The sequence below is a fragment of the Mesorhizobium loti R88b genome (assembly GCF_013170845.1).
Lineage (GTDB): Bacteria > Pseudomonadota > Alphaproteobacteria > Rhizobiales > Rhizobiaceae > Mesorhizobium > Mesorhizobium loti_B.
On the sequence record NZ_CP033367.1, the window covers coordinates 4,519,446 to 4,575,605 of the forward strand.

At 62.0% G+C, this 56,160-nt stretch carries 58 protein-coding genes and 1 tRNA gene (2 of these 59 running past the window's edge); 22 read left to right on the forward strand and 37 right to left on the reverse strand.

Features of this window, described 5'->3' with window-relative positions; all coding sequences use genetic code 11:
• The 4 genes in view from EB235_RS21980 to EB235_RS21995 are tightly spaced (at most 51 nt apart) and all read left to right on the forward strand, a layout consistent with a single transcriptional unit that may run on beyond the window.
• A protein-coding gene (locus EB235_RS21980) for an ABC transporter ATP-binding protein (RefSeq protein WP_032925352.1) crosses the window boundary here: on the forward strand, nt 1-298 show its 3' end. The gene continues 1,280 nt to the left of window position 1, outside the view; only the last 298 of its 1,578 coding nucleotides appear in the window; its start codon lies beyond the left edge, outside the window; its stop codon occupies nt 296-298.
• On the forward strand, nt 295-1,425 hold the full coding sequence (locus EB235_RS21985; RefSeq protein ID WP_027028947.1) for an ABC transporter permease: 1,131 nt from the start codon (nt 295-297) through the stop codon (nt 1,423-1,425). The genes EB235_RS21980 and EB235_RS21985 overlap by 4 nt, the downstream gene beginning before the upstream one ends.
• Nucleotides 1,425-2,345, forward strand: coding sequence for an ABC transporter permease (locus tag EB235_RS21990; protein WP_027028946.1), 921 nt, complete (start codon nt 1,425-1,427; stop codon nt 2,343-2,345). Before EB235_RS21985 ends, EB235_RS21990 begins: the two co-directional genes overlap by 1 nt.
• Nucleotides 2,346-2,396: 51 nt before the next feature.
• Complete coding sequence (locus EB235_RS21995) at nt 2,397-3,464, forward strand: BMP family ABC transporter substrate-binding protein (protein WP_027028945.1); 1,068 nt, start codon at nt 2,397-2,399, stop codon at nt 3,462-3,464.
• 75 nt (nt 3,465-3,539) lie between these two features.
• Here the strand turns inward: EB235_RS21995 and rimO are convergent, their stop codons facing one another.
• The 4 genes from rimO to EB235_RS22015 form a co-directional block, all read right to left on the reverse strand.
• The gene (gene rimO, locus EB235_RS22000) at nt 3,540-4,853 is read right to left on the reverse strand and encodes a 30S ribosomal protein S12 methylthiotransferase RimO (protein ID WP_027028944.1); all 1,314 of its coding nucleotides are present in this window, start codon (nt 4,851-4,853) and stop codon (nt 3,540-3,542) included.
• 165 nt (nt 4,854-5,018) lie between these two features.
• Entirely contained in the window at nt 5,019-5,705 is a 687-nt protein-coding gene (locus EB235_RS22005) for a TerC family protein (protein ID WP_027028943.1), read from the reverse strand.
• A gap of 192 nt (nt 5,706-5,897) precedes the next feature.
• Nucleotides 5,898-6,305, reverse strand: coding sequence for a DUF930 domain-containing protein (locus EB235_RS22010; protein ID WP_032925349.1), 408 nt, complete (start codon nt 6,303-6,305; stop codon nt 5,898-5,900).
• Nucleotides 6,306-6,361: 56 nt separating this feature from the next.
• Nucleotides 6,362-7,060 (reverse strand): DUF2161 domain-containing phosphodiesterase, encoded by a 699-nt coding sequence (locus tag EB235_RS22015; RefSeq protein WP_027028941.1) that lies wholly within the window; start codon nt 7,058-7,060, stop codon nt 6,362-6,364.
• A gap of 191 nt (nt 7,061-7,251) precedes the next feature.
• Between EB235_RS22015 and EB235_RS22020 the strand changes: the two genes are divergently transcribed.
• Nucleotides 7,252-7,485: a hypothetical protein gene (locus EB235_RS22020; RefSeq protein ID WP_027028940.1), complete on the forward strand. Its 234-nt coding sequence runs from the start codon at nt 7,252-7,254 to the stop codon at nt 7,483-7,485.
• 559 nt (nt 7,486-8,044) lie between these two features.
• Nucleotides 8,045-8,398, forward strand: coding sequence for a hypothetical protein (locus tag EB235_RS22025; RefSeq protein WP_155256250.1), 354 nt, complete (start codon nt 8,045-8,047; stop codon nt 8,396-8,398).
• A 663-nt stretch (nt 8,399-9,061) separates the two neighbouring features.
• On the opposite strand, the gene EB235_RS22030 is transcribed toward EB235_RS22025, so the two are convergent.
• A tRNA-Ser gene (locus tag EB235_RS22030) sits at nt 9,062-9,151 on the reverse strand.
• A gap of 279 nt (nt 9,152-9,430) precedes the next feature.
• On the opposite strand from EB235_RS22030, the gene EB235_RS22035 reads away from it, so the two are divergent.
• From EB235_RS22035 to EB235_RS22065, 7 genes are all read left to right on the forward strand, one after another.
• On the forward strand, nt 9,431-10,663 hold the full coding sequence (locus tag EB235_RS22035; protein ID WP_027028937.1) for a septal ring lytic transglycosylase RlpA family protein: 1,233 nt from the start codon (nt 9,431-9,433) through the stop codon (nt 10,661-10,663).
• Nucleotides 10,664-10,775: 112 nt separating this feature from the next.
• A complete protein-coding gene (locus EB235_RS22040) occupies nt 10,776-11,939 on the forward strand; it encodes a D-alanyl-D-alanine carboxypeptidase family protein (protein ID WP_027028936.1) in 1,164 nt (387 codons plus the stop codon).
• Between the two features lie 76 nt (nt 11,940-12,015).
• Entirely contained in the window at nt 12,016-12,690 is a 675-nt protein-coding gene (tmk, locus tag EB235_RS22045) for a dTMP kinase (RefSeq protein ID WP_027028935.1), read from the forward strand.
• Nucleotides 12,687-13,742, forward strand: a complete 1,056-nt coding sequence (locus EB235_RS22050) for a DNA polymerase III subunit delta' (protein ID WP_027028934.1) — start codon at nt 12,687-12,689, stop codon at nt 13,740-13,742. Before tmk ends, EB235_RS22050 begins: the two co-directional genes overlap by 4 nt.
• A 141-nt stretch (nt 13,743-13,883) precedes the next feature.
• Nucleotides 13,884-15,437 (forward strand): methionine--tRNA ligase, encoded by a 1,554-nt coding sequence (gene metG, locus EB235_RS22055; protein WP_027028933.1) that lies wholly within the window; start codon nt 13,884-13,886, stop codon nt 15,435-15,437.
• Nucleotides 15,437-16,231: a TatD family hydrolase gene (locus tag EB235_RS22060; RefSeq protein ID WP_027028932.1), complete on the forward strand. Its 795-nt coding sequence runs from the start codon at nt 15,437-15,439 to the stop codon at nt 16,229-16,231. Before metG ends, EB235_RS22060 begins: the two co-directional genes overlap by 1 nt.
• Nucleotides 16,232-16,234: 3 nt before the next feature.
• Nucleotides 16,235-17,053 carry an MBL fold metallo-hydrolase gene (locus EB235_RS22065; protein ID WP_027028931.1) on the forward strand — a complete coding sequence of 273 codons (819 nt, stop codon included), beginning with the start codon at nt 16,235-16,237 and terminating at the stop codon, nt 17,051-17,053.
• Between the two features lie 112 nt (nt 17,054-17,165).
• Here EB235_RS22065 and EB235_RS22070 read toward each other — a convergent pair whose 3' ends face one another.
• Both EB235_RS22070 and EB235_RS34845 read right to left on the reverse strand, forming a co-directional pair.
• Nucleotides 17,166-17,519, reverse strand: coding sequence for a GNAT family N-acetyltransferase (locus tag EB235_RS22070; RefSeq protein WP_245268743.1), 354 nt, complete (start codon nt 17,517-17,519; stop codon nt 17,166-17,168).
• Between the two features lie 79 nt (nt 17,520-17,598).
• Nucleotides 17,599-18,069: a hypothetical protein gene (locus EB235_RS34845; RefSeq protein ID WP_027028930.1), complete on the reverse strand. Its 471-nt coding sequence runs from the start codon at nt 18,067-18,069 to the stop codon at nt 17,599-17,601.
• 144 nt (nt 18,070-18,213) lie between these two features.
• On the opposite strand from EB235_RS34845, the gene EB235_RS22080 reads away from it, so the two are divergent.
• On the forward strand, nt 18,214-19,125 hold the full coding sequence (locus EB235_RS22080; protein ID WP_027028929.1) for an agmatinase: 912 nt from the start codon (nt 18,214-18,216) through the stop codon (nt 19,123-19,125).
• Between the two features lie 44 nt (nt 19,126-19,169).
• Here EB235_RS22080 and EB235_RS22085 read toward each other — a convergent pair whose 3' ends face one another.
• The 6 genes from EB235_RS22085 to EB235_RS22110 form a co-directional block, all read right to left on the reverse strand.
• Nucleotides 19,170-19,991, reverse strand: a complete 822-nt coding sequence (locus EB235_RS22085; protein ID WP_245268742.1) for a pyrroline-5-carboxylate reductase — start codon at nt 19,989-19,991, stop codon at nt 19,170-19,172.
• On the reverse strand, nt 19,988-20,872 hold the full coding sequence (locus EB235_RS22090) for an aldose 1-epimerase family protein (RefSeq protein WP_027028927.1): 885 nt from the start codon (nt 20,870-20,872) through the stop codon (nt 19,988-19,990). Before EB235_RS22090 ends, EB235_RS22085 begins: the two co-directional genes overlap by 4 nt.
• Before the next feature lie 173 nt (nt 20,873-21,045).
• Nucleotides 21,046-21,762 (reverse strand): Bax inhibitor-1/YccA family protein, encoded by a 717-nt coding sequence (locus tag EB235_RS22095; RefSeq protein WP_027028926.1) that lies wholly within the window; start codon nt 21,760-21,762, stop codon nt 21,046-21,048.
• Between the two features lie 23 nt (nt 21,763-21,785).
• A complete protein-coding gene (locus EB235_RS22100) occupies nt 21,786-22,559 on the reverse strand; it encodes an anti-sigma factor family protein (protein WP_027028925.1) in 774 nt (257 codons plus the stop codon).
• Entirely contained in the window at nt 22,556-23,089 is a 534-nt protein-coding gene (locus EB235_RS22105; RefSeq protein WP_027028924.1) for a sigma-70 family RNA polymerase sigma factor, read from the reverse strand. Before EB235_RS22105 ends, EB235_RS22100 begins: the two co-directional genes overlap by 4 nt.
• 108 nt (nt 23,090-23,197) lie before the next feature.
• Nucleotides 23,198-23,791: a histidine phosphatase family protein gene (locus EB235_RS22110; protein WP_027028923.1), complete on the reverse strand. Its 594-nt coding sequence runs from the start codon at nt 23,789-23,791 to the stop codon at nt 23,198-23,200.
• 180 nt (nt 23,792-23,971) lie between these two features.
• Here EB235_RS22110 and EB235_RS22115 point away from each other — a divergent pair, with 180 nt between their 5' ends.
• Both EB235_RS22115 and mazG read left to right on the forward strand, forming a co-directional pair.
• Nucleotides 23,972-25,156 carry an aromatic amino acid transaminase gene (locus tag EB235_RS22115; protein ID WP_027028922.1) on the forward strand — a complete coding sequence of 395 codons (1,185 nt, stop codon included), beginning with the start codon at nt 23,972-23,974 and terminating at the stop codon, nt 25,154-25,156.
• 80 nt (nt 25,157-25,236) lie between these two features.
• Complete coding sequence (gene mazG / locus EB235_RS22120; RefSeq protein ID WP_027028921.1) at nt 25,237-26,061, forward strand: nucleoside triphosphate pyrophosphohydrolase; 825 nt, start codon at nt 25,237-25,239, stop codon at nt 26,059-26,061.
• A 123-nt stretch (nt 26,062-26,184) separates the two neighbouring features.
• On the opposite strand, the gene hflX is transcribed toward mazG, so the two are convergent.
• The 8 genes from hflX to dusB all read right to left on the reverse strand — a co-directional run bounded on the left by hflX (nt 26,185) and on the right by dusB (nt 36,323).
• Nucleotides 26,185-27,576 (reverse strand): GTPase HflX, encoded by a 1,392-nt coding sequence (gene hflX / locus EB235_RS22125; protein WP_027028920.1) that lies wholly within the window; start codon nt 27,574-27,576, stop codon nt 26,185-26,187.
• Complete coding sequence (hfq, locus tag EB235_RS22130) at nt 27,577-27,822, reverse strand: RNA chaperone Hfq (RefSeq protein WP_006202172.1); 246 nt, start codon at nt 27,820-27,822, stop codon at nt 27,577-27,579.
• Between the two features lie 145 nt (nt 27,823-27,967).
• Entirely contained in the window at nt 27,968-28,831 is an 864-nt protein-coding gene (locus tag EB235_RS22135; RefSeq protein WP_027028919.1) for a D-amino-acid transaminase, read from the reverse strand.
• Between the two features lie 101 nt (nt 28,832-28,932).
• The gene (locus EB235_RS22140; protein ID WP_027028918.1) at nt 28,933-30,294 is read right to left on the reverse strand and encodes a sigma-54-dependent transcriptional regulator; all 1,362 of its coding nucleotides are present in this window, start codon (nt 30,292-30,294) and stop codon (nt 28,933-28,935) included.
• Complete coding sequence (locus EB235_RS22145; protein ID WP_432431122.1) at nt 30,284-32,614, reverse strand: ATP-binding protein; 2,331 nt, start codon at nt 32,612-32,614, stop codon at nt 30,284-30,286. Before EB235_RS22145 ends, EB235_RS22140 begins: the two co-directional genes overlap by 11 nt.
• A gap of 84 nt (nt 32,615-32,698) precedes the next feature.
• Nucleotides 32,699-34,159, reverse strand: coding sequence for a nitrogen regulation protein NR(I) (ntrC, locus tag EB235_RS22150; RefSeq protein ID WP_027028916.1), 1,461 nt, complete (start codon nt 34,157-34,159; stop codon nt 32,699-32,701).
• A complete protein-coding gene (locus EB235_RS22155; RefSeq protein WP_027028915.1) occupies nt 34,156-35,298 on the reverse strand; it encodes a two-component system sensor histidine kinase NtrB in 1,143 nt (380 codons plus the stop codon). Before EB235_RS22155 ends, ntrC begins: the two co-directional genes overlap by 4 nt.
• The gene (gene dusB / locus EB235_RS22160) at nt 35,295-36,323 is read right to left on the reverse strand and encodes a tRNA dihydrouridine synthase DusB (RefSeq protein WP_027028914.1); all 1,029 of its coding nucleotides are present in this window, start codon (nt 36,321-36,323) and stop codon (nt 35,295-35,297) included. The genes EB235_RS22155 and dusB overlap by 4 nt, the downstream gene beginning before the upstream one ends.
• Before the next feature lie 242 nt (nt 36,324-36,565).
• Here dusB and EB235_RS22165 point away from each other — a divergent pair, with 242 nt between their 5' ends.
• Together EB235_RS22165 and EB235_RS22170 are read left to right on the forward strand one after the other, a co-directional pair.
• Complete coding sequence (locus EB235_RS22165; protein WP_027028913.1) at nt 36,566-37,789, forward strand: bifunctional 2-C-methyl-D-erythritol 4-phosphate cytidylyltransferase/2-C-methyl-D-erythritol 2,4-cyclodiphosphate synthase; 1,224 nt, start codon at nt 36,566-36,568, stop codon at nt 37,787-37,789.
• Entirely contained in the window at nt 37,786-38,274 is a 489-nt protein-coding gene (locus tag EB235_RS22170) for a CinA family protein (protein WP_027028912.1), read from the forward strand. Before EB235_RS22165 ends, EB235_RS22170 begins: the two co-directional genes overlap by 4 nt.
• Here EB235_RS22170 and EB235_RS22175 read toward each other — a convergent pair.
• From EB235_RS22175 to EB235_RS22245, 15 genes are all read right to left on the reverse strand, one after another.
• On the reverse strand, nt 38,271-38,729 hold the full coding sequence (locus EB235_RS22175; RefSeq protein ID WP_027028911.1) for a type II toxin-antitoxin system RatA family toxin: 459 nt from the start codon (nt 38,727-38,729) through the stop codon (nt 38,271-38,273). The two genes, EB235_RS22170 and EB235_RS22175, sit on opposite strands and share 4 nt — an antisense overlap.
• A 113-nt stretch (nt 38,730-38,842) precedes the next feature.
• Entirely contained in the window at nt 38,843-39,808 is a 966-nt protein-coding gene (gene lipA / locus EB235_RS22180; protein WP_027028910.1) for a lipoyl synthase, read from the reverse strand.
• A gap of 138 nt (nt 39,809-39,946) precedes the next feature.
• Nucleotides 39,947-40,204: a GlsB/YeaQ/YmgE family stress response membrane protein gene (locus tag EB235_RS22185; protein ID WP_027028909.1), complete on the reverse strand. Its 258-nt coding sequence runs from the start codon at nt 40,202-40,204 to the stop codon at nt 39,947-39,949.
• Between the two features lie 99 nt (nt 40,205-40,303).
• Nucleotides 40,304-41,752: a dihydrolipoyl dehydrogenase gene (gene lpdA, locus EB235_RS22190; RefSeq protein WP_027028908.1), complete on the reverse strand. Its 1,449-nt coding sequence runs from the start codon at nt 41,750-41,752 to the stop codon at nt 40,304-40,306.
• A gap of 14 nt (nt 41,753-41,766) precedes the next feature.
• Nucleotides 41,767-42,405 (reverse strand): SGNH/GDSL hydrolase family protein, encoded by a 639-nt coding sequence (locus EB235_RS22195; RefSeq protein ID WP_027028907.1) that lies wholly within the window; start codon nt 42,403-42,405, stop codon nt 41,767-41,769.
• A gap of 4 nt (nt 42,406-42,409) precedes the next feature.
• On the reverse strand, nt 42,410-42,823 hold the full coding sequence (locus EB235_RS22200) for a hypothetical protein (protein WP_027028906.1): 414 nt from the start codon (nt 42,821-42,823) through the stop codon (nt 42,410-42,412).
• Nucleotides 42,824-42,837: 14 nt separating this feature from the next.
• The gene (locus EB235_RS22205; RefSeq protein ID WP_027028905.1) at nt 42,838-44,214 is read right to left on the reverse strand and encodes a pyruvate dehydrogenase complex dihydrolipoamide acetyltransferase; all 1,377 of its coding nucleotides are present in this window, start codon (nt 44,212-44,214) and stop codon (nt 42,838-42,840) included.
• Nucleotides 44,215-44,234: 20 nt separating this feature from the next.
• Nucleotides 44,235-45,632 carry a pyruvate dehydrogenase complex E1 component subunit beta gene (locus EB235_RS22210; protein ID WP_027028904.1) on the reverse strand — a complete coding sequence of 466 codons (1,398 nt, stop codon included), beginning with the start codon at nt 45,630-45,632 and terminating at the stop codon, nt 44,235-44,237.
• A gap of 14 nt (nt 45,633-45,646) precedes the next feature.
• Nucleotides 45,647-46,684 (reverse strand): pyruvate dehydrogenase (acetyl-transferring) E1 component subunit alpha, encoded by a 1,038-nt coding sequence (gene pdhA / locus EB235_RS22215; RefSeq protein WP_027028903.1) that lies wholly within the window; start codon nt 46,682-46,684, stop codon nt 45,647-45,649.
• A 193-nt stretch (nt 46,685-46,877) separates the two neighbouring features.
• Nucleotides 46,878-47,201 (reverse strand): FtsB family cell division protein, encoded by a 324-nt coding sequence (locus tag EB235_RS22220; RefSeq protein WP_027028902.1) that lies wholly within the window; start codon nt 47,199-47,201, stop codon nt 46,878-46,880.
• Between the two features lie 158 nt (nt 47,202-47,359).
• Nucleotides 47,360-48,634 carry a phosphopyruvate hydratase gene (gene eno / locus EB235_RS22225; RefSeq protein WP_027028901.1) on the reverse strand — a complete coding sequence of 425 codons (1,275 nt, stop codon included), beginning with the start codon at nt 48,632-48,634 and terminating at the stop codon, nt 47,360-47,362.
• Between the two features lie 394 nt (nt 48,635-49,028).
• On the reverse strand, nt 49,029-49,394 hold the full coding sequence (locus EB235_RS22230) for a PRC-barrel domain-containing protein (RefSeq protein WP_027028900.1): 366 nt from the start codon (nt 49,392-49,394) through the stop codon (nt 49,029-49,031).
• Between the two features lie 84 nt (nt 49,395-49,478).
• The gene (locus EB235_RS22235) at nt 49,479-49,682 is read right to left on the reverse strand and encodes a dodecin family protein (protein ID WP_027028899.1); all 204 of its coding nucleotides are present in this window, start codon (nt 49,680-49,682) and stop codon (nt 49,479-49,481) included.
• Between the two features lie 86 nt (nt 49,683-49,768).
• Complete coding sequence (kdsA, locus tag EB235_RS22240) at nt 49,769-50,629, reverse strand: 3-deoxy-8-phosphooctulonate synthase (RefSeq protein WP_027028898.1); 861 nt, start codon at nt 50,627-50,629, stop codon at nt 49,769-49,771.
• The gene (locus EB235_RS22245) at nt 50,626-51,510 is read right to left on the reverse strand and encodes a VOC family protein (protein WP_027028897.1); all 885 of its coding nucleotides are present in this window, start codon (nt 51,508-51,510) and stop codon (nt 50,626-50,628) included. Before EB235_RS22245 ends, kdsA begins: the two co-directional genes overlap by 4 nt.
• 240 nt (nt 51,511-51,750) lie before the next feature.
• On the opposite strand from EB235_RS22245, the gene EB235_RS22250 reads away from it, so the two are divergent.
• The 4 genes from EB235_RS22250 to EB235_RS22265 are packed head-to-tail and all read left to right on the forward strand — an operon-like array spanning nt 51,751 to nt 56,030.
• Nucleotides 51,751-53,046 carry a glycosyltransferase gene (locus tag EB235_RS22250; RefSeq protein ID WP_167334848.1) on the forward strand — a complete coding sequence of 432 codons (1,296 nt, stop codon included), beginning with the start codon at nt 51,751-51,753 and terminating at the stop codon, nt 53,044-53,046.
• Nucleotides 53,043-54,020 carry a hypothetical protein gene (locus EB235_RS22255; RefSeq protein WP_027028895.1) on the forward strand — a complete coding sequence of 326 codons (978 nt, stop codon included), beginning with the start codon at nt 53,043-53,045 and terminating at the stop codon, nt 54,018-54,020. The genes EB235_RS22250 and EB235_RS22255 overlap by 4 nt, the downstream gene beginning before the upstream one ends.
• A complete protein-coding gene (locus tag EB235_RS22260) occupies nt 54,013-55,023 on the forward strand; it encodes a GNAT family N-acetyltransferase (protein ID WP_027028894.1) in 1,011 nt (336 codons plus the stop codon). The genes EB235_RS22255 and EB235_RS22260 overlap by 8 nt, the downstream gene beginning before the upstream one ends.
• Nucleotides 55,020-56,030: a glycosyltransferase family 2 protein gene (locus tag EB235_RS22265; RefSeq protein WP_080680705.1), complete on the forward strand. Its 1,011-nt coding sequence runs from the start codon at nt 55,020-55,022 to the stop codon at nt 56,028-56,030. The genes EB235_RS22260 and EB235_RS22265 overlap by 4 nt, the downstream gene beginning before the upstream one ends.
• Here the strand turns inward: EB235_RS22265 and EB235_RS22270 are convergent.
• Nucleotides 55,979-56,160: the 3' portion of a Dabb family protein gene (locus EB235_RS22270; RefSeq protein ID WP_027028893.1), read on the reverse strand. 130 nt of this gene lie beyond the right edge of the window; the window shows 182 of its 312 coding nt (coding positions 131-312); its start codon lies beyond the right edge, outside the window — the gene reads right to left on this strand; the stop codon is at nt 55,979-55,981. The genes EB235_RS22265 and EB235_RS22270 overlap by 52 nt on opposite strands.

Genomic DNA, 56,160 nt, shown 5'->3' on the forward strand with positions numbered 1-56,160 from the left:
CGAGCTCGACCGCCGGCCAAGCGTCATGGTCGTCAACCAGCCGACATGGGGTGTCGACGCCGGTGCCGCCGCCCATATCCGCCAGGCGCTGATCGAGCTGTCGCGCAGTGGCTCGGCCGTGCTGGTGATCAGCCAGGATCTCGACGAGCTGTTCGAGATATCGGACGCGATCGCTGTCATGCACAATGGCGAACTGTCCAGGCCGATGCCAATCGCAGAGGCGACCTTCGAGAAGGTCGGCCTGCTGATGGGCGGCGCCGAGCCCGGCCACGCCGAACATACGCTGGAGACGGCATGATGCGCCTCGAACTCGTCAAACGCCCGCAGCGTTCCGCACTGTTTTCAGCCCTGTCGCCGTTCATCGCCTTCGCGCTGACGATCATCGCCGGCGCGGTTCTGTTCGCACTGCTCGGCGTCAATCCATTGACCGCGTTCCGGATCTACTTCATCGAACCGGTCAGCCAGGTCTGGCAGTTGCATGAGCTGGCGATCAAGGCAGCGCCGCTCATCCTGATCGCTGTCGGCCTGTCGGTCTGCTACAAGGCCAACATCTGGAACATCGGCGCCGAAGGCCAGTTCGTTTTCGGCGCCATCTTCGGCTCGGCCATTCCGGTGCTGTTCCCGCAGTTCGAAGGCCCGCTGGTGCTGCCGCTGATGCTTCTGCTCGGCATGGTCGGCGGCGCGGCCTACGCTGCGATACCCGCCTTTCTGAAGACCCGGTTCAACACCAACGAGATCCTGACCAGCCTGATGCTGGTCTATGTCGCCCAGCTCTTCCTCGACTGGCTGGTGCGCGGCCCATGGCGCGATCCGCAGGGCCACGGCTTCCCGCAGACGATCCAGTTCGGCGACTCCGCCGTGTTGCCGGAACTGATGCCGGATGCCGGACGCGCCAACTGGGGCTTTGTCTTCGCATTGGTTGCCGCGGTGCTGGTCTGGATCCTGATGAGCCGCATGCTCAAGGGCTTCGAGGTCCGCGTGCTGGGCTCGAGCCCACGGGCAGGGCGCTTCGCCGGCTTCGGCCTCAACCGCATGGTGTTCTTCGCCTTCCTGCTGTCGGGTGCACTGGCTGGCCTGGCCGGCATCTCGGAAGTCTCCGGCGCCATCGGCCAATTGCAGCCGGTGATCTCGCCCGGCTATGGCTTCACCGCCATCATCGTGGCGTTCCTTGGCCGCCTCAATCCGCTCGGCATCGTCGCCGCCGGCCTGGTGCTGGCGCTGACCTATCTCGGCGGCGAGGCGGTGCAAAGCGCGCTCGGCATTTCCGACAAGGTGGCGAGGGTGTTCCAGGGCATGCTTTTGTTCTTCGTGCTCGGTTGCGACACGCTCATCCACTACCGCATCCGCCTGATCGGCGTCGCACTGACCAAGCCGAAGGGTGCTGCACAGCTCGAAGCCGCCCCCAAGCTGAAGGAAGCCCGCTGATGGACATCGCCGTCAACATCCTCCTGACCATCGCCACGGCAGCGACGCCGCTGTTGATCGCGGCGATCGGCGAACTGGTGGTCGAGCGCTCCGGCGTGCTCAATCTCGGCGTCGAGGGTATGATGATCATGGGCGCCGTCGGCGGCTTCGGCGCCGGCTATCTGACTGGATCGCCCTGGATCGGCCTTCTGGCGGCGATCGCCATGGGTGCGCTGTTCTCGCTGCTGTTTGCCGTGATGACGCTGTCGCTTGCCACCAACCAGGTGGCAACCGGCCTGTCGCTGACACTGCTTGGCCTCGGTCTCTCCGGCATGATCGGGACGAGCTTCGTCGGCCAGCCCGGCGTCAGGCTGCCCAATCTCGATATTCCGGTGCTGACCGACATTCCTGTGATCGGCAGGTTGCTGTTCGGCCAGGATCCGATCTTCTACATCTCGATCGCGCTGACCGCTGCCGTGATGTGGTTCCTGTTCAAGACACGCACTGGCCTCACGCTGCGCTCGATCGGCGACAGCCATACTTCCGCGCACGCGCTCGGCATCAAGGTCATCCGCTACCGCTATCTCTCGGTGATCTTCGGTGGCGCCTGCGCCGGCCTTGCCGGCGGCCATCTGTCGCTGGTCTACACGCCGCAATGGGTCGAGAACATGAGCGCGGGCCGTGGCTGGATCGCGCTGGCGCTGGTGGTGTTCGCGTCGTGGCGGCCGTGGCGGGTGCTGGCCGGCGCCTATATCTTCGGCGCGGTGTGGATCGGCCAGCTTCATGCACAGGCTTTTGGCATTCCGGTGCCCTCGCAGATGCTTTCTTCGCTGCCCTATCTGGCAACCGTCGTGGTTCTCGTTCTAATCTCGCGCAACAAGCGTCTGACGATGATGAACACGCCGGCATCCCTGGGGCAGCCATTCGTTCCGGATCGTTGACAACAATAAAAAGACGGGAAGCTCCAAGGCTTAACACAGAGAGGTAACACGATGAAAAAACTGCTTATTGCCCTGATGACGACGACAGCGGCATTGTCGCTGGCGGCGTCCGCGGAGGCTGCCGACAAACTGAAGGCTTGCTGGGTCTACACCGGCCCGATCGGCGATTTCGGCTACTCCTACCAGCACGACCAGGGTCGCCTTGAGGTCGAAAAGGCGCTCGGCGACAAGGTCGAGACCGCCTATCTGGAGAACGTCTCCGAAGGCCCCGATGCCGACCGTGCCTTCGAGCGCCTGGCGCGCGAGGGCTGCAAACTTATCTTCGGCACATCGTTCGGCTTCATGGACGCCGAAGTGAAGGTCGCGAAGAAGTTTCCAAAGGTGATGTTCGAGCATGCGACCGGCTACAAGACCGGCGACAATCTCGGCATCTACAATGCACGCTTCTATGAAGGCCGCTACGTGCTCGGCCAGATCGCCGCCAAGGAATCGAAGGCCGGCGTCGCTGGCTACATCGTTTCCTTCCCGATCCCGGAAGTGGTGATGGGCATCAACTCGTTCATGCTCGGCGCGCAGTCGATCAACCCGAACTTCAAGGCCAAGATCGTCTGGGTGAACTCGTGGTTCGATCCGGGCAAGGAAGCCGACGCCGCCAAGGCGCTGTTCGACCAGGGCGCCGACATCATCGTCCAGCACACCGATTCGACCGCCGCCCTGCAGGTGGCCGAGGAGCGCAAGCTGCACGGCTTCGGTCAGTCGTCAGACATGATCAAGTTCGCGCCGAATGCGCAGCTGACCTCGCTGACCGACGAATGGGGTCCGTACTACATCAGCCGGGTCCAGGCAGCCATCGACGGCACCTGGAAGCCGGACAATGTCTGGCTCGGCATCAAGGACGGCGCTGTCAAGCTTGCGCCCTACACCAACATGCCCGACGACGTGAAGGCGATGGCAGAGGCGACCGAGAAGAAGATCGCCGGCGGCTGGAACCCCTTCACCGGACCGATCGCCAAGCAGGACGGCTCGGCATGGCTGAAGGACGGCGAAGTCGCCGACGACGGCACGCTGCTCGGCATGAACTTTTACGTCAAGGGCGTTGACGACAAGCTGCCGCAATAAGGCGCATCACATACCGGACATGGAGAGGGCGCCACGTGGCGCCCTTTTCGTTTGCCAGGAGAACCGACGGAAAGCTTAAACAGCCGAACCGTAAAGGTCATAAGCGTCGGCACGGTCGATCTTGACGGTGACGATGTCGCCTTGGCGCAGCGGACGGCGCGACTGGATGTGGACCGAACCATCGATCTCGGGCGCGTCGTATTTGGTGCGGCCCTTTGCCGAGGTGCCGTGCGCTTCGTCGATCAGCACCGGCAGGCGCTTGCCGACTTTCTTTGCGAGCTGGGTCGCCGAAATCTTCTGCTGGCGCTGCATGAAACGATGCCAGCGCGCTTCCTTGATTTCCTGCGGCACCTGTTCGAGGCCGAGGTCGTTGGAGCGGGCGCCTTTGACCGGCTCGTATTTGAAGCAGCCGGCGCGGTCGATCTTGGCCTCGTCCAGCCAGTCGAGCAGCATCTCGAAATCCTCGTCCGTCTCGCCGGGGAAGCCGACGATGAAGGTCGAGCGAATGGCGAGATCCGGGCAGACGTCGCGCCAGCCGCGAATGCGCTCCAGCGTCTTTTCGCCATGCGCCGGCCGGCGCATGTTCTTCAGCACCTGCGGCGAGGCATGCTGGAACGGGATGTCCAGATAAGGGAGGATCTTCCCCTCGGCCATCAGCGGAATGACGTCGGCGACATGCGGGTAGGGGTAGACATAGTGCATACGCACCCAGATGCCGAGCTTGCCCAGTTCCTCGGAAAGATCGAGGAATTTCGCGCGCACTTCACGGTCGCCGAACATGGACGTCTGGTACTTGATGTCGATGCCGTAGGCGCTGGTGTCCTGCGAGATGACTAGCAACTCCTTGACACCGGCCTTGGCCAGCTTCTCGGCCTCGCGCAGCACATCGGCCGCCGGCCGGGAAACGAGGTCGCCACGCAGTGCGGGAATGATGCAGAAGGTGCAGCGATTGTTGCAGCCTTCCGAAATCTTGAGATAGGCATAGTGGCGCGGCGTCAGCTTGACGCCCTGCGGCGGCAGGAGATCGATGTAGGGATCGTGCGAGGGCGGCGCCGCCTCATGCACGGCCGCCATCACGCTCTCATAGGCCTGCGGCCCGGTGATCGCCAGCACATTGGGGTGCTTCTCGCGGATCACGTCCGGCTCGGCGCCGAGACAGCCGGTGACGATGACCCTGCCGTTTTCCGAAAGTGCGGAGCCGATGGCATTGAGCGACTCGTCACGGGCGGAATCGAGAAAGCCGCAAGTGTTGACGACAACCAGATCGGCGCCGTCATGCTTGCGGGCAATCTCGTAACCTTCGGCGCGCAGGCGCGTGATGATGCGCTCGGAATCCACGAGCGCCTTCGGACATCCAAGGCTGACGAAACTGACGCGAGGGGCGGACATGGGCAAGTTTCCAATGGACGCGACGCCGGAAACATCGATCCGGTCCGCAGTCTCAACATATGACGGTTTGCACGGCTCCCGCAGGAGCTCGATTTGGGCGGCGCAATAGCACGGGTTCAGCAATCAAGCAAACAAGACCAGTGCCGGCGCTGCATCGACTACGTCTCAGTGCCCGCCTGAACCGAACCAGGGCGCCAGGAACGCGAAGTGGTCGGGGTACTGCTGTACCGCACCGTCGAGCAGCATTTTCACCGCAACGTAGAGAATGATCGCCAAACCGAGATAAGCAATCCAGCGATATTTGTGCAGCAGTCGCGCGACGAACGAGGCGGCAAAGCCCATCAGGGCGATCGACAGGGCCAGTCCGACAATCAACACCGTAGGATGGTTCATGGCCGCTCCCGCTACGGCAAGAACGTTGTCGAGCGACATCGAAACGTCGGCGATGACGATCTGCCAGGCGGCCTGCGAAAAGGTCTTGCTCGGACCCTTGCCGCCAACGACGCCGTCCTTGTCGAAGTCGCCGTTCGACAGCGATTCGGTGGCATCGCGCTCCTGCTCATGGCTGACACGCAATTCGCGCCACATCTTCCAGCAGACCCACAACAGCAGCAGGCCGCCGCCGATAAGCAGCATGGGTCCAATGGTGAGCAGCCATTGCGTGATCAAGGCGAAGAAGATGCGCAGAACGGTGGCCGCGGCAATGCCGACGAGAATGGCCCGCTGGCGTTGGCTGGCCGGCAGGCCGGCCGCGGCGAGGCCGATGACGATGGCGTTGTCACCTGCCAGCGCAAGGTCGATAGCAATGACCTGAAGAAGAGCCGATAAGCCCGCGGCAGTGAATATTTCCATCGATCTGGAAGCCCCTTGCCTGTTCGCCGAGTGTTGGTCGTCGACTATCCAGACGGGCCTAATGGCATGGTCCGCTGGCGTCAAGACGCTGCATCGGACAACGTTGGAAAACCACTTTTGTTACAGTGGGATTACAAGGGGATTTTCATCACTCGCCGCGTGCAAGCTTGCGCGGAAGCCAGTCTATAAAAATTAGTCGTAGAGATTGTACTTGGCCCAGTCGGCTTCGGGGATCTCGTCGCCGATCCGGTAGCGGAGCTGCAGGACCTCCATATGATCCGGCCCCGTCTGGCATTTGAATCTCAGCCGATACCATTGTCCCTTGCTGCGGAACGCCGCGCCCGTGCTCCTGATCGCATCGGCGCTCATCTCGGGTGTGGCGAAGGCGTAAGCGACGACACGGTCGGCCTTGAACTTGCGATCGTCGTGGGTGATCCGGTCCAGGATTTCTGCATCGCAACGCTGCTCAAGGCGTGTTTGCGGATCAAGTTTCATCAGGCCGTTGCGCAAGGCGTTGTCCATTGCGCTGGCCGGGAATGCCAGCGCCAGGGACGCAATGGCCGTCATGCAGAGTGTCTTCATGGGCGGGACAAGCAGCATATTTTGTCTGAAAAATCAACCAAGAGGGGCGCTTCATGCTCGGCAGCCCCCAGCATTCAGGGGGTCGGCGCAATCAAAATCTCGTGTCGCGGCGCATCGTGCGAGGCCTGCGGCCAACGGACCAGCGAGGCGCGGCCAGCATCCGTGAGATCGTAGAGGCCACGGTCGACGCGCGCGAACCAGCCATAGACATTGTGCTGCAGAATTTTCGGCGCGATCGGCGTCAAGGCCTTCAGGTCACGCGGCCGTTTGGGTCCGTCGACCATCGCCGCGGCGCAGGTGAGGGCGCTTTGGCGGTAGGCGGTCATGATTGGATTGCGCGATCCTCCGCCAGCGACAGGATCGCCGCGGCGGCGCTGGTGCTCGTCAACAAGGCGAGAGCGCCGTCGCGCATTCTTGCGCGGCTCCGGCGCGGCAGGACTGACAAGCACTTCGACCTTGTCATTGGCTGTCACGCCAAGCAGGCCGAAGCCAAGCCGGCGGCAGAGGTTGCGGAACCGGGCGTCGCTTTCGCGCCCCTTGCCCCGCGCCGACATGCGCGCCGCCAGCCAGACCTCGTCGCAAACAGCCGCACGGTCGACGCCTTGCAGCACCAGTTCGAGATTGAACTGCAGCTTCAATTCACAGATGACGACCACCGGCGGCTCACCCTCGCGCAGCGCAACGATGTCGCAGCCGCCAATTTCCCCCTTCACGACGAAGTCGAGATTTTCGAGGAACCGCTTCACCGGCGCATAAAGGGAGGTCTCGTTCATGCCTCAAGGTCTAGCCGATTCGAGGCAAAAAGCCCTCCAGTCGGATGGCATCTTGCTGAACTGCCTGCCATCGCACGTTCGACGCCTTGGATCCTGACCAGCGGGTGCTACTCCAAGAACCATATTGGCAGTCGCAAGTTCTCCTTGTTGTTGTGTTATCGTGGTCCTCGGTCAGCACAGGGAAGCTCGTCATGGACGCAAGTGAAATGAGCGCGATAGGCGACACCCTCATGAGGGTCGTCACCCCTGAAATGTCCCCCAAGCAGCTCGTCAAGGCGGCCCAGAAAGTGCACCCCAAGGCTTCGAAGAAAGACATTGCGCGAGCGGCCTTCTTTTCGATCATCGCAAACGCGGATCAGGACATCGGCAAGGCCAAGAACCTTCAGGCATTTGCCATTGCGGAGCGCACCCAGCAATCCGACTGAGCAACGCCTGGCCTCATCGCCGCGAATAGGCTGCCCGACATACCGACATCACGGTGTCACGCAGCCAACGATGCACCGGATCGGCGTCCATGCGAGGGTGCCACATCGCCGATATCTTGAATTCCGGAACAGGGAGCGGGAGCTCGAAGCTCTCGACACCTGTCGCGACGGGGCCACTGGTATTACCAAGACACGATCGGCGGGCGCATCGATCTGACTGTTATCGATGAAAAAGGGGCCTCCACGACGCGGCTGCACACCTGGCCGGAGGACGTGGTTGGGCGGAAGATTTTGCCTGCTGGCTTTTCCCACAAGGTTTTTGTTCTTTATCCGTTCTTTTGTGGATAAGTTCGCCGCCGCTTTACAAGCGGGCGCCGTCATAGGACTATATTCCTTGGGTGGGGCGATTTCCATTGAGATCGCTAGGGCAAGGACTAAACCGTCTACACAGCCGGCCGGGTAGCGCACGAGGTGGCAAGTGATCCCCGGTGAGTTTGGCGCCCGTTGACGTGACCCGGCAGGTTACGACACTATCGTTTCTGGGACAGGGGGAAATGCGATGAAAGCTGTACTTGCTGCCACCTTGATAGCCTGCATGACTGTGACGCCATGCGTCGCCGCAACAAAAGCCGATAAAGTAAGGAAGCAGATTTCGGAGGCGATGGAAGGGCTGAATGGCTGCCCGACGCTATCCATTAATCTTCCGAGGCTGCAGATGCTGCAGACGGAACTGGATAGTCAAGGCAACATCAGTGCCGCGCTGAAATCGAACGGCGACATGGCCATGGCCACAGCTGGCGGGCCGCCTCCCGGCGGTCCCAAGCCGGAACCGCTTTCGCCGGCCTGCCAGAAGCTGGTCGACGACTACGGATATCAAGGTAAAAAGATCAAGCGGCTGATCAATGAGCCATGAAATATTAAGGCACTGAAAGAAGGCCGGCGCGCTTCTGCTGGGAGCTGCCTGAATGGCGCCGGCCAGACGGTCCTCTTTCAGGTCCGCCGCACCTCAGACATAGCTGAGTCTTTCCGTAACGTCATGTCGAGTTGTGCAAACGCCTTAAGACTAGGCGAAAACGCCTATTCCGGCGGAACAAAAAATGCGAAAATATCTAGTAAAATCAATGACTTGACTCCATCTGAACCTAGGCGCGTCGTGGTTTGCATGGCCGAATGGCGGTTAGTTGTTTTCAGAGGAAATAGTATGACCGACTTTGAGGGGAATGCCGTTCTGGTTAGGGGCCTGTATCGGGGGTCGCAAGTTGCTCGGATTGACGAAAGAGGCCGACCGTTGGACTGGCAGTTGGCTGACGACCATGCGGGCGCAGTTGCTCTGGCGCAGGCTCTGAAGGTGGATGCACCCGACCAACAGTTCGCTGTGTACGACACCTAGGTGGAGCCAAGATTCGCGGCAGAGTTTGCTTGAGTTCCACCATCTTGATTTGCAGGCCTGCTTCGGCGGGCTTTTTCATGCAGCGAGACTGAGGCGAGGGCGGCTGGCTGGCGTAAATCGCGGCGTTAGGCCAGGGGTTATGATAACCCCAAAACTTAACCTAACTGTTTGATTTTATTGATGGTATGGCGGAGGAAGTGGGATTCGAACCCACGGTGAGCTTGCACCCACGCCGGTTTTCAAGACCGGTGCCTTAAACCGCTCGGCCATTCCTCCAGTGACTGTCCGTCACGTGGGAATGCTCTAGTGCGCCTGGCAAAGGCCTGTCAACCGGCATGCGTGAAGCGCGCACGTTTGGCGGTCGACCACCGTGCGGCCCTCATCGTCACAATGTTGCCCGGTTCCGGCCACAATCGGTTAATACCGTAATAAACAATTCCTGCGCACAAAGGATCGGGGTTCAGGGCGCCGTTGGTATTGTCGAGTGAGTGCTTTGGCTCCTCTGCTGTTCAAACGACGGCGTCTTTGATTGAGATTGTAGGGGATTTCAGGAAAATGCAGGCTACGACGCATCAGCGTCTCCGTCGCGCTTCCACGCTCACGCTGATTGCCGCGTCGGCTGCCTTGCTGGCGGCTTGCGCGTCGCAGCCTGAGCCGAAGGGGATGGTCAATCCCAAGCCTCGCTCCAAGGAATACTTCGCCGAAACCGAATATGGTGTGAAGGCCAGCCCGCGCGTCCAATTCATGCGGCGCGGCGGCGGCCGCGACCAGCTCGGCAAACCCTACCAGGTTCGCGGCAAGTGGTACTATCCAAAGGAAGACAAGAAGGGCTACGCCAAGGTCGGCCTGGCCTCCTGGTATGGCGACGCCTTCCATGGCCGGCTCACCGCCAATGGCGAAGTATATGACACGGCGCAACTGACGGCCGCGCATCCGACCATGCCGCTGCCGAGTTATGCCCGCGTCACCAACCTCGAAACCGGCAGTTCGGTCATCGTGCGAGTCAACGACCGCGGCCCCTATCATGAGGGCCGCATCATCGATGTCTCCGAGCGTGCCGCGCAGATGCTTGACTACGCCAAGGTCGGCACCGCGAAGGTCAAGGTCGAGTATGTCGGTCGCGCACCGCTCGACGGCAATGACGATCAGTATCTGATGGCCTCCTACCATCCAGGCAACAGGATTCCAGATCCGTCGGATGGCTTGCCAACCGGCGTCATGGTGGCCATGAATGGACCATCCCCTAACGTGCCGGTGGGCGCCGCTGCTGTGCCGTTCCCGGGCCAACTGACGAATTCCGACCAGCCGTTCGCCGCGCAGCCGTCCCTGTCGGCGCAGACACCGGCTTTCGGCGATCTGGCACTGCCCGATTTCGGGCCGATCGTACCCGAGCGTCCGGCGATCGGTCTGCCGCCGCAGTCGCCCTTCGCCATGGCCTCGCTGTCTTACGCGGATGAACGCGTGCGGCGCGGCGATGTCTTTGCCGCGCTGGACGATAGCGGCATGTCGCCCGCCGACATCCTGCGGTCATGGAAGAAGTCGAGCCCGCAAGCCTCGCCGTCCAATGCCGACTATGTTGCCGCCGGCACGTTCGATAACGCCGCCGAGGCCAAGCGCGTGGCCGCGGCACTTGAACCCTTCGGCAGAACAGAGATCCAGCGTTCCGATCTCGACGGCAATGATTGGTACGCGGTCAATCTCTATCCGGACGGCCATGGCGGCCTGGACGAGTTGCTGCAGGCGGCGTGGTCGCATGGCGCACCCGATGCGCTGGCAGTGCGCAACTGAATTGCCAGCCGGATTTCCGCTGAACAGTTGATCCGTCACAGTTGATCCGTCTTGGAAAAAGCCCGATAGTTTCGCGGGCTTGCCGGAGAGACCGGCCAACGGGTTGAATTTCATGCAGTTTCGCTTGCTCCAGCCTTTTGCCGGGTTTTTGCTCCTCGGCTTTCTGCTTTCACTCGCTCCGGCCCAAGCGCAGCTTTTCGAGACCAAGGCCACACAGGCCTTCATGATCGATGCCGACACCGGCACGGTGCTGTTCTCGAAAGATGCCGACAAGCCGATCCCGCCGGCCTCGATGGCCAAGCTGATGACCATGGAAGTGGTTTTCAACGCGCTGAAATCCGGACGCCTCAAACTCGACGACACGTTCGTGGTCAGCGAAAACGCATGGCGCAAGGGCGGCGCCCCGTCGGGAACATCGACGATGTTTGCCAAGCTCAAATCGGCGATCCGCCTCGAGGACCTGATCCAGGGCGTGACCGTGCAGGCGGCCAATGACGGCTGCATCGTCATCGCCGAAGGGATGGCCGGGTCCGAGGACAATTTTGCCGCTGAGATGACCGATCGCGCGCACCAGATCGGCCTAAAGACATCGACCTTCGTCAATTCGACCGGCCTGCCGGCAGACGGCCAGCAGACGACGGTGCGCGAATTGGCGCAGCTCGCCCTGCATCTGTGGCGCGATTACCCGGATTTCTATCGCTACTACGGCCTTAAGGATTTCACCTGGAACAAGATCTCGCAGAAGAACCGCAACCCGCTGCTGGCGATGGATATCGGCGCCGATGGCCTGGCTGTCGGCGCGAGCGAGGCGTCGGGCTTCGGCATCGTCGCTTCGGTTAGCCATGACGGCACGCGGGTGATCATGGCGATGAGCGGGTTGGCCAACGACAAGGAGCGTGCCGAGGAGGCGCGAAAGCTGCTCGACTGGGGCGCGCGCTCCTTCCAGAAGACCGAGATCTTCGCCAAGGACGAGGTGGTCGGCGAGGCCCAGGTTTTTGGCGGTGCGAAGTCCGGCGTGACGCTGAAGGCAAAAGGGCCGATCGACATCTTCCTGCCGATCACCAACCGCGACAAGCTGACGGCCAGGATCGTCTACACCGGCCCGGTTGCGGCACCCGTGGAGCAGGGCCAGCCGGTGGGGGCGCTGCGCGTCTTTATCGGCGACACGCTGAGCCAGGAGACACCGCTTTTCGCCGCTGAATCGATCGGTGTCGGCACACTGCCGCAGCGCGCGCTTGATGCCGTCAAGGAACTGGCGATCGGCTGGCTGCGATAGCGCCGACGGCATGGACGTTTTCCCGAACGCGGACTATCTAGAGCGCAACAATCCACATGGACAAAGGCTCTTTCGATTGGCGCGCGGATTTTTCATCACCTTCGAAGGCGGCGAAGGCGCAGGCAAGTCGACGCAAATAGAGCGGCTGGCGAGGAAGATGCGCGCCAAGAAGTATGATGTCCTGCTGACGCGCGAACCCGGCGGCTCGCCGGGCGCCGAAGCGGTCAGGCATGTGCTGCTGTCAGGTGCGGCGGAGCCCTTCGGACCGAAGATGGAAGCGCTGCTCTTCGCTGCCGCCCGTTCCGACCATGTCGAGCAGGTCATCCGGCCGGCGGTCGAGCGCGGCTCCGTCGTGCTGTGTGACCGTTTTCTGGATTCCTCGCGCGTCTATCAGGGCGTCACCGGTGGGATCGACCCGGCATTCATGGCGGCGCTCGAAGAGGTTGCCATCAACGGCATGATGCCAGACATGACACTGATCTTCGATATCGATCCGGCCGAGGGCCTCAGGCGCGCGACGCTGCGGCGCGGCAACGACGCCGTCGCCGACCGTTTCGAGAAGGAAACGCTCGCCATTCACCAGGCCCGCCGCGAGGCTTTCTTGGCGATCGCCGCGGCTGAGCCGGAACGCTGCATCGTCATCGACGCGTCAGCCGACCCCGATACGGTGGAGCACGTCGTCACCGCGGCCGTCTTCGCGGCATTGGAGGCGAGGGCGCCCGCGCGCAACAGGCAGGCCGCACCGGTATGATCTTCGAACGCATTGCGCCCGAACAGCATGACACGCTGGACGGCGTGCCTGAACCGTCCGAAACGCCGCGTCTGGTCGGGCACGGGCAAGCAGCCGGCATGCTCGCTGCCGCCTATCGGTCGGGAAAGCTGCCTCATGCGCTGATCTTTTCCGGACCGGTCGGCATCGGCAAGGCGACGCTGGCTTTCCATCTGGCGCATCACCTGCTGAAGCACCCAGCCTTCGCGCAGGCACCGGAAAGACTTGCCGCTCCCGATCCGGCCTCGCCGCTGTTTCGCCAGATCGCGACCGGGGCGCATCCGGGCGTACTGCATCTGACCCGCCCGCTGAACGACAAGACCAAGAGCTTCAAGACCGTGGTCACCGTCGACGAGATCCGCAAGGTCAACCGCTTCCTGTCGCTTACCTCGCATGACGGCAGCTACCGGGTGGTCATCGTCGACCCGGCCGATGACATGAACACCAATGCCGCCAATGCCTTGCTGAAGAACCTTGAGGAGCCGCCGACACGAACGCTGTTCATCCTCATCGTCCACGCGCCGGGCAGCCTGCTGCCGACGATCCGTTCGCGCTGCCAGGTGGTGCGCTTGACGCCGCTCGATTCCGACGACTTGCTGGCGGTGCTGAAAACCGCCGAACCGCCGCCACCGGACGAGCCGGTCGCGCGGGCAGCACTGGTCGAGCGGGCAGGGGGCAGCGCCCGCAACGCGATCCTGCTGACGCAGTATGGCGGGCTGGAGATCGCCCAGACGCTCGATGCGCTGGTGGCTAAGGGAAAGAGCGACGTCAACGGGGCCTATCGGCTGGCGGAAGCCGTCGCCGGACGCGACCAGGCGATCCAGTTCGACATCTTCAACCGCCGTGCGCTTGATCTCCTGTCGGACGCGGCAAGCCAGGCAGCGCTGTCGGGCGATCTCGCGCGGGCCAAAAACCTGGCGGACACTTGGCATGAGGCGCTGGACGCTATATCTGAGACCGACACCTACAATCTCGACAAGAAGCAGCACGCCTTGACCATGATCGACCGCCTGAATTCTGCGATGCGAATGTGACGGCCTTTTTTTGATGCATGCCGTTGCCCCAAAACCGGGGCCACTTTTGGGCGGCATGCATCGGGCTCGGGATGGCAATCGCCATTCCGATGCGATATCCACCGCCACGGCTTCCATTCAGACATTCATGATGGTTCATTCATGTCACGCGACACATTCTACATCACGACCGCGATTTCCTATCCGAACGGCAAGCCGCATATCGGCCATGCCTACGAGCTGATCGCCACCGATGCGCTCGCACGCTTCCAGCGGCTCGACGGCAAGCAGGTCTTCTTCCTCACCGGTACGGACGAGCACGGCATCAAGATGCTGCAGACGGCCAAGCGCGAAGGCATTTCGGCGCGCGAACTGGCCGATCGCAACGCGGCCGATTTCAAGCGCATGGCGACCGCGCTCAACGCCTCCAACGACGATTTCATCCGGACCACCGAAGAGCGGCATTACGCGGCCTCGCAGGCGATCTGGAAGGCGATGGACGCCAATGGCGACATCTACAAGGGCGGCTATGCCGGTTGGTACTCGGTGCGCGACGAAGCCTATTATGGCGAGGAGGAGACGGAGGTCCGTCCCGACAATATTCGCTATGGGCCGCAGGGAACGCCGGTCGAATGGGTCGAGGAAGAGAGCTATTTCTTCCGGCTGTCGGCCTATCAGGACAAGCTCATTGCGCTCTATGAAAGCCAGCCGGACTTCATCGGCCCCGCCGAGCGCCGCAATGAGGTGATGAGCTTCGTCAAATCCGGACTGAGGGATTTGTCGATCTCGCGCACCACATTCGACTGGGGTGTGCCGGTACCGGGCGACGAGCGGCACGTGATGTATGTCTGGGTCGACGCGCTGACAAACTACATCACAGGCGTCGGCTATCCCAATGTAAATGATGAGAAATGGCGTTTCTGGCCGGCCGACGCCCATATTATCGGCAAGGACATTGTCCGCTTCCACGCAGTCTATTGGCCGGCCTTCCTGATGTCGGCGGGCATCCCGCTGCCGAAGCGCGTTTTCGGCCACGGCTTCCTGTTCAACCGCGGGGAGAAGATGTCGAAGTCGGTCGGCAACGTCATCGACCCGTTCACCATGGTCGAGCATTACGGTCTCGACCAGGTGCGCTACTTCTTCCTGCGCGAGGTGCCGTTCGGCCAGGACGGCAGCTACAGCCATGAAGCGATCGTCAACCGCACCAATGCCGACCTCGCCAATGGTCTCGGCAATCTGACGCAACGCTCGCTGAAGATGATCGCTGCGAATTGCGGTGGCGTGGTGCCGCAGCGTGGCGAGCTGACCGAAGCCGACAGGGCGATCCTCGACCAGGCGGTGGAAGCGCTTGGCACGGCGCGCAAGGCAATGGCGGAGCAGGGCATCCATCTGGCGTTGGCGGCGATCTTTGGCGTAGCCGCCGAAGCTGATCGTTATTTCACGTCTCAGGAGCCCTGGGCGCTGAAGAAGACCGACCCGGCGCGGATGGAAACGGTGCTGTGGACGACCGCCGAAATCGTTCGTCGCGTCGCACTTCTGAGCCAACCCTACATTCCGGGCTCGGCGACGAAGCTGCTCGACCTGCTGGCGGTGCCGGCGGACAAGCGCGATTTCGTGCATGTCCATGCCGACCATGCTTTGGTTCCCGGCACGGCATTGCCTGCACCGGAAGGCGTCTTTCCGCGTTACGTCGAACAGCCGGGCGCGAACGCCTGATGCTTGTCGACAGCCACTGCCATCTGGATTTTCCAGATTTCGCCGAGGAGCGGGCGGCCATTGTCGCCCGCGCCAAAGCGGCCGGCATCGGCCGCATGGTGACAATCTCGACCCGTGTGAAGCGCTTTCAGCAAATCCTTGAAATCGCGGAGACTTTCGACGAGGTCTATTGCTCCGTCGGCACCCATCCGCACAATGCCGCCGAAGAACTCGACGTCACCACTGCCGAGCTCGTGCGTCTGTCGGCTCACCCCAAGGTGGTGGCGATCGGCGAGGCCGGGCTCGACTATTTCTACGACAAGGCGCCGCGCGACGCGCAGGCGCAGGGCTTTCGCACCCACATTGCCGCCGCTCGCGAGACCAGGCTGCCGCTCGTCATCCATGCGCGCGACGCCGACGACGACATGGCTGCCATTCTCGAGGAGGAGACAGGGAAGGGCGCCTTCCCCTTTATCCTGCACTGTTTTTCCTCGGGGCGCCGGCTCGCCGAAATCGGCGTCGCGCTCGGCGGCTATGTCTCATTCTCGGGCATCCTGACCTTCAAGAACTCGCCGGAACTGCGCGCCATCGCCGCCGATTTACCGCATGACCGGCTGCTCGTCGAAACCGACGCGCCCTATCTCGCGCCAATCCCGTTTCGCGGCAAGCGCAACGAACCGGCCTATGTCGCGCACACGGCCAAGGTGCTGGCTGACACAATCGGCGTCAGCGAGCAAGAAATCGCGACATTGACGACCAACAATTTCTTCCGGTTGTTTGGGAAAATGCCGCGCCCGGATCTACGGAGCGCCTAGACCATGACTGACAGGCTGCGCCTCACCATTCTCGGCTGCGGCTCGTCGCCAGGCGTGCCGCGCATCACTGGTGACTGGGGCAATTGCGATCCGGGCAATCCAAAGAACCGGCGCATGCGCACCGCTGTGCTGGTCGAGCGGATCACGGCAAATGGCGCTCGGACGACAGTCGTCATCGATACCGGACCCGATTTTCGTCAGCAGATGCTGATGGCCTCGGTCAGGCGCATCGACGCTGCTGTCTACACGCATCCGCACGCCGATCACATTCACGGCATCGATGACCTGCGCGGCTTCGTCCACGATCAGCGTCACCGGATCGATGTCCATGCCGACGAGCCGACAATGCTGCGGCTGCGCCAGGCGTTCGGCTACTGCTTCGAGACGCCACCAGGCAGTTCCTATCCGCCGATCGTCAGCGCCCATATCATCGACCACGCCAGGCCTGTCGTGATCGAAGGAGAGGGGGGTGCCCTCACCTTCGATCCCTTGCCGCAGATCCATGGCGACATCATTTCGCTGGGCTTCCGCATTGGCGGGCTAGCCTATTGCCCTGACATCAGCGACTTCCCCGACGCTACTGCCGAGCGGCTGCGCGGCCTTGATGTCCTGATCATCGACGCGCTGCAATACAAGACACACCCGAGCCACATATCGCTTGGCCAGGCGCTTGAATGGATCGAACGGCTGGCGCCGAAACACTCTGTCCTGACGCACATGCACGTGCCGTTGGACTACGCCACCGTGATGGCTGAGACACCTGATAACGTGGTACCGGCCTATGACGGCATGGTGATAGAAATTCCATATGAATCAGCGTGATGCGAACGGCTCTTCTATGAAGCCGTTCGGCTCTTTGGCCCGAATATCAGCAGCGTTCCGATCCGCTCGTAGCCCATGCGGGGATAAAGCAGCGCTCCGGCGTGCGTCGCCATCAGCACCGTGACCCACGGGCCCGGTCGTCGTGCAGCATTTTGGACATCAGCGCCTGGCCGATGCCGCGACGCCGGTGCGAAGGCTCGACATACATGTCCGCGCACCAGGTAGCGCCGATCGCGTCGACGCTGCGGACACGTCCAACGATATCGTCTCCGTCGACCGCCACATACTGGGAGAATGGCGCACCGTCACCGAGCAGATCCGTTGCGATCGGCCGCCGGCGCATGATCTTTCCCAACTGCGCGGCCCGTTCGGCTGTTCGCACACGTTCGATGGAGACGACAGCTGGCGCGCTCGATCTGGATGCCAAGCCTATGAAAATCAACGGTAATTCCCATCCGCTGATCAATACGATAGTTCCATAATCTATCTTATGCGACTTTCGGACGTAGCAGCGGCTTTCGTATCACCTGACATTTGATGCGCCCTTACGCCGCCTCGAAGTTAGCTCGAGCGTCCATATATGCTGACGGGCTTGGGTCGCTTTTCATCATCGTCTTTCGCCAAGCCTCTTGCTCGGCGTTTATCAATGCCAATTCCCAAACACATGCGATAACAGGTCTCTTCACGGTGTCCATGGGCTCGATGGCCGCATACAGCTTCCTGTATATATGCTGGCAAAGCACCGAGCCCTGTATCCACCAGTGGGCCGAGATGGAGACACCAAGCTCACCAAGATGAATGATCACAAAGCCCATGCCATTGCCGTCGCCCTCGTCCGTCACGCGCGGTAGAACGTCCTGCTGGACGAATGACTGGGCCAGAGTCACCATCGGCCCATCGACTTTTTTGTTATCCGCCACAAGACCATAGACTTTGAGCTTGAGACCACCGATGTCCCATTGGCCCAAATTCGAAACACCTCGTGGATGGTAGATCTCGATTGTTGCAGAGTTCATTGGGTTCACTCCAATCGGGAACTCAAAGTCTGACTTAGCCGCGACCGATCGATCTGCGCAAGCTCGACTTGCTGATGCCCGATTCGTCCTATGATGCAACTAGCCTGCCGTCGCGCTGGAACTCGTATTCGGGACCATCAAAGAATGACCGCCTCACCTTCGTTTCTCGGCTTTCCCGATCGCCTCGCCGACGGCCGCACGCCTCGTGCGGTGATCTTCGGAGCCGGCCACGGCAGCACCTATCCCGGCAAGGACAGCAGCGGCTATGCCTTGGCGGCAGACGCGATCCGCGCAGCCAGCAAGGATGATGCTCCGCTCGTCGAGCACTGGGATTTCGATCTCGGCGGCCCTCTGTTCGACGGCAAGTCGATCGCCTGCGTCGACGCCGGCGACATCTTGACCATCCTGCATGACAATGCCGGCAACCGGGCCCGGATCGAGGCGAAGACGCGCGAGGTTCTGTCCTTGCCTGCCGTGCCGATCCTGCTTGGTGGCGACGATTCCGTCGTCATTCCGTTCCTTGCCGGCTTTGCCGACCACGGACCGGTCTGGATCCTGCAGATCGACGCCCATATCGACTGGCGCGACGAGGTGCATGGCGAACGCTACGGCTATTCGAGCCCGATGCGGCGAGCAAGCGAGATGCCGCATGTCGCCGGCATGGTACAGGTCGGCCTGCGCAGCGTCGGCAGCGCGCGCCGCGCTGAAATCGAAGCAGCGCAGCACTATGGCAGCCGTTTCGTAACGGCGCGTGAGGTTCATGCTCAAGGCGTGGAGGCCGCGCTCTGGCATATTCCGGAAGGCGCACGGGTCGTCGTCACCTTCGACTGCGACAGCCTCGACCCCGGCATCATGCCGGGCGTGGCGGCGCGTACGCCCGGCGGCCTTACCTATACGCAGGTCATCGACCTGATCGCGGGCCTCAGCAAGCGGGCCAGGATCGCGGGATTCGACCTTGTCGAACTCTATCCGCCTGCCGACATTGACGGCCTGTCGGCGCTGGTCGCCGCGCGCATTCTCGTCAATGTGATCGGCACCATCGTCAGGCAGGTTTGAAACCCGCCTTCTCTTTTCCGGCAGTCAGGTCTGCAAGTGGCCTGTCATGTCGCGTCGGCCGTCGAAATGCGCCGATGGACGCTGTCCAGGCTGTCCGCCAGCGCATCGAAGACGTTGCGGGCCGTGAGTTCGTTCAGAACCTGCTCGTTGATGCCGCCACGGGTCGCATAATCCTGCGCCAGATGCGTGAAGTCGACGTCGGGCGCCGCCTCCGGGGCGTGTCCAAGCGCCTTGAACAGCGCCGCGATATAGTCGCGCCCCTTCCCATCTGGAACGTCATGCGCTTTCAGCCAGCGATGTATCGTATCGAGGTATTTGAAGTATGTCGCATAGGTCGCGGTCACGACGCTCAACGCGTCGAACTCACTGGAACTCTCGACCTCGATCACCTTCCCCAGCCCGCCCAGCAACGCCGTCACGTCCTGATCGGGCGGGTAAATGATTGTTGCCCCCAGCCGGTGCGCGATCATCGGCATGGGAAGCGCTTTTGTCACGCGGCTCGCGGGCGCGGTCAGGCCGACTATTTCCTCCCGCGACAGCGTGGCGATCAGGCTGATGAGGTGATGGTCGCGCCGAAACTTCAATCCGGGCAGCACCTGGTGGGCAATTTGCGGCCGGACGGCCAGCATGACGGTGTCGCATTCATCGAGCACCGCCTGATTGTCGGCGGCAACGCGCACCTTCGGAAAGCGGGATGCGAGATTCGTGGCGATCTCTTCGTTGCGAGGCGACAACACCACCGAGACCGAATCGGCAGCGGCGGATTTGAGGCCGGTGACAATGGCGGCCGTGAGCGCACCCGTACCGATGAAGCCAAGTTTCATTTTGATGTCCCACGGTTTTCCGTCTGGTCGTCCGCTGGTCACAACGGCCCCTGCTCCAGGCTGATCCGGTAGCTCAGCGACCGCTTCGCGCCCGGTTCGATCAGCATCACGCCAAGTTTGTCGGTGAATTCGCCGTCGAAATCGGCCGGGCTTGCCACGCCGTGCCAGGGCTCGAGGCAGAGGAACGGCGCGCCGCCCGGCTTGGACCAGATGCCGAGCTCCTCTGCTCCCTGCCATGACATTTCGATCGCCGGACCACGGTCGGCGGCGTAGCGTACGCTGGTGCTGGCGGGTCGATCCAGGATAACGGCGTCGTCATCGAACAGCCGTTCGGACAGTGCAAGCGTCCTGCCTTCGATCGGTGTCGGCCGCGTCTCGGCGAGCAGAAGGCCGTCCTTCAGCCGACGGATCGGTGCCGGCTCGTCATTGGCAAAGGTCAGCCGATAGGCCTGCTTGGACAATTCCGGCAGCAAGGGCCAGTTGAATGCCGGATGCGCGCCGACCGAGGCCGGTAACGGCTCGTCACCGGTGTTGGTGACCTCCAGGGCCACGCCAAGCTGCCGGCGGCTCAACGTGTAGGTGACGGCAAAGCGAAAGGCGCAGGGGTAGTGCGCGCGCGTGTCGGCGTCGTCGGTCAGCACCAGCGTACAGGACCGAGGCCCCCTCTCCGCCCAGGCAAAAGGCTTGTCGCGCGCGAAGCCGTGCTGCGTCATCGGATAGGTCTTGCCGCGATGGCGCAGTTGGTCGCCCTTCAGCCGGCCGACGATCGGAAACAGCACCGGCGAATGGCGCCGCCACTCTGGCCCGGCTTGCCACAAGTACTCAAATCCCTGCGCGTCTTGCAGCGAGACCAGTTCGGCGCCCTGCCCGACTATGACAGCCGAAATGCCGTCGCCATGAAGCGTCTGGCTGTCCTGTGCCACATGTCCTCGCTGTGTTTGATGCAGGTTCGGTGGGCAGACTAGCAAAAGCTCTTGGGGACTCAAGGTGTGGACGGGCGTTGCCGAAACGAATTGTGGCCGGAGGATCTCTCCTCCGGCCACCACCTCTCCGCATCAAGGGCGAGAACCCCGCCCTTGCCCACAGCGGATAGTCGTTACTCCCGCTCGCCGGTGAAGTTCAGCAGCAGCTGGAAGATGTTGATGAAGTTCAGATAGAGCGAGAAGGCGCCGAAGACGGCCAGTTTCTGCCGCGATTCCGCGTCGAAATTCTCGGCATACTGTTCCTTGATCGTCTGCGTGTCCCAGGCCGTCAGGCCGATGAAGACGGCGATGCCGATCACCGAAATGGCGAACTGCAGCGCCGTCGAGCCGAGGAAGATGTTGACGATGCTGGCGATCACCACGCCGATCAGGCCCATGATCAGGAACGACGAGAACTGCGTCAGGTCGCGCTTCGTCGTGTAGCCATAGAGGCTGGTCGCGCCGAACATGGTGGCGGCGATGAAGAAGGTGCGCGCGATGCTGGTGCCGGTGAAGACCAGGAACACGGAGGCGAGCGACAGGCCCATGACCGCGCAGAAGGCCCAGAACATCGCCTGGGCGCTGGCCGCCGACATTGTCTGCATCTTGAACGAAAACAGCAGGACGAAGGCGAGCGGCGCCAGCATCACCACATATTTCAGCGGGCTGGAGAAGATCGGCACGTAAAGCGCCGGCGTCGACGACACCAGGAAGGCGACCAGGCCGGTGACCACCAGGCCAAGGCCCATATAGTTGTAAACGCGCAGCATGTGCTGGCGCAGGCCCTCGTCGAAGACGGCTCCGGTTTGGGCGCCGGTGCCAACGCGATATCCCAGATTGGGCGTGTTCATTTGCAGTCTCCTTTATGGATCGGTCAGTAAAGCGTTTTGGCGAGCGTCTCGGCGGCGCGGTCGAGGTCATGGACCCCGCTCTTGGCGACCACCGCATAGGCGACCTCGCCGATCTGGAAATAGGCAGCGGAAATATCGCCCGAGGGTGCGACGGTCGGCTTGACCACGTCGAAGGTTCCCGGCCGGATCGCAAACAGCGACACCAGGCCCATGTCCTTGGTGTCGACAGCCATCTCGACGCTCGGGCCGAAGCGCGATGGATAGATCTGCACGTCGCGGACCTTCCAGTCCTTGGGCAGCGACGGCATGACGATCGCGGTCGCCGCACGGATCTCGCCGGCATTGTAATTGGGCGCTTCCGGCTGCGAGGGCATGGTTTCGCGCACCAGCGTCGTCCTGTGTGCGCGCACCGCCTCGTCGACATAAGCGGGCGGCTGCGGTGAAGCGACGACCTTGGTCACCGACATCGGCCCGATGATGCCGTTCGCCAGCCAGCCGGCGGCAACGAAAGCGGCAACCGCGGCAGCGCGCTGCAAAACGCCGAAGATGCGGCCCCGCGCCAGCCCCCTCTCCAGCCTTCGCGCTGCGTCTGCGGTCGCCGGCCGCGCCATGCCTTTGGAGCCGGCGAGCGCCACGCGCAGTTCATCGCGGGTCCGCAGATCCGACATCACGCGCGCGGCGGTCTCTGGACGGGTCGACAGGAATGCCTCGACCTCGATGCGGCGGGTGACATCCAGCTGGTCGTCGACATAGGCGTCGAGGTCGGCGTCGGTCACCGGGTCGACAAGAGCGCTCATGGCTCACCTCCCACAATCCTGAGATGATTCTTGCCTCGCACTGGGGCGGCGTCTTCCATCTGGCGCAAGGCGGCGCGTGCCCTGCCGATGCGCGACATCAGCGTACCCAGCGGCACGCCGGTGGCATTGGCCGCCTGTTGATAGGAAAGCCCTTCGATGGCGACCAGATGCAGCGCCGAACGCTGTTCTTCCGGCAGTTTGAAAAAGGCGTCCCGCACCTGCGCCAGGCGCACCGAATGCTCCTGTGGCGCCGGCGTGCTGGCATCGGCAAGGTATCCGGCCTGTTCGACGCGCGCCGCTTCCGAGCGGCGCGAGCGCATGCGGTCGACAAACGCGTTGTGAACGATAGACAGCAGCCAGGCTCGCAGGTTTCCGCCCGAGCGGAAGGTGCCGCGCCGTTCATAGGCGCGCACCAGCGAGTCATGCACCAGATCCTCGGCGTCAGCACTGTCGCGCGTCAGCGACTGTGCGTAGCGGCGTAGCGATCCGAGCTGTCCTATGATGTCAAAGCGTGGCATCGACCGTTTCATGTCCTGTTTACGGAGCATGTGGGGCTTTTAATCCCGACCCGTGCCATTTTTCTTTGGCGGGTTCGCCGAAAGGGGCGCGTTTGCCAGTACCCTCGCCCAGCCTGGCCCTCAGGGGCGCAGTGTTTTCGACGGTTTGGGCGTCGTTACACCGCAGGCGCGCAAAACCCACCTACGACCGTCGCTGCGAAAATCGGTGACGCTCAGTGGCTCGACGTCGATCTTCCAACTGGCGGCAAGCGGCGCGCCGAGGACGTGCAGGATCGCTGTGCGAATGACGCTGGCATGGGTCAGCGCGATCGTGTGGCCACGCTCGGCGATCAATCGGTCCATGAAGCCGGAGGAACGACGAGCAACGTCGGCCACCGACTCGCCGCCATGCGGCGCTGCATTGGGGTCGGTGAGCCAGGCGGCTATGCCCTCGGGCTGCTCCGCCTGGACTTCCTCAAAACTCCGGCCGGCCCAGCGGCCGTGATCCTGGTCCGCCAGAAGCGGTTCGACCGATGCTTCGAGCGCCAGCGCCGAGGCGGTCTGGCGGGCGCGAAGCGCCGGCGCCATCCACACCCGGTCGGCGCGACGCAGCGTCCCGCGCATCGCCTTCGCCAGTGCCAGCGATCGCGGCTCCAGCGGCTCGTCCCCCGGGAATGCACCTTTCCGGGTCGCGGCCGTGGCGCCGTTGCAGATCATCGTCAGCCGTACCAGCATGAAGCAGTCATCCCTAAGCCGCTTTCGAAGCGGCGCATCCGCTGCGATTTAGAATAGCGGCTATCGTTTCGATCGAAAGGCCACACCCTTGGGCACCGCCTCCTGTTTCGCATAACTAAAAGCGCTGGTGCATCACGTCCGATTTGCGTATCACTCCGCCGCGCCAATGGAACCATAGCGATGTTCGAAGACCTGCAGCCTGCTCCCGCCGACAAGATTCTGGCATTGATCGGTCTCTATCGCGCCGACCCACGCACCAACAAGGTCGACCTCGGCGTCGGCGTGTATAAGGATCGCGACGGTAAGACGCCGGTCATGCGCGCCGTGCGCGAGGCCGAAAAGCGGCTGTTCAATAGCCAGGACACCAAGACTTATCTCGGACTTGCCGGCGACACCGGCTTCAACACGGTGATGGCCAAGCTCGCCTTCGGCCCCGGCGCCGATATGACGCGCATCCGGGCAGCACAAGCGCCCGGCGGCTCCGGCGCGTTGCGGCTGGTGGCGGAGTTGCTGAAGCGGACGCGTTCTGACGCGACCGTCTGGCTGTCGGACCCGACCTGGCCGAACCACATGCCGGTGATGCGCGCTGCCGGCCTGCAGATCCGTGAATATCCCTATTTCGATGCGGCCTCGGGTGCGGTTCGCTTCGACGACATGCTCGCGGCATTGCGGACGGCCAGCAGCGGCGATGTGGTGCTGCTGCATGGCTGCTGCCACAACCCGACCGGCGCCAACCTGGATGCGGCGCAGTGGGAGGCTGTCACTGACCTCCTCGTTGAGCGCGGCCTGCTGCCATTTGTCGACATCGCCTATCAGGGCTTTGGCGACGGCCTCGAGGCCGACGCCCTCGGCTTGCGGCTGCTGGCGGCCAAAGTTCCAGAAATGGTCGTTGCGTCGAGCTGCTCGAAGAATTTCGCCGTCTACCGCGATCGTGTCGGTGCGGCGATGGTCCTGGCCAGGGACGCCGCCCAGGCTGATGTGGCGATGAGCCAGATGCTGTCAGCGGCGCGCGCCATGTATTCGATGCCGCCGGACCATGGTGCTGCCGCGGTGCGCATCGTGCTCGAAGACGCCGTCTTGCGTGCGGACTGGGAAGCCGAGCTGGAAGAGATGCGCCTGCGCATGCTGAGGCTTCGCGTGGCTTTCGCCGAGGCACTGCGCCGGCAGTCCAACTCCGACCGCTTCGATTTCGTCGCCAGCCATCGCGGCATGTTCTCGCGGCTCGGCCTCACGGAAGCGCAGGTCGAGCGGCTGCGGGCCGAGCATGGCGTCTATATGGTCGGCGACAGCCGCATCAATGTCGCCGGACTGCCCGAGGACGGCATGGATGACCTCGCCAAGGCGATCGTTTCCGTACTCGACTGAAGCGGTTCACCTGTGGACAAGGCTCCCTCGCCGGCTGACAGCGTTGGCCGCGCGTCGGGCCGCAGGATAGCATCCTGCGTATGACGCCATCCAAAGACATTTCGCGCCTGATCGAGATCATGGCCGCGCTGCGTGCGCCCAAGACCGGTTGCCCCTGGGATATCGAGCAGGATTTCGCGAGCATCGCGCCCTATACGATCGAGGAAGCCTATGAGGTGGCGGACGCCATCGCGCGCGGCGATCTTGACGATCTGCGCGACGAGCTCGGCGATCTGCTGCTGCAGGTCGTCTACCACGCGCAGATGGCGCAGGAAGCGGGCGACTTTGCCTTCCCCGATGTGGTGCAGGCCATCACCACCAAGATGATCCGCCGCCACCCGCATGTCTTCGGCGACGAAAAAGCCCGCAGCGCCGGCATGGCCAAGGGCATGTGGGAAAAGGTCAAGGCGCAGGAGAAGGCCGAGAAGCGAAGCGCCCGCCTTGCCCGCGGCCTCGACCCGGAAGACAATGGCAAGGGGTTCCTGGACAGTGTGCCGGTCGCCCTGCCCGTCCTGACACGGGCGCTGAAACTTCAGGAGAAGGCTGCCCGCGTCGGCTTCGACTGGAGCGAGGCGGCGCCCATCCTCGACAAGATCGAGGAAGAGATCGGCGAATTGCGCGAGGCGCTGGCCAAGGGCGAAACGGCTGAGATCAAGGACGAATTCGGCGACATGCTGTTTGCCGTCGTCAATCTCGGCCGTCACCTCAAGCTCGACTCCGAAGCAGCGCTCAGCGGCACAAATGAAAAGTTCCGCTCGCGCTTTCACTATGTCGAACGCGCGCTGGAAGCGTCGGGAAGCACGTTGGAAAAAGCCACGCTGGATGAGATGGAAGCGCTCTGGCAGCAAGCCAAAGGCAAGAAATAAGCGGACTTCGAGCAATTCCAGGAAAAGTGTGCGCGGTTTTCCCGGGAAAAGCGCGTAGCGCTTTCCCTTGGGAATTGCGTAAAAACAAAGAAATAGATCGTTTCACTGTTTCGGCGAAACGATCTAGTCCTTGTTCTTGCGATGCAATCGGCTATCGATCTCTTGCCGGGCCGTGTGCGTTGCCTTGAGCGAGATGGTCGCGCTGCCATCCTCATTGTCGGTGCGCGAAACGATGTCGCCATTGCGGTAGAGCCAGTCGACGAGGCCGAACTGCGCCGGCTCGATGGTCACCGTCAGTTCCTCTAGCTCGCCCGACATCCTGGTCTCGATCAGCGCTTTCAGCGCATCGATGCCTTCGCCTGTGACGGCCGAGATGGCGATCGGCGGCGCCTTGTTAGCGTCGGCACCATCGGCAAGCAGACGCTCCCGATTGCCGTCGTCGAGCAGGTCGACCTTGTTCCACACCTCGATGACGCGCTTGGCATCACCGGCATCGACGCCGAGATCGGCGAGGATGCGTTCGACATCCTCGGCCTGCGCGGCGGTGTCGGGATCCGAGATATCACGCAGATGGATGACAAGGTCAGCCTCGACCACCTCTTCCAGCGTGGCGCGGAAGGCGGCGACCAGATGCGTCGGCAAGTCGGAAATGAAGCCGACCGTGTCCGACAGGATGATCGGCGTGCCGTGCGGCAGCCGCACCCGGCGAAGCGTCGGGTCGAGCGTGGCAAACAGCATGTCTTCGGCCAGCACGTCGGCTCCGGTCAGCCTGTTGAACAGCGTCGACTTGCCGGCATTGGTGTAGCCGACGATCGCGACCACCGGGAACGGCACCTTCTTGCGTTTGGCGCGGTGCAGGTCACGGGTGCGGCGCACCGTTTCCAGCTCGTGCTTGAGCTTGATGATCTTTTCCTGCAGCTGCCGCCGGTCGGACTCTATCTGGGTTTCGCCGGGGCCGCCGAGGAAGCCGGCGCCGCCGCGCTGGCGTTCAAGGTGGGTCCAGCTTCGCACGAGGCGCCCCTTCTGGTAGTTGAGATGGGCAAGTTCGACCTGCAACGTGCCTTCCTTGGTGCGGGCGCGCTCACCAAAGATTTCAAGGATCAGCCCGGTGCGATCCAGCACCTTGGCGTTGAATTCCTTTTCAAGATTGCGCTGCTGCACCGGCGTCAGCGGATGGTCGACGATGACCACTTCCGCATGACCCTCTTTGACGATCTCGGCGAATTCGGCGACCTTGCCGCTGCCGAGCAGTGTCGCGGGGCGCGGATCGTTGACGGTCACCACCGCCGTGTGGATCAGATCAAGGTTGATGGCGCGGGCAAGGCCGACCGCTTCGTCGTGACGGGCCTCAGCCGAACGCACCAGCCTTGGACGGTTCGTCTCGTCGTCGTTGCGCTGGTGGCGGATAAGCACAGGCACAATGACCACAGCCCGGGTCGGACCCTTGGCTTCCGTCCCGGGATGATGTGCTGGTTTTCCGCGAACCGTACCGTCCGCGTCCTTGTCACGTGCCAATCAGGCGCCCTGGCTTTCCTCGCCATCGAACATCTGAACCGGCTGGCTCGGCATGATCGTGGAAATGGCGTGCTTGTAGACGAGCTGGGAGTGACCGTCGCGGCGCAGCAGGACACAGAAATTGTCGAACGAAGTGACCACGCCGGTCAACTTCACGCCGTTGATAAGGAAGATGGTGAGCGGGTTCTTGCTCTTGCGAACTGAATTCAGGAACAGGTCCTGAAGGTTTTGCGATCGTTCCGCCATTGTTCTTGTCTTTCGCCGATCCCCTTCGGTTTGCAAACCAATGCGCCAAATTGTCGGGCGCATGTCAAGCTCGCAAACACCGTCTTGTCGTCAGTAACGACAAGCAGAACGAGATATATTGATGTTCATTCCACCTGTGCGGTTATCAGGCTGGACTTTTTTCCGCAATGTCAAAAAAGGCCTGCCGCAACGAAAGTGTTATTGAGCCGGGGTGCCCATTGGCGACGGAATCGCCATCTATCGACACGACCGGCATGGCAATCGTCGTCGCCGAACTGATGAATGCCTCGCGTGCAGCCTTGGCCTCGGCGACGGAAAAGCCACGTTCCTCGATCTTCAGCCCGAGCTTCGCCGCAACCTCGAACATGGTGGTGCGGGTGATGCCGCGCAGAATGCCGTGCTCGGCCGGCCTGGTGACCAGAACGCCGTCCCGGGTGACGATCCAGGCATTCGACGAGCCGCCTTCCTTGACGTTACCGTCGGTGTCGACGAACCAGGCTTCCTGGGCGCCAGCCTCCCTGGCCTTCTGCTTGGCCAGTACATTGGGCAGCAACCCGGTGCTCTTGATGTCAACACGATCCCAACGGTTCTCAGGCACAGTGATGACCGCAATACCCGTCTCGGCCCGTTTCGCGCCGGCGGCGGGATCGGCCTTCCTGGCGGTCACCACCAAAGCCGGCTTGGTATCCGCCGACGGGAAAACGAAATCGCGGCTGGCGACACCGCGCGTCACCTGGACATAGACCAGACCGTTGTGGACATGGTTGCGATTGACCACCTCGCGCAAGATGAGAGGCAGTACGCCTGCTGTTACCGGCCAGGCGATCGACAGTTCGCTCAGCGAGCGGTTGAGCCGAGCAAGATGGCGCGGCATGTCGACGATGAAGCCACGCGCCACCTCGCAGACCTCGTAGACACCATCGGCGAACTGATAGCCGCGATCCTCGATATGCACGGAGGCGTCCGCGTGAGCGATGTAGCGCCCGTTGACATAGGCAATGCGCGGCATGGGTGGTCCCTCAGAAAAGTCCCAGCTTTCTTATGCGATTCCGCCGCTACCGTAACCGATAAATGCTTGGCCCAGGCACTGCTGAACGGACGTCGCGCCTGTCAGACGCCCAGCGATTTAAGTTTGCGGTGCAGGGCCGAACGTTCCATGCCGATGAACTCGGCGGTCTTCGAGATGTTGCCGCCGAAGCGGTTGATCTGGGCGATCAGATAGTCCTTCTCGAACTGTTCGCGCGCCTCACGCAGCGGCAGCGCCATGATGTGCTGGTCGGACTGGTTGGGCGTGCGCGGCATGACATCGCCGATCTCGGACGGCAGCAGATCCGCGGTGATCGGCGCATCGACGTCGTCGCCGCGCGCCAGGATCATCAGGCGCTCGACATTGTTGCGCAGCTGGCGGACGTTGCCGGGCCAGTTGTGCGCTTGCAGCACGGCCAACGCATCGTCGCCGATACGGCGCGGCTTGATACCGGCCTGGCGGGCGATCTGCTTCATGAAATTGTCGACGAGATAGGGAATGTCCTCGCGCCGCTCGGCCAATCCCGGAACCATCACAGGAACCACCGCCAAGCGATGATAGAGATCCTCGCGAAAACGGCCGTCGGCGATCATCGCTTCCAGGTTTTGCGAGGTCGAGGAGATGATGCGGACGTCGACCTTGACCCGCTTGGTGCCCCCTACCCGCTCGAACTGCTGCTCGACGAGCACGCGCAGGATTTTGTTTTGCGTCTCGCGCGGCATGTCGGCCACTTCGTCGATGTAGAGGATGCCGCGATGGGCTTCTTCCAGCGCGCCGACCTTGCGTTCTACACCGTTCGATTCGGTGCCGAACAGCTCGATCTCCATGCGTTCGGGTGTGATGTTGGCGGCGCTCAGCGTCACGAACGGTGCGCCCTTGCGTGCCGACAGCGTGTGGATGGCGCGGGCGGCCAGTTCCTTGCCGGATCCGGACGGGCCGATGATCATGACACGGCTGTTGGTCGGCGCAACGCGCTCGATGGTCTGGCGCAGTTGGCTCATCGCAGACGACATACCGATCAGGTCGAAGGTTTCGCCGCTGCGCTGCTTGAGGTCGGAAACCTCGCGCCGCAATTTCGAAGTCTCCAGCGCCCGCTCGGCAATGAGGATCAGCCGGTCGGCCTTGAATGGCTTCTCGATGAAATCATAGGCGCCACGACGGATGGCGGAGACCGCCGTTTCGATGTTGCCGTGGCCGGAGATCATCACCACCGGCAAGGTGGGATGCATGGTCTTGATCTCATCCAGCAAGGCCAGGCCGTCCAGACGCGAGCCCTGCAGCCAGATGTCGAGGAAAATCAACCTCGGCGCACGATCAGCTATTGCCGCCAGCGCGCTGTCGGCATCGAATGCCGTACGGGTTTCGTGACCTTCGTCGCTCAATAGACCTGCAACGAGTTCACGGATGTCTTCCTCGTCATCGACGATGAGAATATCAGACGCCATTACCGACCTTTTCAGTTTCTCTTTCGTGTTCCGTCTTGGCTTCGCCGCGCGACGGCGTGGCGGCCGCGGGTGGCAGGATGATGCTGATCATCGCGCCGCGCCCGCCATGGAAATCCGCAGGTGCATCATGTAGTTCCAACCTGCCACCATGGTCCTCCACGATCTTCTTGACGATAGCGAGACCAAGCCCGGTGCCCTTCTCGCGTGTGGTCATATAGGGCTCCAGCAGCCGCTGGCGATTCTCGCGCGGCAGGCCTTTGCCATTGTCGATGACGTCGATTCGAATCGCGCCATTCTGACGGCCGGCTTGAATCCGGATTATGCCGTGCGAACCGTCCTTCTGTTCCAGTCCGTCGATCGCTTCGGCGGCATTCTTGATCACATTGCCGAAAGCCTGCGCCATCAGCCGGCTGTCGAACGTGCCCTTGAGCGGTTCGTTGCCGAAGAAGCGCTCGAAAGTGATGTCGGCGCGGCTGACTTCGACCAGGAACGAAGCCTCGCGCAACGATTCGCGCAAATCGATGGCCTTCATCTCGGGCTTGGGCATACGGGCGAAAGCCGAGAATTCATCGACCATGCGGCCGATGTCCTCGACCTGCCGGATGATGGTGTCGGTGCACTGATCGAAAACCTCGCGGTCCTCGGTGATGACCTTGCCGTAGCGGCGCTTGATGCGCTCGGCCGAAAGCTGGATCGGCGTCAGCGGATTCTTGATCTCGTGGGCGATGCGCCGCGCCACATCGGCCCAGGCCGAGGAACGCTGGGCCTGAACCAGATCGGTGATGTCGTCGACCGTCACGACGTAGGATTTCTCCTCCGAGCCATCGTCGCCGGCCTCGATGGTGATCTGCACGTTGAACGTGCGCTCAGTGCCGGCGCGGAAGAATGTCACCTGCTCGCGGTAGACTGGCTTGCCCGACTGGCGGCCGATCTCGAAGACACGGCCGACATGCGGCAAAATGGCGGAAAGGTTCTGCCCGAGTGTCGCACTGGCGGAGATAGCCAGCATCGATTCGGCCGAACGGTTGACGATGGTGACGATGCCATAGGGATCGACGCCGATGACACCGGCGGTGACGCCGGCCAGCACCGCTTCCGAAAAGCGCCGCCGTTCATCGATCAGATCCTTGGCCGACAGGATCTCGTTGCGCTGGGATTTCAGTTCCAGCAGCATCTTGTTGAAGGTGTCGCCGAGCGAGGCGACATCACCGTCCGATGGCCGCACCGGCACGGCGACGTCGAGATTGCCGGTCGCCACCTCGTCGGCAGCGCCTATGAGCTGGCGAATTGGCCGCACCAGGCGGTCGGCGACGGCGATACCGGTCCAGATGGCCGACAGGATGATGATCAGCGTCAGCGAGAGATAGGGCAGCGCGAAGGCCACTTGCGACGTGCGTCTGTTATCTTCGAGATTGCGATATTCGTCCGTGTTGGACCTGACGATCTGCCGCGCCTTGATGACCTCCGGGTCAACCAGGCGGATTGTGTAGAGGTAAACACCCTCGATCTCGCGTAGCTTGACGATGGCGCCCATGATGTTGCGGGTGCGCGGCTCGATCAGAACCGGCTTGCCTTCAGTGGCGGTGCTGACTGAGCCTTCCGGCGGTTCCGGCATGGCGAAATCGGCATCGGTCTGGGCGCTCATGACGAACGAGCCGTCGGACTTGATCAGCGCAGCGTGGGCCAGCGACCGGCCCACAGCCTCCTTGTTGAGGAGGTCGAGAAAGCCTGTGCGATCAAGACCATAAAGCGTGCGCGACGCGTCGAGATCATAGGCCATCGACAGCGTCGTGCCCTGCAAATTGCGGGCATTTTCCTGAACATAGGCATCGGCGATCGAGAGTGAAGAATTGACGATCGTCTTGGTGCGAATCTCGAACCAGCGGTCGAGACCGATATCGAGCGTGATCGAGGCGATGATCGCCACCATGATGGCCGGAATGGCGGCAACCAGAGCAAACATGGCGACGATGCGCACATGCAGCCGCGAGGCCGCCTTGCCATGCCGGCGCGCCATAACGATGCGATGCACCTCGCGTCCAACCAGTGCCATGAGGAAGAGCACGAAGGCCGCATTGAGCGCAATCAGCGCCCAGGTCGTCTTGGCGTCAGGCGCGATCGGTGTCGCACCGACCAGGATGGTGAACGAAATGGCGGCCATGACCAGCGCGCCGATGACCGCCACCACGCCGGGCAACGCCAGCAGCCTTCGCCCGTCGCGTGCGCCGGGTTCGCTGAAAAGCGGTTGGTTGAGTGCAGGTGCTTGCGGAGCCATGTCGCCGTATTGAGCCAATGATTGCGTTCGATCTATGCAACGCATTGTGGCGATTATGCAACAAGTGTGACCGCGACGGTAATCTTTCGCCGCTCAGTCCCCCGAAAAGAGCCGGCGTCAGATCAGCGCTCAGCCCGGCCGCGACGATTTGTAGACGTTGACGCCCAGTTCGCGAATCTTCTTGCGCAACGTGTTGCGGTTCAATCCCAGCAGCTCCGCGGCCTTGATCTGGTTGCCGCGGGTTGCCGTCATCGAGGCAAGGACCAGCGGGTATTCGACTTCGGACAGGATGCGCTGGTACAAGCCGGCGGGCGGCAATTCGCCGGCAAAAGAAGCGAAATAGCGCTGCAGGAAGTGCTCGACCGCCTGGCCGATGGAGAGATCGTCGGGAATCAGGTTGCCGCCGCCGGGCACAACGGGGCGCTCGCCAGTCTTCAGCTCCGCCTCGATGATCTCGGCGGAAATCTCATCTTGCGAATAAAGCGCGGCGAGCCGTCGAACCAGGTTTTCCAGTTCGCGCACATTGCCCGGCCACGGATAGCGCTTCATCAGTTCGATGCCGCCGGAAGAAATACGCTTGGTCAGGAGGCCCTCCAGCTCGCCCAGCTTGAAGAAGTGGCGAACGAGGTCAGGGACATCCTCCGATCGCTCGCGCAGCGCAGGCAAGCGGAGCGGCACGACGTTGAGACGATAGAAAAGATCCTCGCGGAACAGTCCCTGGTTGATCAGCGTGCGCAGATCCTTGTTGGTGGCGGCGACGATGCGCACATCGGTCTTGATCGGCGTGCGGCCGCCGACAGTCGTGTATTCGCCCTGCTGCAGGACGCGCAGCAGGCGCGTCTGCGCCTCCATCGGCATGTCGCCGATCTCGTCAAGGAACAGTGTGCCGCCCTCGGCTTGTTCGAAGCGGCCGGTGGAGCGGTTCTGCGCGCCGGTGAAGGCGCCCTTCTCATGGCCGAACAGCTCCGATTCGATCAGGTCGCGTGGGATCGCCGCCATGTTGATGGCAACGAAGGGGCCGCCTCGACGGCGGCCATATTCATGCAGCGCGCGCGCCACCAGCTCCTTGCCGGTGCCGGATTCGCCCGAGATCATCACCGTCAGGTCGGTCTGCATCATGCGGGCCAGCATGCGGTAGATGTCCTGCATGGCAGCCGAGCGTCCGACAAGCGGCATCGCGTCGGGCTGTTCTTCGGGGTGCGTATCGATCTTCGGCCGGCGTGGTTCCGAAAGCGCCCGGTTGACGATGCTGAGCAGTTCAGTCAGGTCGAACGGCTTCGGCAGATATTCGTAGGCGCCGGTTTCGGATGCGCGGATCGCCGTCATGAAGGTGTTCTGGGCGCTCATGACGATGACGGGCAGCTCAGGTCGAGCCTTCTTGATGCGGGGCAGCATGTCGAAGGCGTTCTCGTCCGGCATCACCACATCGGTGATGACGAGGTCACCCTCGCCCGCCGCCACCCAGCGCCACAAGGTCGAGGCGTTGGAGGTGACGCGCACCTCGTGGCCGACGCGCGAAAGGGCCTGATTGAGCACTGTGCGGATGGCCGCATCGTCATCGGCGACGAGAATATTGCCGCGAACCGTCATTTGCGGTCTCCTTCACCGTCTTCTTCAGCGCCGAATGGCGTTTCCTTCCAGGCCGGCATCAGGATGCGGAATGTGGTTCCGCGCGGCGTCGAATCGCATTCGATGATGCCGCCGTGCTCGCCGACGATCTTGGCGACCAGCGCCAGCCCAAGCCCCGAGCCGTTCGGCTTGGTGGTGATGAAGGGATCAAACAGGATCGGCAGGATATCCTCCGAGACGCCGGAACCGTTGTCGCGCACGCAGAACTCCAGCGGCAGCGAGACGCGATCCTGCGTGCCCGGGACGGAAACGCGAATGCCCGGCCGGAAGGCGGTCGACAGCACGATCTCGCCCTGAGGGTCGCTGCCGATCGCCTCGGCGGCGTTCTTGACCAGGTTGAGGAAGACCTGGATCAGCTGGTCCCGGTTGGCAAAAACCGGAGGCAATGATGGATCATAGTCTTCCAAGATCTTGATTTTCTTGGCGAAACCATTTTTTGCAATCGCTTTCACATGATCCAGTACGACGTGGATGTTGACGGGGTAGCGATCGATCGGCCGCTCATCCGAAAACACTTCCATGCGATCGACGAGAGAGACGATGCGGTCGGTCTCGTCGGTGATCAGCCGGGTCAGGGCACGGTCCTCGTCGGAGGCGGACAGTTCGAGCAACTGCGCGGCTCCCCTGATGCCGGAGAGTGGGTTCTTGATCTCATGGGCAAGCATCGCCGCCAGGCCGGTCACCGAACGCGCCGCACCGCGATGCGTCATTTGCCGGTCGATCTTGTCGGCCATCGACCGTTCCTGGAACATGACGACGACGGAACCCGGGAATTCCGGCACCGGCGCGACATAGAGATCGACGACTTTCTCGATGCCGAGACGCGGCGAGGACACGTCGACGCGATACTCGTTGACCGGAGCATGACGCTCGCGCACCTGGTCGACCAGCGTCAGCAAAGGGCTGCCGAAAGGAATGAGTTTCGACAGTGTGTTGCGGGCGAGCATATTCGCGCTCGAACGGAAGAAGTCCTCGGCATCGGCATTGGCGTAAGTGATGAACCCATCCATATCGACCATGATCACCGGACGGCGGATGGTGTTGAGCACGATATGGGCGGCCTCTGCCATATCGGTGCCCTGGGTGGCGTTGGCGTTCATGCCGCACTCCGCAGGTTCAGGGATTGCGGATCGCGCGAAAACACATCGCGCAGCAAGGCAATGACACGGGCCGGCTCGAACGCAGTCAGGATGGCCTTTCGACTGTCGTCGGCGACGCCAGCGGCATGGCGATCGAGATACCAGCCCAGATGTTTGCGTGCCTGGCGCAAGCCGCTCTCGATGCCATAAAGCGCCAGCATGTCCTCGTAATGAGCGACGACATAGTCGGCCAATGCCGCGGGATTGCGCGGCACGTTGGCCGCCGTTCCGCCAGCTACCGCGGCTGCAATGCCACCGGCGATCCAGGGCGCGCCATAGTGCGCACGGCCGACCATCACCGCATCGGCACCGGATTGATCGAGAATGTCGGCGGCGTCGGCCGGGGAACAGACGTCGCCATTGGCAATGACGGGAATCGATACTGCTTCCTTGACGCGGGCGATAGCGCGCCAGTCGGCCTTGCCCTGATAGAACTGGCAGCGCGTTCGGCCATGCACCGTTACCATCTTGACGCCGGCCTGCTCGGCACGGCGCGCCAGGATAGGCGCGTTGAGCGCGCCTTCATCCCAGCCGAGCCGCATCTTGACCGTCACCGGGACCTCGACCGCGCCAACCACGGCCTCAATCAGCGACAGGGCATGATCGAGGTCCAGCATCAATGCCGAGCCTGCATAGCCGCCGGTCACCTTCTTGGCCGGGCAGCCCATGTTGATGTCGATGATGTCGGCGCCCTCGCCGGCGGCGATACGCGCGCCCTCGGCCATATGGATAGCCTCGCGGCCAGCAAGCTGCACCATATGGACGGGCAGGCCGGAATGCCGTATGCGCAGGTCGAAACCGGCCCTGCCCTTGGCGAGTTCGCCGCTTGCCACCATTTCGGACACGACCAGACCAGCGCCATGCGCATGGGCGCGCTTGCGGAAAGGCTCGTCGGTAATCCCCGACATCGGCGCTAGGAATACGCGATTGCGGATTTCCACGCCGCCGACGTCGAGAGGCGCGGCCAATTTGGCTGAGTTAACCATGCACAAAAACCAAGCACGTCTATTCGTTGCACATTCTCTAGCCATATCAGCCGCAAAGTGCAACGCGGAATGACGCCACATTAAGGCGCAATTGGGAAAAAGCGGGCCTTCGGCTTTTGCCGCGACGAGGTTGCCGCGCATCGTCCAGTATGTGTGAAGGACGCTTTGGAATTCATATTTGACGCACGATCTTTTCCGAAAACCAATTACACTTTCGGGGATCGTGCGCTAAGCCAATCGCCATGACTGACGCAAGCGAAAACGCGAGTGCGAGAGGTGGGGTTGCCGTGGTGATCGTCGCCGCCGGCCGCGGCGCTCGTGCCGGGCAGGCCAACGGACCCAAGCAGTACCAGTCCATCGGCGGGCGCGCCGTCATTGCCCATACGCTGGAGATGTTTCTGGCCCATCCGCAAACCGGCCAGATTGTTGTCGCCATCCACGCCGACGACCACGACCTGTTCCGGCAAGCGGCCGGCATCCAGGCCCAGCGTGTCACCGCCGTCATTGGCGGGCCAACCAGGCAGGAATCCGTCCGGCTAGGGCTGCTGGCGCTGAAAGACCACGCGCCCGTCCATGTTCTGATTCACGATGCCGTCCGCCCGTTCGTCGACGCGGAGTTGATCGACCGCACCATCGCCGCCATCGGCGAGAACGAGGGGGCGTTGCCCGCCCTGCCCGTCGCCGACACGTTGAAACGCGAGTCAGCGTCGGGCGTTGTCGCAGAAACCGTTTCCCGCAGCGGACTGCACGCCGCGCAAACGCCGCAAGGTTTTCCCTACGGGCCGATCCTTGCCGCGCACGACAAAGCCCATCAGCTGGGCAGGCTGGACTTCACGGACGATGCGGCCATCGCCGAATGGGCGCATATTCCAGTCAAGCTCGTTCCCGGCTCGCCGGACAATGTCAAACTCACCTGGGCACGGGACATCGCCATGGCGCACCAGCGGCTTTCAAGCGAACGAACACACTTCCCCGACATCCGCACCGGCAACGGTTACGACGTCCATGCTTTCGAGCCGGGTGACCACGTCACCCTGTGCGGTGTTTCCATTCCGCATGACAAGAAGCTGTCCGGCCATTCCGATGCTGATGTCGGGCTGCACGCTTTGACTGATGCGCTGCTGGCTACCTGCGGCGCCGGCGACATCGGCACGCATTTCCCGCCATCCGATCCGCAGTGGAAGGGCGCCGCGTCGCGGATATTCGTCGAGCACGCGGCGAAAGTGGTACGCGAACGCGGCGGGCGCATCGCCAATGCCGACATCACGCTGATCTGCGAGGCGCCGCGCGTCGGGCCGCACCGCGAGGCGATGACATCAGCCCTGTCGCAGATGCTGGGCATTTCCGCCGACCGCATCTCGATCAAGGCGACAACCAACGAGAAGCTCGGCTTCATCGGCCGCGAGGAAGGCATTGCGGCGATCGCCACCGCCAGCGTGGTGTTTCCAGGCGAGGTGCCGGAATGAGCAACGCCGAGCTCGCAAACGCCCTGCTGCTTGCCTGCCAGCAACGCAGCATCATGCTGGCAACGGCGGAAAGTTGCACCGGCGGCCTGATCATTGCAGCACTCACCGACATCGCCGGCTCCTCCGCCGTGGTCGACCGCGGCTTCATCACCTATTCCAACGAAGCCAAGATGGAGATGCTCGGCGTTTCCGCCGAAACGCTCGACGCGCATGGAGCTGTGTCGCGCGAAACGGCGCTGGAGATGGCGGCCGGCGCGCTGGCGCATTCACGCGCAAGCCTTTCCCTTGCCGTTACCGGCATTGCCGGCCCAGGCGGAGGTTCGGCCGACAAGCCGGTCGGTCTCGTCTGGTTCGGCCTAGCCCTGGCCGGCCAGCCGGTTGTCGCCGAGCGCCAGCTGTTTGGCCACAAGGGCCGCGAATTCATCCGCCACGAGACAGTGAGACACGCCCTGAAGCTAGGCCTGCAAGCGCTCAGCCGGAATTAGGCCTGCGGTGCCACACCATAGACGACGTCGGCGCGCTTTTCGAAAGCCTCGGCGAACATGCGGAAGCCACGGTCGAACATGGTGCCCATCAGCGCGCCCAGGATGCGGCTCTTGAACTCATAGTCGATGAAGAAGCGGACGGCGCAGCCGCGGCCATCTGGCTCGAAACGCCAGACATTGCTCAGATATTTGAATGGGCCGTCGATGTATTTGACCTCTATGGTGCTGTCATCGGGTTTCAAAAGCACCTGCGTCGTAAAGGTTTCGCGGATCGCCTTGTAACCGACACTCATGTCGGCCAGCAGAACGGTGCGTCCGTCACGCTCCTTGCGCGAGCGCACCGTCAGCGCCTCGCAGAGCGGCAGGAATTGCGGATAGGCCTCGATATCGGCAACCAGCGCAAACATCTGCTGTGGCGTATGGGCAAGGCGTCGGGTGGCTTCGAATTTCGGCATGAACCGGCTCTAAAGCGCGTCGTGTCGAAACGGATTCATGCGGCGCGCTTTGGAGACGTTGTTTCTATGCATGTCGTTCTCCCAAAACCGAGGTCACTTTTGGGCGACATGCATCAGAGCGTCTTTTGGAGCTGTGCTTCCCGCGCCGCGCGCAGCCGGGCGAAATCGTCGCCGGCATGGTGCGACGAGCGCGTCAGCGGGCTCGATGCCACCAAAAGAAAGCCCTTGGTCCGGCCGATCGTCTCGAAGGATTTGAACTCCTCCGGCGTGACGAAGCGGATCACCGGATGGTGCTTCTTCGAAGGCTGCAGATATTGACCGATGGTCATGAAGTCGACATTGGCCGAACGCAAATCGTCCATCAGCTGCAGGATTTCATTCCGCTCTTCGCCCAGGCCGACCATGATGCCGGACTTGGTGAAGATCGACGGATCGAGTTCCTTGACCCGCTGCAACAGCCGGATCGAATGGAAGTAGCGTGCACCAGGACGAACCGTCAGATAGTTCGATGGTACCGTCTCCAGATTGTGGTTGAAGACGTCGGGCTTTGCCGCCACCACGATCTCAAGCGCGCCGTCCTTGCGCAGGAAATCGGGCGTCAGGATTTCGATCGTGGTCAGGGGCGTCGCCGCCCTAATGGCGCGGATGACCTCGGCGAAATGCTGTGCGCCGCCATCGGCGAGGTCATCGCGGTCGACCGAGGTGATGACGACATGGGTCAGGCCCATCTGCTTGACGGCATGCGCGACCCGTGCGGGCTCATCGGCATCGAGTGCGGTCGGAATGCCGGTGGCGACATTGCAGAAGGCGCAGGCGCGCGTGCAGATCTCGCCCATGATCATGAAGGTGGCGTGCTTCTTCTCCCAGCACTCGCCGATGTTGGGGCAGCCGGCCTCTTCGCAGACCGTCACCAGCTTGTGCGATTTCACAATCTCGCGCGTCTCGGCATAACCCTTCGACATCGGCGCCTTGACGCGGATCCAGTCAGGTTTGCGCAATACCTCCTGGTCAGGCTTGTGCGCCTTCTCGGGATGCCGCAGCCGCGGCGCATTGGCGATCGTGTCGAGGACAGTGACCATCTCAAACCCTGGCTTTTCCTAACGACCGCCCGTCGGCGATCGTCACTTTTACGTCATCTAGGACTTTTCGGCACAAAGAAAAAGGCTGCAGCGGCGCATGCCGCTACAACCGTTTTCGCATAGCCGGAACGATATCGACTAACGGCGCACCAGGCGACCGACAAAGATCAGCAGACAGGCACCGATGAAGCCGGTGATCAGATAGGCGGTCCAGCCGACGCCGAACACGCCGATATTGAGAGCTTGCAGGATGGCGTTCAACACCACCGCGCCAACGATGCCCATGATAATGTTCATGAAAATGCCGGTGTTGCTCTTCATGACCATTTCGGCGAACCAGCCTGCCAGGCCGCCGATGATGATGGCTGCGATCCAGCCCACGCCGTTCAAGTGCATATGCCTTCTCCCTGTGCGCGTAATAATGCATCCGGAAACGACCACCGTTGCCGTCGAGTTCCCAGGGCTTTCGCGGCTGAGTCTCTTGCGGCAAATCTATCATGCGTTCAATGCGCGGCCATAGGCGTCGAGCACGCTTTCCTTCATCATCTCCGACAGCGTCGGATGCGGGAAGATGGTGTGCATCAGCTCTTCTTCTGTCGTCTCCAGGTTCATCGCGACGACAAAACCCTGGATCAATTCAGTCACCTCGGCGCCGACCATGTGCGCACCAAGCAACTGACCAGTCTTCTTGTCGAAGATGGTCTTGATGAAGCCCTGGTCCTCGCCAAGCGCAATCGCCTTGCCGTTGGCGGCGAACTGGAAGCGCCCGACACGGATATCCTTGCCTTCGGCCTTGGCCTTGGCTTCCGTCAGGCCAACGGAGGCGACCTGCGGGTTGCAATAGGTGCAGCCGGGGATCTTGAGCTTGTCCGTTGGGTGAACACCAGGAAAATTGGCGATCTTTTCGATGCACACCACACCCTCGTGCTCGGCCTTGTGGGCAAGCATCGGCGGACCGGCGACATCGCCGATGGCGTAGATACCGGGCACGTTGGTCTTGCCATAGCCGTCGATGACGACGCAACCGCGCTCGGTCTTCACGCCAAGTGCCTCAAGGCCGAGATTCTCGATATTGCCCTGGACACCGACGGCGGAAATCATGCGGTCGGCGGTGATCTTCTCGACCTTGCCGTCCTTCATCTCGACATGCGCGGTAACCGAGTTCGCCCCCTTCTCGACCTTGGTTACTTTGGCTTCGAGGATGATCTTCATGCCTTGTTTCTCGAACTGCTTTTGCGCGAATTTCGAGACTTCGGCGTCCTCGACCGGCATCACCGCCGGCAGCAGTTCGACGACCGTCACTTCGGCGCCCATGGTGCGGTAGAAGGAAGCGAATTCGATGCCGATGGCGCCCGAGCCCATCACCAGCAGCGATTTCGGCATCTCTTTCGGCACCATGGCTTCAAAGTAAGTCCAGATCAGCTTGCCGTCCGGCTCGATGCCGGGCAGCGCACGCGGCCGCGCACCGGTCGCCAGGATGATGTGCTTGGCGGTGTAGGTGCCCTCGCCCTTGACGCCCTTCGGCACCGGCGGCTGCGGCTCCATCGGCTTCTTGGCCGTCGCGGAGACAACGATCTCACCCGGCTTCGACAGCTTGGCTTCGCCCCAGATGACATCGACCTTGTTCTTCTTCATCAGGAAGGCAACGCCGCCATTGAGGCGCAGAGAAACTTTGCGCGAGCGGTCGACGACAGCGGCGGTGTCGGCGCTGATCTTGCCGCCGTCGAGCTTCAGCCCGTAATCCTTCAAATGATCGGAATAGTGCATGATCTCGGCCGAGCGCAGCAGTGCCTTGGTTGGTATGCAGCCCCAGTTGAGGCAGATGCCGCCGAGATGCTCGCGCTCGACGATCGCCGTCTTGAAGCCAAGCTGGGCGGAACGCACCGCCGTGACATAGCCGCCGGGGCCGGAGCCGATGATGATGACGTCGTAGTTCTCAGCCACGGTTTTCTCCTTGATCACAATTCCAGCATGACGCGCACAGCAGGCGCTAACGCCTTGCCGATGTTGCGCGTGTTTTCTGCATCGAGGTGGACGCCATCGAGCGGTGTACATTTGGCGACGCTCGCGGCATCAAAAAAGCCGCAGCCCGTCTCTTCGGCGGCGGTTTGATAAAAGCCGGCAAGCTTGGGCGATTCCATTGCGCCCGTTCCCAACATTTCGGCGTAGTCCGCCTTGCGCGTTTCCACGATATGCGGCGGCGCCACCAGAATAATCCTGGGGATGACACCGCCGAATGGATAGGCGTGCCCCCGCACGATCTCAACGAGGCGCCGCATGCCATAGGACGCGATGACAGCGCTGCCATGAATCGACGGCTTCATGTCGTTCGAGCCAAGCATGATGACGATCAGATCGATCGGCGAGTGCGTGCTCAGGATCGTCGGCAATATCCGCGCGCCATTTCGGTCGGCGCCCGACAGGAAGTCGTCATAGGCCGTGGTGCGACCGCCCAGTCCTTCGGCAATGACATGGCAGCCCGATCCGAGCGCTGTCGCCAGTGAGGTTGGCCACCGGTCTTCATGTTCATGTCGACCCAAGGTCTCCGGGTCGTGTCCCCAGGTCAGCGAATCGCCGTAGCAAAGCACTGTCTTCATGCGCTCAACCTGCCTTTGTGTCGGCTACGCCGCGCTTCACCCGCCAGCGCACGAACAGCCAATGCACGATGATTGTCACCAAGCCCGGCAGACCAAGCCCGGCAACCATCGGCATGTCTTTCCTGACCACCGCGGCGCTGCTGTCGCTGTAGAGGATCAGGGCGACGAACAGGACGAGCAACACCACAAACACGATCAGCGTCCACTTGCCTGTTCGGGCCACGGCCGCGACAGGGCCGTTCATCAACTGCGCCACGAAGAAGACGAAGGTGACGACAAACGTCACCAGCACCGAGAACATGAAGACGATGATGTATTCTTCTTGCGCATCCGTGATGACGGCCAGTTGCTGGGCGATCAGACCACCGACGAATCCGGAGATGATGAAAGCGAAGAGGCTGGTGAAGAATGTCCGCACCGCCCTCTCCCTTCCTAAACCAGCATGCCCATCGGATTTTCGATCAGCCGCTTGAAGGCGACCAGCAGTTCGGCACCGAGCGCTCCGTCAACGGCACGGTGATCGGTCGACAGTGTCACCGACATCACGGTGGCTATCTTGATCTCGCCGTTCTTGACCACCGCCCGCTCCTCACCGGCACCCACCGCCAGGATCGTCGCATGCGGCGGATTGATGACGGCGGCAAAGTCCTTGATCCCAAACATGCCGAGATTCGACACCGCTGTGGTGCCGCCCTGGTACTCTTCCGGCTTCAGCTTGCGGCTGCGGGCGCGGCTCGCCAGATCCTTCATCTCGTTGGAGATGGTGGAGAGCGTCTTTTCGTCCGCATGCCGAATGATCGGCGTGATCAGCCCACCGGGGATCGAGACGGCAACGCCGACATCGGCGTGCTTGTGCTTGACCATGGCGGTTTCGGTCCACGAGGCATTGGCATCGGGCACCGCCTTCAGCGCCAACGCCATGGCCTTGATCACCATATCGTTGACCGACAGTTTGTAGGCTGGGGCATCACCCTTGTCGGTCTTCTTCATAGGCGCTGCCGCATTGATCTGCGTGCGCAGCGCCAAGAGCGCATCGAGTTCACAGTCGAGCGTCAGGTAAAAATGCGGGATGGTGGTCTTGGCCTCGACCAGCCGCCGCGCAATGGTCTTGCGCATATTATCGTGCGGGACGAGATCGTAGGAGCCTTGCTCGAACAGCTTCAGCACCTGATCGTCCGACATCGCCTTCACCGCTGGAGCAGAAGCAGCCGCCGGCGCGCCGGCTGGAGCCTTGGCCGCAGGTGCAGTCTTGGCACTGCCGCCGGCGATCGCCGCATCGACATCGGCCTTCACCACCCGGCCATGCGGGCCGGTGCCGGTCACGGCCGATACATCGACGCCAGCTTCCTTGGCGATTCGGCGCGCGAGCGGCGAGGCGAAGGTGCGTTCCCCAGCCGCATGGCCGTTGGCGACTGGAGCCGCCTCAGCCTTGGGCGCAGGCGCAGCAACTTCAGGCTTTGTTGGCTCGGCTTTTGGTGCGTCGGCCTTGGGAGCCTCGGCCTTCGGAGCCTCCGCTTTTGCCGGTGCAGCACCGCCACCGCTTTTCGCCGCAGCGCCAGCATCTTCGCCCTCAGCGGCGAGCACGGCGATCAGCGCATTGACCTTGACGCCTTCGGTACCGGCGGGAACGACGAGCTTCGCAACAGTGCCCTCATCGACGGCCTCGACCTCCATTGTCGCCTTGTCGGTCTCGATCTCGGCAATGACATCGCCCGGCGAAACCTTGTCGCCTTCTTTGACCAGCCACTTTGACAGATTGCCCTCTTCCATCGTGGGCGAGAGCGCCGGCATGGTGATGTTGATTGGCATTTCTTGTCCTCCCGCCCGGTTCAGCGATACGCGACGGCTTTGACCGCCTCGATGACCTCGCCGACATTCGGCAAGGCCAGCTTTTCGAGGTTTGCCGCATAAGGCATTGGCACGTCCTTGCCGGCAATGGTGATGACCGGCGCGTCGAGGAAATCGAAGGCGCGCTGCGAGACCTGGTTGGCGATGTGGTCGCCGACCGAGCTCTGTGGATAGCCTTCTTCGACCACGACCAGCCGGTTGGTCTTCTTGACCGAGGCGATGATGGTGTCGAGATCCAGCGGACGGATCGTGCGCAGGTCGATGATCTCGGCGTCGATGCCCAGACCGCGCAGTTCCGCCTCCGCCTTGACCGCATAGGTCATCCCGATGCCGAACGAGACGATGCTGACGTCCTTGCCTTGCTTGTGGATACGCGCCTTGCCGATCGGCAGCACGAAGTCATCCAGCTTCGGCACGTCGAAGGACTGGCCGTAAAGGATCTCGTTCTCGAGGAAGATGACCGGGTTCGGATCGCGGATCGCCGCCTTGAGCAGGCCCTTGGCGTCGGCGGCCGTGTAAGGCATCACGACTTTCAGGCCCGGAATGTGGCTGTACCAGGCGGCATAGCACTGCGAGTGCTGGGCGGCGACGCGGGCGGCAGCCCCGTTCGGCCCGCGGAACACGATCGGCGCGCCCATCTGGCCGCCCGACATATAGAGCGTCTTGGCGGCCGAATTGATAATCTGGTCGATCGCCTGCATGGCGAAGTTGAAGGTCATGAACTCGACGATCGGCTTCAGGCCCGCCATCGCCGCGCCAACACCGACACCGGCAAAGCCATGCTCGGTGATCGGCGTGTCGACGACGCGCCGTGGCCCGAACTCCTGCAGCAGCCCTTGCGTGATCTTGTAGGCGCCCTGGTATTCGGCAACCTCCTCGCCCATGACGAAGACGTCACCGTCGCGGCGCATTTCCTCGGCCATGGCATCGCGCAGCGCTTCGCGCACCGTGGTCGAGACCATTTCGGTGCCGGCCGGAATGTCCGGATCGGCGGCGATTTCCGTTTTCGGAGCAGCTGCGACTGGAGCCGGCTTAGCCGCCGGAGTGGCGTCTTCAGCCGCGGCCGGGGCTTCTGCCTTTGCCGGCGCTTCCGCCTTGGCGGGCGCCGCAGCCTTGCCGGCATCGGCGGCATTTTCGCCTTCCTGGAGCAAAATGGCGATCACCGCATTGACCTTGACGCCTTCGGTGCCAGCGGGAACCACGATCTTGCCAATCGTGCCTTCATCAACGGCTTCGACTTCCATCGTCGCCTTGTCGGTCTCTATTTCGGCGATGACGTCGCCAGCGACGACCTTGTCGCCTTCGTTCTTCAACCACTTGGAAAGATTGCCCTCTTCCATGGTCGGCGAGAGAGCGGGCATGAGAATTTCGATCGGCATGTCCTGGCCCTCCCTTACAGTACGATATCGGTCCAGAGTTCGGACGGATCCGGCTCTGCATCGTTCTGGGCAAACTCGGCGGCGTCGGCGACGATGTCGCGAACCTCCTTGTCGATGGTCTTCAGCTCGTCCTCGGTCGCCCACTTCTTCTGCGTCAACCGCGCCTTGACCTGTTCGATCGGGTCATGGTCGGAGCGCATCTTCTGCACTTCTTCCTTGGAGCGGTATTTCGCCGGATCCGACATCGAGTGACCGCGATAGCGGTAAGTCTGCATTTCGAGAATGATCGGCCCGTTGCCGGCGCGGCACCATTCGGTCGCCTGATCGCCGGCGGATTTGACCGCGCGGACATCCATGCCGTCGACCTGGATGCCGGGAATCTTGAACGAGGCGCCGCGATGCGAAAAATTGGTTTCCGCCGACGAGCGCGACACCGAAGTGCCCATGGCGTAGCGGTTGTTCTCGATGATGTAGATCACCGGCAGCTTCCACAACGAGGCCATGTTGAAGCTTTCATAGACCTGGCCCTGATTGGCCGCGCCGTCGCCGAAATAGGTCAGCGAGACGTTGTTGTTGTCGCGATAGCGGTTGGCGAAGGCCAAGCCCGTGCCCAGCGACACCTGTGCGCCGACAATGCCGTGACCGCCGTAAAAATGCTTCTCCTTGGAGAACATGTGCATGGAGCCGCCCTTGCCCCTGGACAGGCCGCCGCGGCGTCCGGTCAGCTCGGCCATGACGCCGCGCGGCGAAAGCTCCATCGCCAGCATGTGGCCGTGGTCGCGATAGGCAGTAATCATCTGGTCGCCGTCGATCAGCGCCATCTTCATGCCGGTGACGACCGCTTCCTGGCCGATATAGAGATGGCAGAAGCCGCCGATGAAGCCCATGCCGTAGAGCTGGCCGGCCTTTTCCTCGAAGCGGCGGATGAGCAGCATGTGCCGATAGGCAGCGAGCTCTTCGTCCTTGGTGAATTCAGCGGGCTTGGGCGCGGAAAGCCCTGATTTGCCGTCGGATTTCGATTTGGCAGGCGCTTTTCTGGCTGCGGTGGCCATGCATCACTCCCTGTTGGCGTCTCTTCGCGGACATTAGGGCAGGATGAAATCCGCCCTGGGAAGATCAGCTCTCCCCACCGATTTATGCAAGGCTAACACGCGTCAGAGCGTTGCGCCATGACGAATTTGCATAGCTGGCATGCGCCTAAGCGATTAAAATCATTGAAAATATTGTTGATTAACCGAAATGCAGTTATTTCGACGAGGCCGGCAACATGATGGTGATTTCATCAGCCTGGGACAGGTTGAGCGCCCTGCGCGCCTGCTCGTCGAGCATGTCCTTCTCAAGCGTGCCGTCATGCATCAGCCGAACGCGCCGTTCGAGTTCTATCCGACGCGCCTTGACGGCATCGAGCTGCGCCTGCAGCGCAACCGTCTGGGCTTCCAGCTGATATTTCGAATTGATGCCGAATTCACCGTGATAGGCATGGAAGCCGAAATAGGCCAGGAACAGGACGCAAAGCGAGGGAATGATCAGCCGGCCGGTGTTTCTCTGCTTGTGCTGACGCGTCCACATGACCGATTCCCCATGGCCGCGAACTCAAGCGACCCGGACCCTTTTTCACCCAATTGTGCTTAACGGACGGTTACGGAGACCGGCCCGGCGACAGCGAAATGAAAAAGGGCGGGAATGATCCCGCCCTTCGCCCAGTATCCGAGGTCTGCGTTTTCGGATCAGCCTTTGATCACCGACTTGCCGGCGTAGCGCGCCTGCTTGCCAAGCTCTTCCTCGATGCGGATCAGCTGGTTGTACTTGGCCATGCGGTCTGAGCGTGACAACGAACCGGTCTTGATCTGCCCGCAATTGGTGGCGACGGCGAGATCGGCGATGGTCGAATCCTCGGTTTCACCCGAACGGTGCGACATGACAGCGGTGTAAGCAGCCTTGTGCGCGGTCTCGACGGCGTCGAGCGTTTCCGTCAGCGAACCGATCTGGTTGACCTTGACCAGGATCGAATTGGCAACGCCCATGCGGATACCATCGCGCAGCCGCGCCGTGTTGGTGACGAACAGATCGTCGCCGACCAGCTGGGTCTTCTTGCCGATCAGGTCGGTCAGGTATTTCCAGCCTTCCCAGTCGTCCTCGGCCAGGCCGTCCTCGATCGAAATGATCGGGTAGTCGGCGGCGAGTTTGGCCAAGTATTTCGCCTGCGCCTTGGGATCACGCGTCTTCTTCTCGCCCTCATAGACGTAGTTGCCGTCCTTGAAGAACTCGGTCGCGGCGCAATCAAGGCCGAGCGCGATCTCCTCGCCCGGCTTGAAACCGGCCTTCTCGATTGATTCCATGATGAAATCGAGCGCCACCGGCGCACTCTTCAGGTTCGGGGCAAAGCCGCCTTCGTCGCCGACATTGGTGTTGTGGCCAGCATCCTTCAGCTTCTTGCGCAGCGTGTGGAAGATTTCCGAACCCCAACGTACGGCTTCGCGCAGCGTCGGTGCGCCAACCGGCAGGATCATGAATTCCTGGAAGTCGATCGGGTTGTCGGCATGCGCGCCGCCATTGATGATGTTCATCATCGGCACCGGCAGGATATGCGCTTTGGTGCCGCCGACATAACGATAGAGCGGCAAGCCTGCAGCGTCGGCCGCGGCCTTCGCCACTGCCAGCGAAACACCGAGAATGGCATTGGCGCCGAGCCGGCTCTTGTTGGGCGTGCCATCGAGCTCGATCATGGTCTGGTCGATGTGGATCTGGTTTTCGGCTTCCATGCCGCCGATCGCCTCGAACAGCTCGCCATTGACCGCCTCGACGGCCTTGAGCACGCCCTTGCCGAGATAGCGGGCGCCGCCGTCGCGAAGCTCGACGGCTTCATGAGCGCCGGTCGAAGCGCCCGACGGCACTGCCGCGCGGCCCATCGAACCGTCTTCGAGCACGACATCGACCTCGACGGTCGGGTTTCCACGGCTGTCCAGGATTTCACGTCCGACAATGTCGATGATGGCGGTCATTGCGATGTCCCCGATTGATCTGACGAAAGGTCGCGCCCGTCTTAGCCAAAGCGACGCAAAAGGCAATCCGGCCCTGGCCGAATAGTGCCGCCACGCCGATTCACGAAGCGCAAATTTCTGTCATCATAAGTCATGCCATCAGACGCGCATTTCGAGGTATGGTTTTTTGCGCGGGGCGAAACAGGAGGAGTTTCGCCGTGACTAAGCTAACATGTCCGAGTTGAGCGGTATCGTGAGTTTGTTCCTGATCGCGGCGGCGTTCCTGACGTCGTGCGACAGCCAGCAATCGCCACCGAAGGCATTCGCGCCTTTGCCGGCCCTGCACATCAGCGAATAGCCCTGCCTTGAATCAAAAGGGCCTCGTCGAAACGAGGCCCTTTTGATTCAGATCGCGTCAATGCCAGTACGGCGTGACCTTGTAGTAGTCATAGGACGCGTCGCGCGCAGTCTCGCCATCCGCCCCGGCCAGTTCGTTGATCGAATAAGCGGGCGCCGCCTTCAGCTGATCCTTGGAGAAGGGCACGATGTAGCCGCCCTTGTCCTCGTCATAGTCGAGACTTGCCCAGGGAATGGCATGGTACTTTTCGCCAATGCCGAGGAAGCCACCGAAGCCGATTACCGCGAACATGATGCCATTCGACGTCTTGTCGAGCATGATATCCTCGATGCCGCCGATCTTGTCGCCTTCGGTATTGTATACAGATGTACCGATGACGCGCGAAGCGGCGATGGCTTCGGTGTGGCCTGTCTGGGTTGTCATGATCATGCTCCTCGTTGTCGTTGAACTATGCTTTGACAATGAGGGGCGCGGGCGAAAGTTCCCGACTTTTTCGGCGGCGGCCAATCACTCCGCGAGGATGAAAGTCACCTTCATGTTGACGCGATAGGCAGCGATCTTGCCGTCCTCGACGACGATCTTCTGGTCCTGGATCCAAGCGCCTTCGACGTTCTTAAGGGTTTTCGATGCGCGTGCGACTCCCTTTTCGATGGCGTCCTGAAAGCTCTTCTTCGACGACGAGGTTATTTCGGTGACGCGGGCGACAGACATGGCTTCCTCCTGCCAAAACGCTCATTTGCCAGCCAACCGTACAACCGGCTGTTGCCGACCACAAGCGCCGGCAGGATGCGCCTGGCTCAGCGACCCTTCGCGATCCGGTCGAATGCCATCAGCCTTTCCAGAAGCGCCGGCATATCCTTCAACGGCAGCATGTTGGGACCATCGGAAGACGTCGAATTGTCAGGGTCCTGGTGGGTCTCGATGAACACGCCGGCAACACCGACGGCAACTGCCGCGCGAGCCAGGGTCTCGACAAAGCGGCGCTCGCCACCGGAGGAACCGCCCTGCCCGCCCGGCTGCTGCACCGAATGCGTGGCATCGAAGATCACCGGCGCTCCGATCTCGGCCATTACAGGCAAAGCGCGCATATCCGACACCAGCGTGTTGTAGCCGAAGGACGCGCCGCGCTCGGTGGTCAGCACATTGGGGTTGCCGGAGCCGGTGATCTTGGCGACCACGTTCTTCATGTCCCAGGGGGCGAGGAACTGCCCCTTCTTCACATTGATGACCTTGCCTGTCCTGGCGGCCGCGACCAGCATGTCGGTCTGGCGCGACAAGAAAGCCGGAATCTGCAGCACGTCGACATGCGGCGCGACGATCGCGCACTGCTCCTCGGTGTGGACATCGGTCAATATGGGAAGTGAAAACGCCTTGCGCAGTTCGTCGAAGACCGGAAGTGCCGCATCCATGCCGGCACCGCGTGTTGCCGACAGCGAGGTGCGGTTGGCCTTGTCGTAGCTCGTCTTGTAGACGAGGCCGATGCCGAGCCTGGCTGTCAGTTCCTTCAGCGCGCCGGCCATGTCGAAGGCATGCTGGCGCGACTCGAACTGGCAGGGCCCGGCGATCAGCGCCAATGCCGCGTTGTTGTCGAAAACGACATTGCCGACCGTTACCGTCGAATTGGGCGCCGTGGAGTTGGTCGCTTGGGGCTTGCTCATGGGATCTCCCGGAAGATGAAAGCCGCGCCCTGTCCGGATGCCGGCTGCACGACAATGTCATTGCCCGCTATATCGTGCTGGATGGAATTGGCTGCAAGCAGCCGCGACGTGACATCGATGCTTCGGACGGCAAAGACGATCGCGGCGAAGCGAAGTTTCGTCGATGACCCGGCCGGAATGCCAAAGCGGGCGGTGAAGGATTTGGGGTCAAGCACGCTCAAGGTTGCGTTTGGCAGGAGGAACACCTCGCCGTCGACAGCGGAATCGTTCACCGCCACGGAGATCAGCCCGATCTGTTCGGCGGATTGGTCGCTGACCGCCACCACCTCAAGGATCCCGCTAGCGCCGTTGGCGTGGACCTGCAAGGCTGAGCGGTCCACCTTTGGCGCGTTGATCCGCTGGCAGGCAAACAGGAACGCGTCGGTTGCGTCCCTGGCCGAGGCGAAGGCGAGTTTGAAAGCGGCGACGTCGCTTTTGCCCGTCGTGTCCGTGAAAGCGCGCGAAAAGCTCAGCGTGTCTCCCGCCGACAGGCCGGCTTCGACATAGCGTGCATGGTCGGCATCGGCATTGTCGGTCCCCAGAACCACTGCGGAAAATCCCTCGTCGCCGCGGCTTTCGCGATAGGCACGGTCGCGCGCGACAAAGACGTTGCCATCGGCAATGGCTTTCATCGCTGGCTGCTCATCGCCGATGGCAAGCGGTTCCAGATAGGTGCCGTCGGCGAGGAAAACGCAGCAGTTTTCCGTTCCAAACGGATGGATGCCGGTCGGGGCAACGACGAAGCCAAGTGAACTGAGCCGCGCTCGCGCCACATCGAGGTTCTGCGTCGGCAGCACCAGATGATCGAGCGGACGAATACCGGCTGCTGTTGTTTGGGTCATGGAGGCGCGATGTGCATCATTCCGTAAATCGGTTCAAGACTTGATCGCGATACCGTAGTCAGCCACGTGCCAACAGCCACCAGAAAAAGTCCCAATTTCTTCTTCTGCCACCAGGGGAATTGACGTAAGGATATCCCCCGCATGGGGGATGTTGGGAATTCCGTCTTGGACAATTGTCACGACGTCGCGATTCGACGTCGAATGGCGCCCATTGCCCTGCGTGCATGGCTGGAACGACGGATGGCGGGCAACAGCATGCTCAGGATCTTGCGGATCACGCCGCATTTCTACCGGCCTGGCAACTGGCCGGTTGCGTTCGATCCGGTCGGCGGATTGCAGAACCAGACATGGACGATCGCGCAAGGCATGGACAAGGCCGGCGCAGCTCAGACGGTTCTGACCAGCTACATCCCTGGCAGCCCAAGGAACGTGCAACTGTCCGCGATGATGCGGGTAAAATGCACAGGCTTCTGGCTGCCCGAATTCCTGGCCGGGCCTATGCTTTGCTTCAGCTGGTTTCTGGGCGCGATACCGGAGCTTCTACGAGCCCGGCACCGCTATGATGTCGTCCATATCCATTTCAACCATTCGATCTGGTGCAGGATCATCGCCATCATTGTCGGCAGGCTGAAGATACCGCTTGTCGTTTCGATGAACACGCCTTTGTGGTCCGGATTTCAGAGCGCCTTTCGGCTCAGGGGCAAGCCATACGATGTCACCCGCTGGATCGAGCGGGCGGCCTTGAAATCGGCGGACCGGATCGTTGCGTTGACGGAAACATATGGCCGGAGCAAGGCGGGCGAATTGGGGCTCGATCCATCGCGCGTCGACGTGATTCCCGATGCGCTCGACGTCGAGGCTTTTCGGCAGCCAATCGCTGCCGAGGCGCTTCAAGCCTTTCGCGACGAGCATGGCATCGTGGGCGGGCGCCCGATCGTCAGCTTTATCGGCCGTGTCAGCGCCGAAAAAGGCTGGCAGGATTTGCCGGCACTTGTCGAGCGACTGTCCGAAGAAGGCGTATTCCTGCTCATCTGCGGAGATGGTCCCGACCGCCGCAAACTGGAGACGGCGCTCGCCGCGATCTCGCGTCCAGGCTGGTGGACCATCACCGGATTTGTCTCACCGGCCGAGGTCAAGAAAGCGCTTGAGATCTCCGACGTGATGATCCTGCCCTCACGCCGCGAAGTGTTCGGCAGCATCCTTCTCGAAGCAATGGCGGCAGGCGTGCCTGTGGTCGCCTATGCCGTCGGTGGGGTGGTTGACGTGGCCGGACATCCCGAAGCATTGGCGCTCGTGCCGGAACGACGGCGAGAAGAACTCGCCAAGCGAACGCTGCAGCTGCTTGCCGACGAAGACGCAAGGAATGCGCTGGTGGCGCGAGGGCGTCGGCGCGCACAGGATTTTTCGCTGGATTCGGCGGTCGCGCTCAACCTCGCCCTTTATGCTTCGGTTCTTGCAGGCTCCAAGAACGGAGCGCGATCCCCGATGGGAATTCTGGCGCTGCAGGAGGACGGCGGCTCGCCGGACGGCGCTTGATCAATTTCGTCACCACGCGCAGCCACTCCTATACCGTTGCCCATCTGGTCCGCCAGTTGGGCAAGGCATGCCACTGGAGCTACGAACGCCTCTTTCGGCAGAAGGAACTGCGCTCCGGCACCTGGGTCTTCACCGATCACGAGCGGCTTTCGAACTTCGAGATCGCACTGGCGGCCAGGGTCGCCAACCGGCTTGAGCACGGAGGTGCGCGCGTTCTCAACCATCCCGCCCATGTGCTGAGCCGCCACGACCTGCTGAAAGCTCTGAACGCAGTCGGCATCAACCGCTTCTCGGCCTGGCGTTGTGAAAGCCAGCCACGCCCGAACGGCTTTCCCGTCTTCATCCGCAATGAGTTCGACCACCTTTCAGCCGACCTTGAATTGATCGCCGACCAGCCGGCGCTTGAGGCAACGCTGAGCCGGATGAAAGCGAACGGGATACCGCTCGCCGGCAAGCTGGTGATCGAATATGCCGGACAGGAGGTAAGCCCCGGCGTCTGGCAGCGCTTTGCCACCTATCGCGTCGGCCATCGGCTGATCGCCCATCACCATGCCGTCGACTTCCGCTGGGTCGCCAAGGACGTGCAGGATACCAAGCGTCTCCTCGCCCATCCGATGTTTGAGACATTCCTCGAAACCGAGCGCCAGTTCGTCAAAGGCAATTTGTATGAAGAGGTGCTGCGCAGGGCATTCGACCTTGCCGGCATCGACTATGGGCGCGCCGACTTCTCGCTGGTCGACGGGCGTCCGCAGATTTTTGAGATCAACACGAATCCGGCGCACGGTTCCCACAGCGCGATCTATCGGGAAACGCCCCCTCAGCGCGTTGAGACCCAGAGGCTTTCGGAGGACAGGCTATACGCAGCCTTGCGGGCCGTGGACTTGCCGGTCGACGGCCCCATAGCCCTTGACGACCCCGCACTTCTCCCGCAGCAAGCATTTAGGCGACTTTTCACGGGGGTGAAGCGTGCTTGATGTTACACCGGCATACCTGCTTGCCAAAACACCGCTCATGTTCCAGGCGATCGAGCGCTTCGACTTTGGTTCACTGGAATATCAGCGGCTGTTCTCCAACGCATCGGCATCGGCTTTCCAGCATCCGGACTGGCTCACAGCTTTCTATCGTCACATGGCGCCCGCGCACGGGGCCGAGCCATTGGTGATCACAGGTCGGGACGGGTCGGGCGAACTTCAGCTGTTGGTTCCGCTGGTTCGGCATACCAAGGGCGATCAGAACGGCGCGATCGAGTACGCATTCCTCGGTGTTACTGACTATGTGTGTCCAATCATCGCCAACGGCTTGACTGTCGGCAGGCAAACTTCGCGGCACTTTCGTGCTTGTCTCGGCAACCATGCAGGCTTGAGAATCGGGCCTGTCCATCACAGCCATCTGAGTGAATGGCGCTCGCTGCTCATGGTCGAGCCGTCGACGCTCGACTTCGGTGCCCATGCGGTGCGTTATGGTTTTCCTTATGCCGAATGGCGCAGGACCAACCTTCGTCCCCACCGCGCGGCTGCCCTGGACCGCAAGGCACGAAAGCTTGTCCAGACAGGTGGCCTGCAACTGGAATTGGTGGAACCAGGCGACGCGCGACGGGCAATGGCTGCGGCGCGCGACTTTCGCACCGGACGGTTTCCGGCCGACCCGCTGCAAACGCCGCACGGCCTCGAATTCTATACCGATGTCGCCGCCAACGGTGCGCGCTCCGGTCTGGCCCGAACCTATCGCCTCGTTTCCAAGGACGGTCCGATCGCCCTCGTCTTCGGCTTGGTCGATGGCGGCTGTTTCCGCTACATTTTGCTGGCCTGCGACTATGGCGCCCATGCCCGCTCCTCTCCGGGCCTTCTGGCGCTTGATCGCGTCATGGCGGCCTGGGCCGCCGACGGCGGCACAGACTTCGATTTCACCATCGGCGACGAGCCATTCAAGACCGGCTTCGGCTGTGTCCGCACCGCGATGCACGAGTTTCGGCTATGACCGTTCAGCCGACACCCTTTCCATTGGAGCGCGCTCGCGTCGCCACACCGCGGCTTGCCGTCGTTATCCCGACCAAAAATCGTCGTGACAGCCTGCCGCGCACCTTGGCTTCTGTTCTTGACAATGGGCGAGCCGATATCGAACTGGTGGTGATCGACGACGGATCGACCGACGGAACCGAAAACTACCTTGCGACTGTCGACGATCCACGACTGACATGGCGCCGCAGGCCGACGTCAGCTGGTGCAAACCGGGCACGCAACGAGGGCGCCGCTTTGTCCAGCGCACCGCTCATCGCCTTTCTCGATTCGGACGACGCCTTCCGCCCCGGGCGGTTGGACCGGCTGATCGCCTTCTTCGATGAGAACCCTGATATCGCCTGCACCATAGACGGCTTCAGCGACATTTCAGACAGCGGCGAACGGGTGCACCGGCTGCCGTGTACGACGCCCGATAGCGAAAAACTGCGGCAGCTCCTGCTCTGCCACTGTATCCCGTTGACCAATTCGACCGTCACGGTTCGCCGCGCGGCCTTCACCGCGGTAGGCGGCTATGATCCGGACCTGTGGCGCCATCAGGATAGGGAATTGCTGCTGCGCCTGGCGCGACAACATCGGATCGCCTTCGGCGCCGCCACCGACGTCTTCAAATACCGGTCCGGGAACTCGATTTCACGAAACCATGCCGGTTATATCAGGGGGCTGGATGATTTCGTTGCCCGCTGTCCCGACTACAGATCGCCGGACTATGAATCGATCCTCAGCTATCTGACGGTGCGCGGTCCGCTGAAGGCGATGGCGCAAGGTCATTTCGGCGATGCACTGTCTGAAGTGAAGGCCTGGCGCAAGGCCAGCCATCTGCCAAGCGGCTTCCACGTGCTGCCCGGCTATTTTATGGGACGTCGACAACGGCGCCTGCTGGAGCAGGCGCTGGGTCAGCAAACGCGGGTGCTGGATCAGTTGCCGCCGGCGCTGGATCCGCTGCCGGCCACGACATCGGCGGAATAGCGCAATTCGCGCAATGGTTTGACCTTACTGGTGGTCTGCGCATAGAGCGGGTGCGCCTTGTAAGCGGCAAGTGCTGCGTCATCGGCGAACTCGGCATAGACGACGACGTCAACTTCATCCGACAGCGGGT

Bases quoted from the DNA above. Each gene is read 5' to 3' on its own strand.
- EB235_RS21985 (WP_027028947.1), top strand. From the start codon at position 295: ATGATGCGCCTCGAACTCGTCAAACGCCCGCAGCGTTCCGCACTGTTT.
- EB235_RS21990 (WP_027028946.1), top strand. From the start codon at position 1,425: ATGGACATCGCCGTCAACATCCTCCTGACCATCGCCACGGCAGCGACG.
- EB235_RS21995 (WP_027028945.1), top strand. From the start codon at position 2,397: ATGAAAAAACTGCTTATTGCCCTGATGACGACGACAGCGGCATTGTCG.
- rimO (WP_027028944.1), bottom strand. From the start codon at position 4,853: ATGTCCGCCCCTCGCGTCAGTTTCGTCAGCCTTGGATGTCCGAAGGCG.
- EB235_RS22005 (WP_027028943.1), bottom strand. From the start codon at position 5,705: ATGGAAATATTCACTGCCGCGGGCTTATCGGCTCTTCTTCAGGTCATT.
- EB235_RS22010 (WP_032925349.1), bottom strand. From the start codon at position 6,305: ATGCTGCTTGTCCCGCCCATGAAGACACTCTGCATGACGGCCATTGCG.
- EB235_RS22015 (WP_027028941.1), bottom strand. From the start codon at position 7,060: ATGAACGAGACCTCCCTTTATGCGCCGGTGAAGCGGTTCCTCGAAAAT.
- EB235_RS22020 (WP_027028940.1), top strand. From the start codon at position 7,252: ATGGACGCAAGTGAAATGAGCGCGATAGGCGACACCCTCATGAGGGTC.
- EB235_RS22025 (WP_155256250.1), top strand. From the start codon at position 8,045: ATGAAAGCTGTACTTGCTGCCACCTTGATAGCCTGCATGACTGTGACG.
- EB235_RS22035 (WP_027028937.1), top strand. From the start codon at position 9,431: ATGCAGGCTACGACGCATCAGCGTCTCCGTCGCGCTTCCACGCTCACG.
- EB235_RS22040 (WP_027028936.1), top strand. From the start codon at position 10,776: ATGCAGTTTCGCTTGCTCCAGCCTTTTGCCGGGTTTTTGCTCCTCGGC.
- EB235_RS22050 (WP_027028934.1), top strand. From the start codon at position 12,687: ATGATCTTCGAACGCATTGCGCCCGAACAGCATGACACGCTGGACGGC.
- metG (WP_027028933.1), top strand. From the start codon at position 13,884: ATGTCACGCGACACATTCTACATCACGACCGCGATTTCCTATCCGAAC.
- EB235_RS22060 (WP_027028932.1), top strand. From the start codon at position 15,437: ATGCTTGTCGACAGCCACTGCCATCTGGATTTTCCAGATTTCGCCGAG.
- EB235_RS22065 (WP_027028931.1), top strand. From the start codon at position 16,235: ATGACTGACAGGCTGCGCCTCACCATTCTCGGCTGCGGCTCGTCGCCA.
- EB235_RS34845 (WP_027028930.1), bottom strand. From the start codon at position 18,069: ATGAACTCTGCAACAATCGAGATCTACCATCCACGAGGTGTTTCGAAT.
- EB235_RS22080 (WP_027028929.1), top strand. From the start codon at position 18,214: ATGACCGCCTCACCTTCGTTTCTCGGCTTTCCCGATCGCCTCGCCGAC.
- EB235_RS22095 (WP_027028926.1), bottom strand. From the start codon at position 21,762: ATGAACACGCCCAATCTGGGATATCGCGTTGGCACCGGCGCCCAAACC.
- EB235_RS22100 (WP_027028925.1), bottom strand. From the start codon at position 22,559: ATGAGCGCTCTTGTCGACCCGGTGACCGACGCCGACCTCGACGCCTAT.
- EB235_RS22105 (WP_027028924.1), bottom strand. From the start codon at position 23,089: ATGAAACGGTCGATGCCACGCTTTGACATCATAGGACAGCTCGGATCG.
- EB235_RS22110 (WP_027028923.1), bottom strand. From the start codon at position 23,791: ATGCTGGTACGGCTGACGATGATCTGCAACGGCGCCACGGCCGCGACC.
- EB235_RS22115 (WP_027028922.1), top strand. From the start codon at position 23,972: ATGTTCGAAGACCTGCAGCCTGCTCCCGCCGACAAGATTCTGGCATTG.
- mazG (WP_027028921.1), top strand. From the start codon at position 25,237: ATGACGCCATCCAAAGACATTTCGCGCCTGATCGAGATCATGGCCGCG.
- hfq (WP_006202172.1), bottom strand. From the start codon at position 27,822: ATGGCGGAACGATCGCAAAACCTTCAGGACCTGTTCCTGAATTCAGTT.
- EB235_RS22135 (WP_027028919.1), bottom strand. From the start codon at position 28,831: ATGCCGCGCATTGCCTATGTCAACGGGCGCTACATCGCTCACGCGGAC.
- EB235_RS22140 (WP_027028918.1), bottom strand. From the start codon at position 30,294: ATGGCGTCTGATATTCTCATCGTCGATGACGAGGAAGACATCCGTGAA.
- EB235_RS22145 (WP_432431122.1), bottom strand. From the start codon at position 32,614: ATGCGTTGCATAGATCGAACGCAATCATTGGCTCAATACGGCGACATG.
- ntrC (WP_027028916.1), bottom strand. From the start codon at position 34,159: ATGACGGTTCGCGGCAATATTCTCGTCGCCGATGACGATGCGGCCATC.
- EB235_RS22155 (WP_027028915.1), bottom strand. From the start codon at position 35,298: ATGAACGCCAACGCCACCCAGGGCACCGATATGGCAGAGGCCGCCCAT.
- dusB (WP_027028914.1), bottom strand. From the start codon at position 36,323: ATGGTTAACTCAGCCAAATTGGCCGCGCCTCTCGACGTCGGCGGCGTG.
- EB235_RS22165 (WP_027028913.1), top strand. From the start codon at position 36,566: ATGACTGACGCAAGCGAAAACGCGAGTGCGAGAGGTGGGGTTGCCGTG.
- EB235_RS22170 (WP_027028912.1), top strand. From the start codon at position 37,786: ATGAGCAACGCCGAGCTCGCAAACGCCCTGCTGCTTGCCTGCCAGCAA.
- EB235_RS22175 (WP_027028911.1), bottom strand. From the start codon at position 38,729: ATGCCGAAATTCGAAGCCACCCGACGCCTTGCCCATACGCCACAGCAG.
- lipA (WP_027028910.1), bottom strand. From the start codon at position 39,808: ATGGTCACTGTCCTCGACACGATCGCCAATGCGCCGCGGCTGCGGCAT.
- EB235_RS22185 (WP_027028909.1), bottom strand. From the start codon at position 40,204: ATGCACTTGAACGGCGTGGGCTGGATCGCAGCCATCATCATCGGCGGC.
- EB235_RS22195 (WP_027028907.1), bottom strand. From the start codon at position 42,405: ATGAAGACAGTGCTTTGCTACGGCGATTCGCTGACCTGGGGACACGAC.
- EB235_RS22205 (WP_027028905.1), bottom strand. From the start codon at position 44,214: ATGCCAATCAACATCACCATGCCGGCGCTCTCGCCCACGATGGAAGAG.
- EB235_RS22210 (WP_027028904.1), bottom strand. From the start codon at position 45,632: ATGCCGATCGAAATTCTCATGCCCGCTCTCTCGCCGACCATGGAAGAG.
- pdhA (WP_027028903.1), bottom strand. From the start codon at position 46,684: ATGGCCACCGCAGCCAGAAAAGCGCCTGCCAAATCGAAATCCGACGGC.
- EB235_RS22220 (WP_027028902.1), bottom strand. From the start codon at position 47,201: ATGTGGACGCGTCAGCACAAGCAGAGAAACACCGGCCGGCTGATCATT.
- eno (WP_027028901.1), bottom strand. From the start codon at position 48,634: ATGACCGCCATCATCGACATTGTCGGACGTGAAATCCTGGACAGCCGT.
- EB235_RS22230 (WP_027028900.1), bottom strand. From the start codon at position 49,394: ATGACAACCCAGACAGGCCACACCGAAGCCATCGCCGCTTCGCGCGTC.
- EB235_RS22235 (WP_027028899.1), bottom strand. From the start codon at position 49,682: ATGTCTGTCGCCCGCGTCACCGAAATAACCTCGTCGTCGAAGAAGAGC.
- kdsA (WP_027028898.1), bottom strand. From the start codon at position 50,629: ATGAGCAAGCCCCAAGCGACCAACTCCACGGCGCCCAATTCGACGGTA.
- EB235_RS22245 (WP_027028897.1), bottom strand. From the start codon at position 51,510: ATGACCCAAACAACAGCAGCCGGTATTCGTCCGCTCGATCATCTGGTG.
- EB235_RS22250 (WP_167334848.1), top strand. From the start codon at position 51,751: ATGGCGGGCAACAGCATGCTCAGGATCTTGCGGATCACGCCGCATTTC.
- EB235_RS22265 (WP_080680705.1), top strand. From the start codon at position 55,020: ATGACCGTTCAGCCGACACCCTTTCCATTGGAGCGCGCTCGCGTCGCC.